The 56,069-nt window shown below is 40.1% G+C and carries 45 protein-coding genes (1 of these 45 only partly in view); 30 read left to right on the forward strand and 15 right to left on the reverse strand.

What is annotated here, in order from left to right:
- Both XEN7305_RS24400 and XEN7305_RS24405 read right to left on the reverse strand, forming a co-directional pair.
- A protein-coding gene (locus XEN7305_RS24400) for a filamentous hemagglutinin N-terminal domain-containing protein (protein ID WP_083889454.1) crosses the window boundary here: on the reverse strand, positions 1–1,629 show its 5' portion. Its footprint begins 1,878 nt before the window's first position; 1,629 of the gene's 3,507 nt are visible here — the first part of the coding sequence; it begins with the start codon at positions 1,627–1,629; the stop codon falls past the left edge of the window.
- A gap of 226 nt (positions 1,630–1,855) precedes the next feature.
- On the reverse strand, positions 1,856–4,687 hold the full coding sequence (locus tag XEN7305_RS24405; RefSeq protein WP_006512221.1) for an Ig-like domain-containing protein: 2,832 nt from the start codon (positions 4,685–4,687) through the stop codon (positions 1,856–1,858).
- Between the two features lie 344 nt (positions 4,688–5,031).
- Here XEN7305_RS24405 and hisC point away from each other — a divergent pair, with 344 nt between their 5' ends.
- The gene (gene hisC, locus XEN7305_RS24410) at positions 5,032–6,126 is read left to right on the forward strand and encodes a histidinol-phosphate transaminase (protein WP_006512222.1); all 1,095 of its coding nucleotides are present in this window, start codon (positions 5,032–5,034) and stop codon (positions 6,124–6,126) included.
- Here the strand turns inward: hisC and XEN7305_RS24415 are convergent.
- From XEN7305_RS24415 to XEN7305_RS24425, 3 genes are all read right to left on the reverse strand, one after another.
- Positions 6,121–7,473 (reverse strand): cell wall metabolism sensor histidine kinase WalK, encoded by a 1,353-nt coding sequence (locus XEN7305_RS24415; RefSeq protein ID WP_006512223.1) that lies wholly within the window; start codon positions 7,471–7,473, stop codon positions 6,121–6,123. The two genes, hisC and XEN7305_RS24415, sit on opposite strands and share 6 nt — an antisense overlap.
- A gap of 45 nt (positions 7,474–7,518) precedes the next feature.
- Positions 7,519–8,394 (reverse strand): ABC transporter ATP-binding protein, encoded by an 876-nt coding sequence (locus XEN7305_RS24420; protein ID WP_006512224.1) that lies wholly within the window; start codon positions 8,392–8,394, stop codon positions 7,519–7,521.
- An 85-nt stretch (positions 8,395–8,479) separates the two neighbouring features.
- Complete coding sequence (locus XEN7305_RS24425) at positions 8,480–8,737, reverse strand: TIGR02450 family Trp-rich protein (RefSeq protein ID WP_006512225.1); 258 nt, start codon at positions 8,735–8,737, stop codon at positions 8,480–8,482.
- Positions 8,738–8,821: 84 nt separating this feature from the next.
- Here XEN7305_RS24425 and XEN7305_RS24430 point away from each other — a divergent pair, with 84 nt between their 5' ends.
- From XEN7305_RS24430 to metH, 4 genes are all read left to right on the forward strand, one after another.
- Positions 8,822–10,282, forward strand: a complete 1,461-nt coding sequence (locus XEN7305_RS24430; protein WP_238569040.1) for an SLBB domain-containing protein — start codon at positions 8,822–8,824, stop codon at positions 10,280–10,282.
- Between the two features lie 175 nt (positions 10,283–10,457).
- A complete protein-coding gene (locus XEN7305_RS24435; RefSeq protein ID WP_006512227.1) occupies positions 10,458–12,794 on the forward strand; it encodes a polysaccharide biosynthesis tyrosine autokinase in 2,337 nt (778 codons plus the stop codon).
- A 54-nt stretch (positions 12,795–12,848) separates the two neighbouring features.
- On the forward strand, positions 12,849–13,382 hold the full coding sequence (locus tag XEN7305_RS24440; protein WP_006512228.1) for a cofactor assembly of complex C subunit B: 534 nt from the start codon (positions 12,849–12,851) through the stop codon (positions 13,380–13,382).
- Positions 13,383–13,479: 97 nt separating this feature from the next.
- Positions 13,480–17,037, forward strand: a complete 3,558-nt coding sequence (gene metH, locus XEN7305_RS24445; RefSeq protein WP_006512229.1) for a methionine synthase — start codon at positions 13,480–13,482, stop codon at positions 17,035–17,037.
- Between the two features lie 428 nt (positions 17,038–17,465).
- Here the strand turns inward: metH and XEN7305_RS24455 are convergent, their stop codons facing one another.
- The 7 genes from XEN7305_RS24455 to trpB form a co-directional block, all read right to left on the reverse strand.
- The gene (locus XEN7305_RS24455) at positions 17,466–17,915 is read right to left on the reverse strand and encodes a hypothetical protein (protein WP_006512231.1); all 450 of its coding nucleotides are present in this window, start codon (positions 17,913–17,915) and stop codon (positions 17,466–17,468) included.
- A gap of 377 nt (positions 17,916–18,292) precedes the next feature.
- Complete coding sequence (locus XEN7305_RS24460) at positions 18,293–18,706, reverse strand: gamma-glutamylcyclotransferase (RefSeq protein WP_006512232.1); 414 nt, start codon at positions 18,704–18,706, stop codon at positions 18,293–18,295.
- 22 nt (positions 18,707–18,728) lie between these two features.
- Positions 18,729–19,421, reverse strand: coding sequence for a GntR family transcriptional regulator (locus tag XEN7305_RS24465; protein ID WP_006512233.1), 693 nt, complete (start codon positions 19,419–19,421; stop codon positions 18,729–18,731).
- A gap of 104 nt (positions 19,422–19,525) precedes the next feature.
- On the reverse strand, positions 19,526–20,155 hold the full coding sequence (locus XEN7305_RS24470; protein WP_006512234.1) for a Uma2 family endonuclease: 630 nt from the start codon (positions 20,153–20,155) through the stop codon (positions 19,526–19,528).
- 78 nt (positions 20,156–20,233) lie between these two features.
- Complete coding sequence (locus XEN7305_RS24475; RefSeq protein ID WP_006512235.1) at positions 20,234–21,487, reverse strand: Zn-dependent hydrolase; 1,254 nt, start codon at positions 21,485–21,487, stop codon at positions 20,234–20,236.
- A gap of 223 nt (positions 21,488–21,710) precedes the next feature.
- A complete protein-coding gene (locus XEN7305_RS24480; RefSeq protein WP_006512236.1) occupies positions 21,711–23,159 on the reverse strand; it encodes a GAF domain-containing SpoIIE family protein phosphatase in 1,449 nt (482 codons plus the stop codon).
- Between the two features lie 300 nt (positions 23,160–23,459).
- Positions 23,460–24,701, reverse strand: a complete 1,242-nt coding sequence (gene trpB, locus XEN7305_RS24485; RefSeq protein ID WP_006512237.1) for a tryptophan synthase subunit beta — start codon at positions 24,699–24,701, stop codon at positions 23,460–23,462.
- Positions 24,702–24,943: 242 nt separating this feature from the next.
- On the opposite strand from trpB, the gene XEN7305_RS24490 reads away from it, so the two are divergent.
- The 7 genes from XEN7305_RS24490 to XEN7305_RS24520 all read left to right on the forward strand — a co-directional run bounded on the left by XEN7305_RS24490 (position 24,944) and on the right by XEN7305_RS24520 (position 30,667).
- On the forward strand, positions 24,944–25,414 hold the full coding sequence (locus XEN7305_RS24490) for a Spy/CpxP family protein refolding chaperone (protein ID WP_006512238.1): 471 nt from the start codon (positions 24,944–24,946) through the stop codon (positions 25,412–25,414).
- Between the two features lie 97 nt (positions 25,415–25,511).
- A complete protein-coding gene (locus tag XEN7305_RS24495) occupies positions 25,512–26,546 on the forward strand; it encodes an AraC family transcriptional regulator (protein ID WP_006512239.1) in 1,035 nt (344 codons plus the stop codon).
- Positions 26,547–26,690: 144 nt separating this feature from the next.
- Complete coding sequence (locus tag XEN7305_RS27110; protein WP_006512240.1) at positions 26,691–27,401, forward strand: class I SAM-dependent methyltransferase; 711 nt, start codon at positions 26,691–26,693, stop codon at positions 27,399–27,401.
- An 8-nt stretch (positions 27,402–27,409) separates the two neighbouring features.
- Entirely contained in the window at positions 27,410–27,853 is a 444-nt protein-coding gene (locus XEN7305_RS24505; protein ID WP_006512241.1) for a dTDP-4-dehydrorhamnose 3,5-epimerase family protein, read from the forward strand.
- A gap of 55 nt (positions 27,854–27,908) precedes the next feature.
- Positions 27,909–28,709, forward strand: a complete 801-nt coding sequence (locus tag XEN7305_RS24510; protein ID WP_006512242.1) for an aldolase/citrate lyase family protein — start codon at positions 27,909–27,911, stop codon at positions 28,707–28,709.
- A 5-nt stretch (positions 28,710–28,714) separates the two neighbouring features.
- Complete coding sequence (locus tag XEN7305_RS24515) at positions 28,715–29,530, forward strand: glycosyltransferase family 2 protein (RefSeq protein ID WP_006512243.1); 816 nt, start codon at positions 28,715–28,717, stop codon at positions 29,528–29,530.
- A 291-nt stretch (positions 29,531–29,821) separates the two neighbouring features.
- On the forward strand, positions 29,822–30,667 hold the full coding sequence (locus tag XEN7305_RS24520) for a mechanosensitive ion channel family protein (RefSeq protein ID WP_006512244.1): 846 nt from the start codon (positions 29,822–29,824) through the stop codon (positions 30,665–30,667).
- A 4-nt stretch (positions 30,668–30,671) separates the two neighbouring features.
- Here XEN7305_RS24520 and XEN7305_RS24525 read toward each other — a convergent pair whose 3' ends face one another.
- Complete coding sequence (locus XEN7305_RS24525; protein ID WP_158500449.1) at positions 30,672–32,459, reverse strand: mechanosensitive ion channel family protein; 1,788 nt, start codon at positions 32,457–32,459, stop codon at positions 30,672–30,674.
- Between the two features lie 381 nt (positions 32,460–32,840).
- Here XEN7305_RS24525 and XEN7305_RS24530 point away from each other — a divergent pair, with 381 nt between their 5' ends.
- From XEN7305_RS24530 to XEN7305_RS24595, 14 genes are all read left to right on the forward strand, one after another.
- A complete protein-coding gene (locus XEN7305_RS24530) occupies positions 32,841–34,226 on the forward strand; it encodes an amidohydrolase family protein (protein WP_006512246.1) in 1,386 nt (461 codons plus the stop codon).
- A gap of 89 nt (positions 34,227–34,315) precedes the next feature.
- Positions 34,316–35,080 (forward strand): DUF3299 domain-containing protein, encoded by a 765-nt coding sequence (locus XEN7305_RS24535; protein WP_006512247.1) that lies wholly within the window; start codon positions 34,316–34,318, stop codon positions 35,078–35,080.
- Positions 35,081–35,160: 80 nt separating this feature from the next.
- On the forward strand, positions 35,161–35,550 hold the full coding sequence (locus XEN7305_RS24540; protein WP_006512248.1) for a hypothetical protein: 390 nt from the start codon (positions 35,161–35,163) through the stop codon (positions 35,548–35,550).
- A 5-nt stretch (positions 35,551–35,555) separates the two neighbouring features.
- Positions 35,556–36,038, forward strand: coding sequence for a hypothetical protein (locus XEN7305_RS24545; protein WP_006512249.1), 483 nt, complete (start codon positions 35,556–35,558; stop codon positions 36,036–36,038).
- Between the two features lie 40 nt (positions 36,039–36,078).
- Positions 36,079–37,179 carry a dipeptidase gene (locus tag XEN7305_RS24550; RefSeq protein WP_006512250.1) on the forward strand — a complete coding sequence of 367 codons (1,101 nt, stop codon included), beginning with the start codon at positions 36,079–36,081 and terminating at the stop codon, positions 37,177–37,179.
- Positions 37,180–37,205: 26 nt separating this feature from the next.
- Complete coding sequence (locus tag XEN7305_RS24555) at positions 37,206–38,507, forward strand: carbohydrate porin (RefSeq protein ID WP_158500451.1); 1,302 nt, start codon at positions 37,206–37,208, stop codon at positions 38,505–38,507.
- A 232-nt stretch (positions 38,508–38,739) separates the two neighbouring features.
- Positions 38,740–39,417, forward strand: coding sequence for a DUF502 domain-containing protein (locus XEN7305_RS24560; RefSeq protein WP_006512252.1), 678 nt, complete (start codon positions 38,740–38,742; stop codon positions 39,415–39,417).
- Positions 39,418–39,433: 16 nt separating this feature from the next.
- Positions 39,434–40,231, forward strand: a complete 798-nt coding sequence (locus XEN7305_RS24565; protein ID WP_158500453.1) for an META domain-containing protein — start codon at positions 39,434–39,436, stop codon at positions 40,229–40,231.
- Between the two features lie 96 nt (positions 40,232–40,327).
- Positions 40,328–42,397 carry a mechanosensitive ion channel family protein gene (locus tag XEN7305_RS24570; RefSeq protein WP_052035237.1) on the forward strand — a complete coding sequence of 690 codons (2,070 nt, stop codon included), beginning with the start codon at positions 40,328–40,330 and terminating at the stop codon, positions 42,395–42,397.
- A gap of 28 nt (positions 42,398–42,425) precedes the next feature.
- Positions 42,426–43,301 (forward strand): TerB family tellurite resistance protein, encoded by an 876-nt coding sequence (locus XEN7305_RS29445; protein WP_006512255.1) that lies wholly within the window; start codon positions 42,426–42,428, stop codon positions 43,299–43,301.
- A gap of 343 nt (positions 43,302–43,644) precedes the next feature.
- Positions 43,645–43,923 (forward strand): HU family DNA-binding protein, encoded by a 279-nt coding sequence (locus tag XEN7305_RS24580; RefSeq protein WP_006512256.1) that lies wholly within the window; start codon positions 43,645–43,647, stop codon positions 43,921–43,923.
- 26 nt (positions 43,924–43,949) lie between these two features.
- Complete coding sequence (gene cobD, locus XEN7305_RS24585) at positions 43,950–45,023, forward strand: threonine-phosphate decarboxylase CobD (RefSeq protein WP_006512257.1); 1,074 nt, start codon at positions 43,950–43,952, stop codon at positions 45,021–45,023.
- 96 nt (positions 45,024–45,119) lie between these two features.
- Positions 45,120–46,016: a ferritin-like domain-containing protein gene (locus XEN7305_RS24590; RefSeq protein ID WP_006512258.1), complete on the forward strand. Its 897-nt coding sequence runs from the start codon at positions 45,120–45,122 to the stop codon at positions 46,014–46,016.
- A gap of 17 nt (positions 46,017–46,033) precedes the next feature.
- On the forward strand, positions 46,034–47,512 hold the full coding sequence (locus XEN7305_RS24595; protein WP_006512259.1) for an FAD-dependent oxidoreductase: 1,479 nt from the start codon (positions 46,034–46,036) through the stop codon (positions 47,510–47,512).
- 43 nt (positions 47,513–47,555) lie between these two features.
- Here XEN7305_RS24595 and XEN7305_RS24600 read toward each other — a convergent pair whose 3' ends face one another.
- Both XEN7305_RS24600 and XEN7305_RS24605 read right to left on the reverse strand, forming a co-directional pair.
- Entirely contained in the window at positions 47,556–48,224 is a 669-nt protein-coding gene (locus XEN7305_RS24600; RefSeq protein ID WP_238569041.1) for a hypothetical protein, read from the reverse strand.
- A gap of 3 nt (positions 48,225–48,227) precedes the next feature.
- Positions 48,228–49,055, reverse strand: coding sequence for a lysophospholipid acyltransferase family protein (locus XEN7305_RS24605; protein ID WP_006512261.1), 828 nt, complete (start codon positions 49,053–49,055; stop codon positions 48,228–48,230).
- A 244-nt stretch (positions 49,056–49,299) separates the two neighbouring features.
- Here XEN7305_RS24605 and XEN7305_RS24610 point away from each other — a divergent pair, with 244 nt between their 5' ends.
- The 4 genes from XEN7305_RS24610 to XEN7305_RS24625 form a co-directional block, all read left to right on the forward strand.
- Positions 49,300–50,655 carry an efflux RND transporter periplasmic adaptor subunit gene (locus XEN7305_RS24610; protein WP_006512262.1) on the forward strand — a complete coding sequence of 452 codons (1,356 nt, stop codon included), beginning with the start codon at positions 49,300–49,302 and terminating at the stop codon, positions 50,653–50,655.
- Between the two features lie 39 nt (positions 50,656–50,694).
- Positions 50,695–51,105 (forward strand): DoxX family protein, encoded by a 411-nt coding sequence (locus XEN7305_RS24615; RefSeq protein WP_006512263.1) that lies wholly within the window; start codon positions 50,695–50,697, stop codon positions 51,103–51,105.
- 99 nt (positions 51,106–51,204) lie between these two features.
- Complete coding sequence (locus XEN7305_RS24620) at positions 51,205–54,381, forward strand: efflux RND transporter permease subunit (protein WP_006512264.1); 3,177 nt, start codon at positions 51,205–51,207, stop codon at positions 54,379–54,381.
- 120 nt (positions 54,382–54,501) lie between these two features.
- The coding region (locus tag XEN7305_RS24625) for an RNA-binding domain-containing protein (RefSeq protein WP_006512265.1) at positions 54,502–56,069 on the forward strand (1,568 nt) is incomplete at its 3' end.

Here is a 56,069-nt window from a genome sequence, read left to right on the forward strand (position 1 = left end):
ATTAGAAGGGCCTATCAGAATTTGTGGTGCTGTTAGTCTAATATCTTTCCCGATACCCTCACCACTAGTGTCACTAAATAAGGTAGTAACCTCAATGGCAGATTGACTTGTAAGAATTATATTTCCGCCAATTCCTTCAAAACCAGAAGAAAAGACCCCAGCTCCTCTAGGAATTACGATATTACCATTAGCTATCAGTTGAACATCTCCACCATTGCCACCAAATCCGGACACATCAATAAATTGAGCGAGATTAATTTCACCTCGTGAGTCCAGCACAACTGAGCCCCCATCTACTTCGCCAAATAAATCAATGAAACCGATATCAATATCTCCAGAAAGCAATAAATTTGGTTGATCTTGATTGCTGAGAAAAACGAAACCACCTGGATTGATAATTTGATTAATTCTAATGTCCGCACTATTTGGCGTGCTGTCAGTTCCAGGAATAGAGGAAAAACCTTGATCATTGCCCTGAATACCTGTGGGTTCGATATTAGTTGTTCCTGCACGAACATACAAGGTTGGCTGAGTACTGCCATTAATCGCAACCGTTGTTACTCCATCAGAGAGTATGACAGTTTCCTCAATGCCATTGTTCGGATCTGTCCCTGTAATTTCAATGCTGTCAATATTGACGCTGCCTCCAGCAAAAATATGGAGAGAAGCCCCTGTATAGCTGTTAAAACTGACATCTCCATTAGCTCGAATTATCGGATCATTGGGACTAGTAGCATCCCCTAGATTTTCGTTAAGATCTTCGATGCGAAAATTGCCCCCGCTATTAAAATAGGCATCGGTAATGATTGGGTTCTGAGAACGCAAGATCAAATCACCACCGGCAAATAGGCCACTTGCACTGTTATTCAAAGCAAAAATATCTACCAGCTGATCACCTTGGACTAATAACTGGTTCCCCGCAGCAGCGATAAAAGGAGCACTCAAGCGATCGCGTATTTGGATATTATCAACTGCTGTGAGGGTTAGATTATTCCCCGCTTGCAACTCGCCTTCTAGTTCAAGAGAATTGCCAATAAAATTTAAATCATTTCCCGCATCAAGAATACCTTGATTGGTAATGACCCCTCTCGGGTTTAACCAATCCCCCAATCCAGGGGCGACATTCATAGTTAACAAAGGAACGGCTTGGGGATTGGTCGCGCTAAATTCTAGATTGTTCCCCAAAAATAGGCTTTCAGAAGTACTAGCAGTAAAAGAACCATTAATATCTAACCTCGCATCTTGACCAAAAATAAAACCATTAGGATTGAGCAGGAAAAGGTTAGCATCACCTAAAACCCCTAACGTACCGAGAATTTCTGATATATTACTCCCCGTGACCCTGCCGATAATATTTTCGATACCTATCGGATTGGCAAAGTGAACCTGTTGTCCCTGATTTACATTAAATTCTTGAAAACTATGGAAAATATTATCATCGCGAATTGCACCACCATCAATACGATTAGTAGTGTCATTTTCTAGGGGAACATTCGGAGTGACGATAGAGCCCTCAGTACCCAATGAACTATCAGGGGTAATCTGAGCAAAACTGGGCATTCCATAGCCCATAAATACAGATAGAAAACTGATGGTTAGAAGCTTGATTCTGCAAATACCACTAGTCATAAAAAACTTGATAACTAAGATAGAGGGGACAGTTAGAGAAAAACCTAGTAGACCTGGACGCAAATAAGCTGTCTATCAACAAAGAGTAAAAAGCATATAGAGCAATACTTATTACTTATTACTTATTACTTCCGCGCAGCGGCACTAGCTGAATATTACCTAACTGTAACTTTCCTCTACCTCAATTCCACAAGTTGTTTACAAGTTGCAAAACTATAATTTTCAACTAAATAATTTCAATCAAGTGGAAATCTGTAGTAAAGTTTAGGTCATGAGGATTATCAAGACCCTCAATCAGCATCAAATCTTCCCCATCAAGGCTAATAATAGTACTGCCATTGCTAACTGTAAAAGTTAGGTCATGTTGATCTATATCTAATAGTCCAATCGCATCATTTTTGGCAAAGCTTTTGACTGTATCCAAACCAGCATTTTCTTCTAGCACATAGATATCGCCACCTTTTTCATGGATATAACGATCCTTAGGATCATAATTTCCCCCAATCAGAGTATCCCGACCAAAACTACCTCGCAGCACATCCTGACCTGCACCGCCAATCAGAATATCATTGCCTCCATCCCCTCGGATCAGATCTTTTCCTCGACCGCCAAATAACAAATCATCACCTAGTCCGCCTGCTATTTCATCTTTCCCATTGCCACCATAAATAGTTTCTGCTAGGTTACTACCGATAAAACTATCCTTGGCATTGCCGCCTGTTAAAGCAAGGGAATTAGAAGTTGCTTCAGTTACTTCAATTAAAGACAAATCGATATTGGCTGGATGATTGAAGGAGTTGAAGTTTACTGATTCACTCTGAATGTCTAATTCCTGAACAAAATAGCCCTTGTCTGCCAAAGAATTGAAACTCAGAGTTTGTAATCCAGTTTGTGCTACCGAATCATCAATGACGATATTTAATATTGTCCCTGGATTAGCAGCAGGAGCTAGATTATCCAACCCTTCCTGTAAACTATCACCCAACGATTCACTCTCAGGCAAAAGATTACCATCAGTATCAGTTTCAAAGACACCATTAGACGTCACTACAATATTGACAATATCTGATTGACTTAAATCCCCTGTATATTGACCTTGGGCAAACTCAGTTTCTTGAAATTCTTCAGTTGTCGTATTTAGCAATTGTAAGTTGCCATCAGTGAATTTATCCGAACTAGCATCTCCCGCGAAAATTCTGGTTTCCAGAAAATCAAGAACTGCTTGCTCATCGGATGAATCCGTCAGATCACCATCAGCTTCTAACGCCAAGAATTGATCCAATATCCCCCCAGGAATACCTTTTTCAATTTCTGCTGCATTATCCCAATTCAAGAAAAGCGTTGATATAGCTTGCTCTCCAGCATCAGAGTCAAGAAATCTTGAACTATTTGTACTCCTACCTCCTCCTCCTTTTCCCCAGTCCACATCGACAAAGGGACGCAAATCACTGGGATTATCAGCATCAATGGGATCGAGTTGAGTTTGGACAATAGCATCTGGTTCGAGCTCGACCACAAATAGTTGGAATTCGTCACCATTAGCTAATGTGCCAGTATATTCAGCTTGAGCTATTTCAGCTATATCAGTACTTCTGTTGTTACTAAGATTAGGGTCAAAAATATTCGCCGCATCAATATCTGCGGTGTTAGTAATAGTATTGAAATTGAATCTAACAATTGGTGAGCCGACTTCTTTCGTCAAATTTAAATCGAAATATTCAGTTCCCTGAATAACAGCAGAAGCATATTCTTGCAATTCCGGATTATCATTGGCGAGCTGACCAAAGAAATTGAAGACAACTAATTCTTCCGGGACAATGACATCACCGCTAACAGTGAATGTTGCTTGCTCCCCACCCTCAAGTTCAGGAATTGAAATTTTGAGGATATTTGTGAGCGGATCTATGGTGTAACTGCCACCTAAAGGTAAGTCCGAAACCGTAATATTTTCTAACTGAGAGATTTCATCTGTAATGACAACATCCTTTGCCGTTCCATCACTGTTGTTAGATGCTGTCAGGGTGAAAGAGAGATTCTCTCCATAGGTGGCGATTTTAAATTCATCTTGAAATGTGGGGATAAATTCTTTTGCGATCGCCAAGTCGATTTCGGGAGCTTTTACTATAACTTTGACCGTCGCCGTATCCATACTTCCATTGCTATCTTTAATGGCATAGTGGAAACTATCCTCCCCAACAAACCCAGCCGCTGGTCGGTAGACTAATTTATCATCGGAAAAGTCATGGGGAGTCCCATTATTATTTAGGTTGATCGTCCCGCCATTAGCACTAATTTTATCGGTAGCAGCAAATTTGATTCGGATATCGTCGCCATCGGGGTCAAAGTCATTATCCAGGACGCGGATACCAACTTTGCCTCCTGCTTCGACCATGGCATGATCATCTACTGCGACAGGAGCTTGATTCGCTGCCTTAACATTGACCTTGACAGTCGCTGTATCCATACCTCCATTGCCATCTTTAATGGCATAGTGGAAGGTATCAACGCCAGTGAAACCAGCCGCTGGTCGGTAGACTAATTTGTCATCGGAAAAGTCATGGGGAGTCCCGTTATTATTGAGGTTAATAGTCCCGCCATTAGCACTAATTTTATCGGTAGCAGCAAATTTGATTCGGATATCGTCGCCATCGGGGTCAAAGTCATTATCCAGGACGTGGATACCAACTTTGCCTCCTGCTTCGACCATGGCATGATCATCCACTGCAACAGGAGCTTGGTTCGCCGCCTCAACATTGACCCTGACAGTCGCTGTATCCATGTCCCCATTGCCATCTTTAATGACATAGTGGAAAATATCAACGCCCGTGAAACCAGCAGCTGGTCGGTAAACTAATTTGTCATCGGAAAAGTCGTGGAGAGTCCCGTTATTATTTAGTTTAATCGTCCCGCCATTGACGCTTACTCTATCGGTGGCGGCAAACTTGATTTTCAACTCGTCGCCAAGATCATTATCCAGGACACGTATCCCAATTTTTCCGCCTGCTTCGACCATGGCATGATCATCTACTGCCATAATAGGATCATAAAAATAAGACATATTCTATTAATCTCCAATATTATTAAGTACTTATAATTGCTTCTGTAGATTTTAATAGTTAAACATGATAGATATTGTCATTTCTTCAGTAATAATCAAAAAAGAAATATATTTTGCTACAAGAGTATTTGGTTCAAATATATAACATTCAGAGTAAGAAAATGAACATCAAATCTTATTAACTATATTTTTTTACAGAATAGATAAAAAATATCAGTACATTGGATATATTTGGTTTATATCTGACCCTTATTTAATTGGTAAAACACTTTACCTGTTCTCAACTTCTGTAGGAAGTCTATTGAGATGACTTGTACTTACGCTTCTTTTGTATAGTGAAATAGGTGAATGGAAATTATGCTAGTACCTTGAATATCAATTTAGATAGTCTTTTCAACGAACATATCAAAACCTTAACCTCAAAAAAAGCGATCGCGAGAGGGGACAATGCAATTCGTTTAGATAAGGGAGAATTGCCCTATCCTCCATCGCTAAAGGTGGTGCAGGCGATCGCGGAAACAGCTCATCAAATTAATCGTTACCCCAATGTCTTGGGCGGCAGTTTAAGGGCTGCTCTAGCCGAATATACAGGAGCAAAACCAGAACAGATTGTTATTGGTAATGGTTCGGATGATTTGATCGAGTTGATTCTGAAAATTTTCCTCAAACCAGGAGACGAGGTTCTACTACCGAGGCCAACATTTTTTGTTTATGGTTTTGCCACTAGAGTTGTCAATGGTATACCGATTAAAGTGGACAGAAAAAAAGATTTTAGTTTAGATCTTGACGCTATTGTTCATCGGGTCACTCCGAAAACCAAAGTTATTTTTCTGGCAAACCCTAATAATCCTACTGCCAACTTAGAACCCAGAAAAAATCTGATTGAAATTTTAGAAAAACTAGATTGTATTGTGGTAATTGATGAATGCTACTACGAATTTTGTCGGGAAACGGTAGCAGATCTAGTTGATATTTATCCCAATTTGATCGTACTGCGAAGTTTATCCAAAAGCTTTGGCCTAGCAGGAATTAGAGTTGGTTATGCCATTACCAATCCCAAGATTGCTGACTATCTTTACCGCATTGCCCAACTATTTCCTGTCAACAAAGTCGCGATCGCAGCTTCCCGTGCAGCCTTAAAAGATCGAGAATATATCCAGGATAATATTAAGCAGATTCAGCAAAGCAAACAACAATTGATTACTGCATTAGAAGAACTTGGCCTAGTGGTTTATCCCTCGGCAACCAATTTTTTCTTTATTGGCACAAAGCCGTTAGGGATTACCTCTGGTGAGCTGGTGCAATCATTACAAGAGAAAAATGTTTTGGTCGCAGATTTTGGTGGCAAACAGGGCTTAGAACCTTATTATTTTAGAACCGCGATCGGAACTCCAGAAGAGAATCAGCTATTCTTAGAAGCTCTCAGCTCTAAGCTATAATTTACTAGTTACTTTATTGCTAATTATTTTGGCTCCGCTATAATTAAGCAAGGGTAATCGTACCTGAAAACAACTGCCAACATTGACATTGCTCGTGACGGAGATTTTTCCTCCATGGTTTTCTGCGATCGCTTTAACAATAGAGAGTCCTAATCCTGTACCACCTTCTCTGCGAGAGCGGGCTTTGTCCGCACGCCAAAAACGATCAAAAATATAGGGCAATTGCTCGGTACTAATGCCAATACCAGTGTCTTTGATTGTAATAATTGCTGAACGATTTTGTTTCAACAACTCCAAAGTTACATTGCCTCCTTCCGGGGTATATTGCAGAGCATTTTGTAATAAATTAGAGAACAAACGAGTCAGTTGTGAGATGTCGCCCAACACAAAAAACCCCGAATCAAGTTTGGACGTTAACGTGATCTTTTTCTCCTGAGCACAAGGCTCTAGTAAGATGACGATATTTTGTAAAATAGACTCTAGAGAAACCGATTTTTTTTCTCTAGTTGGCAACACAACTTTTTTATCAGTGCGAGCCAGAAATAATAAATCTTCTATTAGTTGACCCATTTGATCCGTCGCACTAGAAATTGCCATGATTTTTTTGGCGTCTTTCGGATGAACTCTTTCTGGATGGGTTTTCATAATATCAACGGAGGCTTTAATCGCTGTCAAAGGCCCTCTTAATTCGTGGGACGCATCAGCTGTAAATTGTTTTAATTTTAAAAAACTTGTTCTAATCGGAGAAATGGCTTCATGGGTTAACCAGATACCTCCTAAGCCACTCAATATTAACGTGACTCCCGCACCCCCAATTAATACCAAAAAAAGTCTATTTTGTACGGCATCTATTTCTTCGATGGATTGACTAGCCCTGATATATCCTTCCAAAGTGGCTGGATTGTCGGGCACATTACTATCTTTGAACACAGAAATAGTATAGGCTCGAATTGAAACTTGAGTTGACTCTTCCGGGGAATCTTGGTCTGGATAAAAATTGACTACGCCATTTAATGCCCCCGGTTGGGGTGGTATTTCTAATTGAAAAAAGCCTTTGCTTCCGAGTAAATCGCCGTCTGCATTGAACCATTCTAAGCTTTGTTTGTCTCGGTTAAAAATATCCCGCCAAGGCACTTTATCGACATTAGTTAAATAGGATTCTCCTTGATTTTCTACTGAGGAGAAGGATGAGGCCGCAGATTGAGCCAAAGTCAATAATTTTTTATCTAATTGCCGATACAATGTTCTGCCGAAGAAGACATATACCCCTGCGACAAATACACTTAAGATACTTGCTATTACCGTTAAGTAATAAATCAGCAAACGCCAGCGTAGACCTTGAAACATAATCTTTATTAGTAAACCTAATCCCTAAAACCTAAAACCTAAAACCTAATTTAATTGATGTCCTGTTAATTCCACAAAAATATCTTCCAAATTAGAATCTCTCACCATAACACCCCTCTTATCAGCCAAAGAATCTAAATAAGTATTAGCCGCTGTAGAATCCGCAAAAAATTGATAATCTATGCGATCGCCTTTTTGGGAAACTGCGATCGCCTCTCCATAGCGACTGCGAAATTCCTCTAATGTTCCCAGCTCAATTAACTTCCCAGTTTCCATAATCCCAATTCTGCCAGGTTTCCCATTGCCACAGCGATCACACAAAAACTCTACTTCCTCCATATAGTGAGTCGTCAACAGGATAGTCATACCTTTTTGATTCAAATCTTGAATAATTTCCCAGAGACGACGACGAGTTTGCGGATCTAAACCCACAGTTGGTTCATCGAGAAAGAGAATTTGCGGCTCATGCAATAAAGCCCGAGCAATTTGCAGCCGGCGCTTCATGCCGCCAGAGAGAGTTTTGGCTAGAGCATTTCTTTTCTGGGTTAACTCCACATATTCCAACCAACGATTAATCCGCTCCTGCCGAACGGGATTGGGAATATGATGCATTCTGCCGTGAAATTCGAGGTTTTCCCAAACAGAAAGATCGCCATCGACGCTGGTTTGCTGTAAAACCACCCCAATACTTCGCTTTACGCGATCGCTTTGTCTGAGGGTATCATAGCCCGCGACTTCGATATTTCCCTGGCTGGGTTTGGCCAAAGTAATCAGCATCCGAATTGTCGTCGATTTTCCCGCGCCATTAGGCCCGAGCAAGCCAAAAATTTCTCCTTCTTCAATCGAGAGGGAAAGATTATTAACAACAGAGATGCGATCGTAAATCTTAGAAACTCCAGAAATATTAACAGCAGTATTCATTGAATCAACATTTATCCTTTACAAATTATGGTGACAATTTTTTCAAATAATTGTTATAAAAAGAGATATGTAACAATATAGTAAACTAAATATCTACTGATCTTTCTTGGATTTCGGCAGATGTTTTCCACCCAGGATACCATGCAGAATCGTCTCTCAACCTTTCGGCATTTAACCAGAAACGGGTCTTGGGATCACATGATGCAACCATCTCGGCAAATACCCATTTACCTTGATTTTTGCGATTAATCACTTGAAAATGTCGCCAACCCCAAGTGCTTTGTCGGGCAGTCCATTTGGAACCCACCAAATGCGGGAACTTTTTCTTCTTTGCTTTCGACATGGTAATTTTAAGAGAAAATAATGACGGTGTATTTGTCTATAGATTTAACTTTTTTAACTTTCAAATCTTAATGTTTTTATGAAAATGAACCATAATTTATATCAATTACTTTTAGGGATAACTTGGAAAAAATTAGCAATTGCCACCCCCTTATTGTTAGTTGTTCCCATTGCTACTGCCACAGCAGAATTAGAAATAGCGCAAACCACCCCCAATGCTAATGTTTCTTCAGGGCAGAATGTTATAGTTGCAGGTCAAGAAACTGATTATACCTTAGGTGCTGGGGATCAAATTCGCTTAGATATTTTTCAGGTTGATGAGTATAGTGGAGAGTATCCAGTTAATGTCGATGGTACGATCAGCTTGCCTTTGGTAGGCGCCGTTAATGTAGAGGGCCTAACTCTTAAGCAAACCGAAGAGGCCGTCTCCAAACAATATTCAGTTTATTTAAAAAGACCCATAGTCAATGCGGGTTTAGTGGCGCCTCGCCCCTTAAAAATTGGGGTTTCTGGAGAAGTAGATAATCCTGGTGCCTACGAATTTCAGCTCACTCCAACTACTCCTGATTTTCCCACTGTTACCGATATGATTGAACAAGCAGGGGGAATTACAACCCTAGCTGATGTGAGAAATGTTCAAGTTAATAGAACAATTCAAGGTAGAACAACTACTTTTACCTCCGATTTATGGTCGTTGCTGAACAATGGGCAATTAAGTCAAGATATTTCCCTCAGAGATGGCGACACAATTTTCTTGCCCACTGTTGAGGAGATTAATTTAGCAGAATTAGAAAGATTATCGGAAGCCAGTTTTGGATTGCAAGTAGATGAGCCGATCAGTGTTGCTGTTGTAGGAGAGATTTATAGTCCTGGGTCTCTAGTTGTCCAACCTGATCAATTAGCAACCAATAATAATCAGAATAATAATGGGCCCAAAAGAGATTCCTTGCCTCCTAGATTAACTCAAGCAATAGAGCTGGCAGGAGGCATTAAACCCACTGCTGATGTGAGAGCGGTAGAAGTTCGCCGGGAAACTTGGGATGGCAAGAAAAAAGTTATGACAGTTAATTTGTGGGATTTATTCCAATCTGCTGATGCAGACAAGGATGTTATTCTGCAAGAAGGCGATGAAATTACTGTTTCTAAGGCCGTAGCTCTTTCTGATGCTGAATTACAACAACAAGCGGAGTTTGGTCGACTTTCCCGGGACATTACGGTTAATGTGGTTGGAGAAGTAGCTAACCCTGGAGCAATTCAAGTTAAGCCCAATACACCTCTTAATCAGGCGATTTTAGCCGCAGGCGGTTTTGATAAATCCCGGGCGAATCAGGGCGAAGTAGAGTTGGTTCGGTTAAACCTAGATGGTACTGTTGAAAAACGGGAGATTGACGTTGATTTAGCTAGTGGAGCCAATGACGAAAATAACCCAATTTTAAAAGAGAATGATGTAGTTGTGGTTGGTCGTTCTGGATTGGCAGCAACATCTGATGCCTTTAGACCTGCGGCAGCACCTTTGGGAATCTTGAGATTGATTTTTGGCTTCTAAGGTTTGATTAATTGAGAAATTATTAATTTAATTCTGGCAACTCACCTAGGGACGTAGTGATACACTGCGTCCCTAAACTTTTATGGGTCTTGTCTCAACATGATTTAGTATCAGTTACCATTGCGATAATATTGCCAACCAATTGCGGTTAACTAGTCCTGGAAAATTTGTCATCATGCCTGAAAATAGCCTAGAGCGTACCATCTCTCTCAGTCCCCAAAATGGTAACGGAACCTATCTGTACTCGATGCCGATGATCGAGCAAAATGCAGTTTTGGAGGAGGATGACGAGGGAATTGATCTCCGACAGCTAATCAGAGTAATTAAACATCGCTTGCGATTGATTACTTTAGTGACTATTGGAGTTACTAGCGCTTCGATTCTTTGGACTGTGTTTCAAGAGCCCAAATATGAAGGTAGTTTTCAACTTTTGGTGGAGCCTGTTACCCAGGGGAAAGAAGAGGATCTACTGGCTATTTTGGGGCAAAACCAAGAGGGTATGGATTACAAAACTCAAATAGAAGTTTTGCAGAGCCCGATTGTTCTCAATCCAATTCTGGAAAAATTAGCAGTGCGCTACCCAGAAATTGAATATGAAGATCTAATTAAATTTAGAAAATCTCCGCTGCAAATAATACGAGTGGATGAGACGAAGATTATTGAAGTTTCTTATCTGGATGGCGATCGCGAAAAGATTGAGTTTGTTCTCGATACTTTGGCTCAAGATTATTTACGCTACTCGTTGGAAGAAAGAAGGGCCGAAGTTAATCAAGGAATTGAGTTTGTCGAAAATTTACTGCCAGACATTAGAGCGAATGTAGATCAATTGCAGGACAAATTACAAAAGTTTCGTCAGCGTTACAACCTAATTGATATCGAGACTCAGGCTAATATCCTGTCCCAACAACAGCTTCAGATTGAAGAGCAATTTTTTGCCGCCCAACTAGAATTGAATGAAACTCGCTCTTTGTATGAAAACTTGCAGCAACAATTGGGGAAAGAGCCTGATGAGGCGATCGCCAACAGTTATTTAAGTGAATCAACTCGATATCAGGGATTATTAGATGAGCTACAAAAAATAGAAATTAGTCTTGCTCAAGAATCAGCTCGTTTTTCCCCACAAAATCCTGTGATTATTACTTTAGAAGAGAAAAAAGCTCAATTGCTACCTTTACTTGAGAAAGAAGCTTTTAGAGTACTAGGCAAAAATTATTCTGAGGATCAAGACTATATAACTTCTGCCCCTTCATTGAGTTCTCTGCGCTCCAAATTAGATCTCGAATATATTAAAGCGGCGAATCAACAAGAACTTCTCAAAATTCGGGAATCTTCTCTCGCAACAGCCCTCGCCGAACTCAAAACCTCCATTGAGCAAATGCCTGTGATTGCTCGCGAGTATAGTGATTTGGAACTCGAACTCACCGTTGCAACCGAGAGTTTAACGCGGTTTTTGCAAGCTCAACAAGAACTGCAATTAGAAGCAGGAAGACAAGCTCTCCCTTGGCAAATGATTGCTAGTCCTAAGCTCGAAGAGGATCGGGTATCTCCCAATCCCCCTCTAAACATTGCCCTCGGGATTATGGGTGGTTTGCTCTTAGGTGTTGGTGCGGCTCTATTGGCGGAAAAACTAGACCCTGTGTTTCACTCTACCGAGGAAATTAAAGAAGCAATCCCCATACCGTTATTGGGCATTATCCCCACCCAAAAAGATCTCAAACCTTTAGCCGAAGTAGCAGAAAACCCTGAGACCCTGAGTTTGCCAACTTTGCAAATTGGGGGTCATGTTATTGATATCAAGAATTCTCCGATTCCCACCTCGATAGTAGATCAGAAAAACCATCAGCATCAACGCTACAATGCTTCTCCTTTTTTGGAAGCTTTTCGCTCCCTCAATACTAATATTAAATTATTGGGTTCGGATGCGAATATTAATTCGATTGTCGTTAGTTCTTCAATTCCTTCTGAGGGTAAATCGACAGTTTCTTCCCATCTGGCTCAGGCAGCTAGTGCCATGGGACAGAAGGTCTTGTTAATCGATGCCGATTTACGTCGTCCCCAAGTTCATCTTTGGACAGGATTGGAAAATAAATCGGGTTTAAGTAATATTTTAGCCACAGGTTTGCCTGTCGAAGCGGCCATCAAACAGGTACCGCACTGGGAAAATCTTTCGGTGATCACCGCAGGCGATATTCCTCCCGATCCGACTCGCTTGCTTTCCTCGGTCAAAATGCAAAAACTCATGGAACGACTCAAATGCGATCGCAATTACGATTTGATTATCTATGATACGCCGCCAATTTTAGGTTTTGCTGATGGTCGTATTTTAGCTTCTAGCACCAATGGCGTGGTCTTGGTCGTCAGAATGGGCAAAACAGACCGTTCCCTTTTAAAACAAAATCTTGATAACCTAAAAGTATCAAATGTTCCTGTTTTAGGTTTAGTCGCTAACCGCGCTAATCATAACTCAAACGGTTCTTCCTACTACTCTCGTTATTATTCCGAAAGAAAATAATGAGGTGTTAAATATTTCCTCATCCTTCATCCCTCATCCCTCATCCTTTCCTTTATGACTTTGCCTGTTAGTAATTCAACCCTATTCCTCACTATTCTGACGATGGTGGGTTTACCTTTTTTCATTCGTGGTTCGGTGAAAGACCGCACGGAAGAATTAGAAATTGCGACTTCTGAATCGGAAGATATTTTGCTCCCCAAGTTACAAACCTATTTTGAGAATCGAGCTTATAAGGCGATCGCCGTAGACAAAGATAACAATCAGGTGACCTTCCAAGGTTTTGTCCAACCTAGTTGGTTCATGGCAATTTTTCTGACCTTTTTGACGCTTTTGGGTTTATTTTCTTTGGCCTTAGTTTTGGTGCAATTGTATCCCGCGATCGCTAATGTCTTTTGGTTGTTATTACTGCTGTCTCCAGTTTCTGGGGTTTTCTACTGGAAAAATGCCGCCAGATTGGAAAAAGTCCTACTCAGAATCGAAACTGAATTTAATGGACAAGATAGCTACAAACTCATTACGCTGATTGGTCATCGGGATGAATTAACTCAATTAAGAAAAAACTTATCCTTTAAATTGATCAAACCTTAGGGACTTTGCCTCAGATATTCTTTCCCATTCCAAAAACAGAGACCTATAATAAAACCAACTTGTAAACCTCTCACCTGTTGATCAGCAGTCGCTAGCAATGAACAGTCTCTTACTCGATCGCCTCAAAAGTCCCAGCCGTCCCGTGTTAGTCTTCGATGGCGGGATGGGAACCAATCTCCAAACCCAAAATCTCACAGCCGAAGATTTTGGTGGAGCCGAATACGAAGGATGTAATGAATATCTGGTCCATACCAAACCAGAAGCCGTCGAAATAGTGCATCGAGGTTTCCTAGAAGCTGGCGCAGATGTAATTGAAACTGATACCTTTGGTGGTACGGCGATGGTGTTGGCCGAATATGACTTGGCAGATCAGGCATACTATCTCAATAAGACGGCTGCGGAATTAGCAAAAAAACTCACAGAGGAATATTCTACCCCCGACAAGCCTCGTTTCGTTGCCGGATCAATGGGCCCCGGCACCAAATTGCCCACCTTGGGACATATTGACTATGACACCCTGCGGACTAACTACGAGCTACAAGCAGAAGCCTTATATGACGGCGGCGTAGATTTATTTTTAGTCGAAACCTGTATGGATGTGTTGCAGATTAAAGCAGCACTGAATGGCATTGAAGCTGTCTTTGACAAAAAAGGCGATCGCAAACCCCTAATGGTCTCAGTCACCATGGAACAAATGGGGACAATGCTCTCAGGCTCAACAATGGAAGCAGCCTTAGCAATTTTAGAACCATTTCCCATTGATATTCTTGGGCTCAACTGCGCCACAGGGCCCGACTTGATGAAGGAACATGTTAAGCATTTGTCGGAACATTCACCCTTTATAGTTTCCTGTGTGCCTAATGCCGGCTTACCCGAAAATATTGGCGGACAAGCTCATTACAAATTGACGCCCATGGAACTTCGGATGTCATTAATGCATTTTGTCGAGGATTTGGGAGTGCAAATAATCGGCGGTTGTTGCGGTACTCGTTACGAACATATTGAACAACTAGCAGACATGGCTCAGGATTTGACCCCCAAAGAACGCCATCCTGAATTTGAGCCTTCTGCCGCCTCAATTTACAATACCCAACCTTATATTCAAGATAATTCTTTCCTGATTGTCGGCGAAAGACTCAACGCTAGTGGTTCCAAAAAATGTCGAACTCTGCTCAATGAAGAAAACTGGGATAGCCTGGTGGCAATGGGGAAAGCCCAGGTCAAAGAAGGTGCCCATATTCTTGATGTTAACGTGGACTATGTGGGCAGAGACGGCGAGCAAGACATGCATGAATTGGCATCTCGCTTGGTCAATAATGTCACTTTACCCCTGATGCTTGACTCCACCGAATGGACAAAAATGGAAGCAGGGTTGAAAGTAGCTGGCGGAAAATGTATCCTCAATTCCACTAACTACGAAGATGGCGAAGAAAGATTTATCAAAGTATTAGAACTTGCCAAAACCTATGGCGCAGGAGTAGTCATTGGGACGATCGATGAAGATGGCATGGGTAGAACCGCAGATAAGAAATTTGAGATTGCCAAGCGTTCCTATGATGCTGCGATCGCCTATGGCATTCCCGCCCACGAAATATTCTTCGATCCTCTAGCCTTACCTGCTTCTACAGGGATTGAAGAAGATCGCGAAAATGCTAAAGCAACCGTCGATGCCATCAGAAGAATTCGCGATGAATTACCCGGTTGTCATATTCTGCTCGGAGTTTCCAACGTTTCCTTTGGTTTAAACTTAGCTGCACGACAAGTTTTAAATTCAGTTTTCTTACATGAATGTATGCAGGTCGGATTAGACTCGGCCATTGTGAATGCCAGTAAGATTCTACCTCTTTCTAAAATAGATCCATCCCACCAAAAGATTTGTTTTGATTTAATCTATGACCGACGGGAATTTGACGGTGATATTTGCACTTATGACCCTTTAGGCGAGCTAACAACATTATTCGCAGGCAAGAAAGCCAAAAAATCTGAAGCAGTCGATAAAAATCTGCCGATTAATGAAAGACTCAAGCAACATATTATTGATGGGGAGAGAATTGGTTTAGATGAAGCTCTAGACGAAGCCATGCAAGATTATCCTCCTCTAGATATTATCAATACTTTCTTGTTAGATGGTATGAAAGTTGTTGGTGAATTATTTGGTTCTGGCCAAATGCAATTACCTTTTGTCTTGCAGTCAGCCCAAACGATGAAAGCTGCTGTGGCTCATTTAGAACCCCATATGGATAAGGCGGAAACTGATGATCGGGGCAAAGGTAAATTTGTGATTGCAACGGTTAAAGGTGATGTTCACGATATTGGTAAAAATCTCGTTGATATCATTCTGTCTAATAATGGTTATAAGGTAATTAATCTTGGCATCAAGCAACCAATTGATAATATTATTAAAGCCTACGAAGAACATCAGCCGGACTGTATTGCCATGAGTGGTTTGTTGGTAAAATCGACAGCATTCATGAAGGACAATCTAGAGGTATTTAACGAAAAAGGCATCACTGTTCCCGTTATTTTAGGGGGCGCGGCACTGACGCCTAAATTTGTTAACCAAGATTGTCAAAATACTTACAACGGTAAAGTTATCTATGGTAAAGATGCTTTTGCAGATTTGCATTTTATGGATAAATTAATGCCTGCCAAAGTAGAAAATAATTGGGATGATATCAAAGGCTTTTTAGATGAAGTTGATGACATTGCGCAAACCTATGCCAGCGACGGCTCAGAACAACCTTTTGAGGGAGAAAACCGCGATAAAATTTTTGTCGATGAAGTTAGTAAGCCAGAAGAACCTTTAGTAATCGATACTCGTCGTTCTGATGAAGTAGCTTTGGATATTGAACGACCCACACCACCATTTTGGGGCAGTAAAATATTAAAAGCCAATCAAATTGCGATTGAAGAAGTTTTTCCTTATCTAGATTTACAAGCTTTGTTTGTGGGTCAGTGGCAATTTAGAAAACCCAAGGAACAATCGAGAGAAGAATATGATGAGTTCCTCGCCAGAAAAGTGCATCCTATTTTGGAAGAGTGGAAACAAAAATCTCTGACTGAAAATTTATTAGACCCCACAGTCATTTATGGTTATTTCCCCTGTAATGCAGAAGGGAATACTGTATATATCTATGACCCTGAAGATCATAGTAAGTTGGTCACATCCTTTGAATTTCCCAGACAAAGATCTGGCAAAAGATTATGTATTGCCGATTTCTTTGCGACCAAAGAATCAGGCGTAATTGATGTTTTCCCGATGCAAGCTGTTACCGTTGGGGAAATAGCTACTGAATATGCCCAAAAGCTGTTTAGCGATGATCAATATACTGATTATCTCTACTATCATGGTCTAGCAGTGCAGATGGCGGAAGCTTTGGCCGAATGGACTCATGCGAGGATACGTAGTGAGTTGGGCTTTGAGGCAGAAGATTCAGAGAATATCAGAGATATTTTGCAACAACGCTATCGCGGTTCTCGTTATAGTTTCGGATATCCTGCTTGTCCTCATATACCGGACCAATATAAACAATTGGATTTGTTGGATACCAAACGTATCAATATGTATATGGATGAAAGTGAGCAATTGTATCCGGAACAGTCTACTACGGCGATTATCACCTATCATCCTGTAGCGAGATACTTTAGTACTTAATGATAGATTTAATCTATCTTGACTATAATTGTTTTCAAAGAGGTTTTGACGATCTTTCACAAACTAGAATGAAAATGGGGGCCCTGGCTTGTCAGGATGTTTTCACTCAAGCTGAAAAAAAGCAAGTAACTTTAATCTGGTCTTTCATGCATCAGAAACCTTGCTTTGCCCTTTTCTTCAAAGGAATTTGCTGTTTTAGCTATGGCAAATGTCTGTCAAGTTAAAATCGCCCTAAAGCTATTTCTCTCAGCTCTTCGATTTCTGCAACTAATCCGAGCTTGTCGATAATATCGGCGATGATTCCACAGTGATCTTAGGCTATTTTTCTCAAATCTCTCTTATTAGTTAGATCTGGGTAAGTCTTTTTAAGTTGTTTGGTTGAATCAACTAAAGTTAATCTATAAACTTGCTGCTTGACTTGTAATATTTTATTGAATTTCCTTATGTTGATTACTCTCTTGTATGGCATGAATTAATTCCTGAATGAATTTGATAATTTCACTTCTTCCTAAGATATTGGATAAGAGCTGCTCCTGAAATGATATTAAGGTGATCCCCATCTGGGATTTTAATTCTTGCAATTCATATTTAAGTTGAGAAATTTCTGTGGTTAATCTCTCATTTTTTTCTCTTTCTTTCTTGAAAGAGTGCTCAACACTATTTCTTTGTTTGCCAATTTTTCTGTTGGTTGCTCCTAGTGCTTTATTCTTGGCAATCAGAACCCTAATCAGTTTTGATACAGCTTGATTATTTTCGAGAATAGAAAGCAATTCAGCTTTCTGAGAGTTTGTTAAGTATTTAGAAATATCTCGATTAATTTTATGATTATTTTTCAGCTCTTTAGATAAGTCATATAATTCACATTTATTTTTATTCATAATATTAAGTCAATTAATACTTTCTTTACATATGTCCGTATGTTAAGAAATAAAAAAGATTAAAGCAATAGAAATTACACCTAAAAACATTAATATTTTTTTGTAAATAAATACGAGTTATTATTTATTGATTTAGGCTAAAAATCTAGATATCTCTTAAAAATATAAATCTTTATACTGTCTTTATTAAAAATTTGTATTAGTTTCTAATGATACAGGTCCAAACCTTGATGGGTTTTCTAGTTCCTAGGAGTTCGGGTTAAGCAGAGACAGGCAAAACAAAGTCATCAAGAGCAATAGAGGGCTTTTTGGCGACAATAAGCAGCAATCAAGCCAGCTAATAAATTAACCACAAAGTTAATTAGGAGAAGGAAGTATTAGGCAATTTCGCTTGTTTCACTTTTTTTGTAAGCAGCCCAGCCTCCGAGATCAGAAATATCAAGCCATTGATATTTTTCGACCAACTCTTGAGGATAAAGCATCGCGATCGCCTGTTCCCCTCCCTCCAAATCCACTGTTTCAGGATACATATGAGGAGGTTCGTTATTCAAGAGATATTCATATTGCTCCTGGGTCATTTCATAAATTTCGCCAGGAATACTAACACCGCCGGTATCTACTGCATAAATAGCAGGATGCCAACCATTTTCTGCTGCATGAAGACGATAGCCCTCTATCGTCCGAGCAGTTTTAAGGAAAGTTGCTGATTGAAGATTTTTGTGATCTGGTTGTCCTTGCAACGCCGAACCACAGATAAAAACTCTCTTGGTGCCTGATTCTGTTGTACTCATATTATTTTTTTACTGGTTTGATTTAATTAGAATTAGATTCTTGATGAGTCATGATTTCCATTTCGCCGACAACTCTAACTTTGCTGGCAGCTAAATGTTGCTTAATAAATTTGCTTGCCAAATCTGGATTTTTACTCGCGATCGCATCATATATTTGGCGATGTTCTAAGCGAATTTCTAAAACTTGAGGATTATGTTGCGTAGTTTGCACTCGCAACAAGGCCATTTTGTCGAAAACCTGTTCTAATAAGGCAAGTAACCATTGATTATCAGAAATTTCTGCTATCAGATGATGAAATTGATAGTCTAGTTCTAATAACTCAAAACTATTCAATTCTCCTGAATTAGCTTCTGTTAACTGTTCCGCCGAAATTATATATTGCTCTAATTGTTTGAGCTGTTGGGAATTAACAAGTTTACAAGCACCTGCCACCGCAACTTCTTCTAGGGCAATCCGACAATCATAAAGTTGCACCGCATCTTTGATCGACATTTTGGCGACTCTAAACCCACCATTAGGATTGGAGACAATTAATTTTTCCCGTTGCAACTGCCCGATCGCCTCACGAATCGGAGTTCGGCTAACATTTAATTGTTTGGCTAATTTAGTTTCAACTATGCGCTCCCCTGATGCCAAATCGCCCGTGAGAATAATTTTTCTCAGAGCTTGATAAACCTGCTCTCTTAAAGATTTACTTCGTTGAATGGCAATCATAAATAGAATGAGAACTCTTAAAACAATGTTCGCGATTTTACGTATACAGTATACACGAAAAAAATCAATAATCTAACACAACTAATTCACTCCAGACAGATGTTTTAATCGACGTTCTCTCTCACCCAATGTCGAACAGCTTGTCTGATTGCACGTCTCCCACTAGTTCGGGATTTTTCAATTAAATTGGGTATTTGCTGAATTGGCAGATGAGGAAAAATTAGACTCTTCTTGGCCTTCAGGTATTCCCCATTTTTCAGCAAGTAGATAGTTAGTGTTCCTGATTCGTAACACCAGATTTCCATTACTTTCAATCGCGCGTAAATGGGAAAACGAGGTAAAGATTTACTAGTTAGATCAATTTCTAGAACTAGATCAGGAGGCGGATCTCGATCGAGGTCAAAATTTAACTGTCCTCGGACGAGGGTTTCGTTTTGAAAATAAAAGCAATTATCGGGTTCTACTCCTGCTAATTGAGTTTTTAGCTTCCAGGTTGTTGAGCCCAAGCTTTCATAATCCAATTCTAATTCCTCTGCGAGATCTTTAACTACATCCCCAATAACTTCTTTGTAATACTCATGTTCTGGTAAGGGATTCATAATTTCTAGTGTGCCTTGGTCGTAAGCTAAACGAGTACCACTGCGACTTCCTAAGTCTAAAAGTAAATCCTCAAACTGTTGCCAGTTAATATTCTGCAGGATAACTCGATCAGCTCTGGATGTGGTTATTAGCATTGATATAGACCTTCTAATAAATCATGAATTATTAATACTGAAAGCAAGTTTAAGATATCAATATCCTATCAAGTATTCCTAATGAATCTTGGCTAACTGCATTAGGCTCATCAGTAAAACATTGGCACCCTGAGTACATTGCTCAGGAGAAGTATATTCACTAGCATCATGGGAAACCCCCTGAGTACTAGGAACAAAAATCATTCCCATATCAGTAATTTGTGCCATTTCCTGGGCATCATGACTGGCGCGACTGGGAAGATAAGTGTAGTTTAAATTAAGCTTTTCACAGCTTCTGGCGATCGCTTTTTGAATCGAAGGTTCCGCCAGAGCCGGTTCATTATGTAGGCAGGGATGTAGCCGAATTTGGGTATGGGTTGCGATCGCGATTTCTTCGAGATGACTGCGTAATTGCTCCAGCAAACTATCAATATGTAAGCTAGATAGATCGCGAATATCTAAACTCATCTCCACCCAGCCAGGAACTACATTCGCCGCATTCGGCAAAACTTGCATCTTACCTACCGTCGCAACCTGTTGTCCTGGAGTATTGCCAATTTGATTGACTGCTAAAACAACTTGAGCCGCGGCTACTAGAGCATCACAACGCATCTGCATTGGGGTTGTCCCAGCATGATTGGCACTACCTTTAACAGAAATATTGAAACGTCTTTGCCCAACTATCCCTTCGACTACGCCAATTTGTTTGTGCATAGATTCTAAAACTGGCCCTTGTTCCACATGAAGCTCGACAAATGCCGCGATATCTTGCTCACTGCGACGCGCCTGGGCAATCTTTTGCCAGTCACCACCAATGCGCTCTAAACAAGTGTAAATATCTGTGCCATCGGGACGACGATAATAACCTGGATCGCCAATCACTCTGCCCGAAATTGCTTTAGAACCAATCATAGTGCCTTCTTCGTCGGTGAAGACAATGACCTCTAGGGAGCGATCTAGCCTAATCTTATTTTCTTGAAGAACTCGTACTACTTCTAAGCCAGCTAATACGCCATAAGCTCCATCATAATGTCCGCCACAGGGCACAGTATCAATATGAGAACCTGTTGCGATCGCGCTTAGCGCAGGATTTTTTCCCAGATATCTCCCAATAATATTGCCTGCTGTGTCTACTCGAACTTCCATCTGAGCTTTGAGCATCCAATCTGTTACTAACTTGCGGGCCGCCACATCTTCTTTGCTATAGGCAATTCTTTTGACTCCACCATCGGGAAGTTTGCCAATTTGCGCCAACCGAGCAATACTTTGGTTCAAGCGATCGCCATTAATCTTTAATTGAGTTTTGCTTTGAGCAGTAGTTATTGATTTCATAGTAGGAGCGACTTTAGAGAAGAGCAGAAAATTAAGTATACTGTATACAATAAATTTAAGACTATCTTTACATTCAAAGTCACAAGCTAATGCGATCGATGATACAGTCTGCTAAATTTGCAGGGAGGACCTGGAGTAAGTTATTTCCTTCTGCCTTCTGCCTTCTGCCTTCTGCCTTCTGCCTTCTGCCTTCTGCCTTCTGCCCTCAAGGACGAAGTCCTGCTCAACTGCTTACTCGCATCACAATCAATGTCATATCATCCTTGCTGGTATCCGTTTTACCCATAAACCGATCTACCTTGTTAAATAGATGATCGAGAATTTCTTCTGTGGTGGCTAAATTCTTACATCCCCATTCAAAAGCAGCGCAAAGATTTTCTTCATCAAACCTGCCACCATTGGGATTCACCGCATCGGTAAAACCGTCAGTGTAATAGATAATAGTGTCCCCGGGAGATAGTATGACTTGATCATCTTCATATTCAGAGTCGACATCCAAGCCAATTAACATACCCCAGGTGTCTAATTTCTTGAGTTTACCGGAGGAAGCTTCCCACCATAACGGGGGATTATGAGCCGCATTCGTAAAGGATAACATTCTCGTTTTGGGGTCATATTCAGAATAAAACATACTCACAAAACGATTCGAATTCTCTAAATCGGCATACATTACTCGATTAAGATGCTGCATTATTCGAGCAGGAGAATTCCGATTCAAAACTTCTGCTCGCAACATACCGCGAGTCATGGTCATAATCAAACCAGCAGGTACGCCCTTACCCATCACATCTCCGATTACAATACTCCAGGGGACTAGTGGGGACTCTTGCTCTTGAGCCATACCTCGATGATGGCGGATGCGATCGTAATTAGTGGGTATAAAATCGTAATAATCCCCACCTACTCGATTTGCTGTTTTACATCTAGCGGAAATTTCGATGCCCTCAATTTTGGGACATTGACTGGGCAACAGGCGCAATTGGATTTCTGAAGCGATTTCGAGTTCGCGATCTTGTCTTTCTTTGGAACGGACTTCTACAGTGAGCTCATGGTTTGCGATCGCAACTGCTGTTTGGTCAGCGACTAATTGTACTAGTTTGCTCCGGGTTGCCGTCCATTGATATTCAGGATCGACACTGAAAACGTACAGACGACCCTGTTCAACATTTTTGACGAGTATGGGAGTGCCATGAATTTTTAGTTGATCCCCCAGCTCTTGTTTGAGCTTATCATCTAGAAGATTAGAGAGTAATTTTGGGGATTTGCTAGTGATTTTATGAGTGGCAATATCTATCTGATAACTAACCTTTTCAAAGGTGCGGCGCACTTCTCTCCCAAGATTAGCCTTTTGACAGTGAATTTGCTCTAGACTTACCTGAGTGTCATTTTTATATAAAACTAGAACACCACCAATCGCATCAGTCACTCTTGCCGCCATTAAAGGGGTCAATTCGAGAAACTGATTTAAATTACTAAAACTACGGAGTGCAAATCCCAGAGAGCTCAGCAAATCTTGAATTTTGTTTTGCTCTTTTTTGAGACTAGCTACTAGCTCTTTAAGGGCAACAACAGAACTCACCGCCTCAGCTTCTGAGTTCAACTCCTGTTGCGACTTATCCGATGGTTGTTGAGGGAATGGGATAACAGTCATCGCCTCATTACTTTGTTCCATTACATATTAATAACATCAGACATTAGGTTAACTAAGACTGCTGACAACTTATCCAGAGTTATCTTTAAAATCGCTTCGAGATTAGCTATAAACTACAAGCTATAGACTTTTAGCTGGTAAAAAACATGGTGGGTCTCTGGAAATGCGATTGGTGAGACTGTTCTTGAAGAACCCCTCTCCAAAGCCGAATCGTAACCAAAATTTTGATCTGGTGCAATTGAAGTTGGTTCATCATAACTTAAATTAGCTATGATGCCAAGAATTTATCTGGTCATTAATTTCTTAGTCTTAATTAGGAGTTTATAGATCAAAAATTCCCAAATATTTTGCGATAGTCTGGACATCTTTATCTCCTCGACCAGAACAATTAATCACAATTCGAGGACGACCTTCTAATTGAGGACAAAGTTTTTCCAAATAAGCAAAAGCATGGGCAGTTTCTAAAGCAGGAATAATCCCCTCCAACTCCGACAATTTGCACAAAGCAGCCACTGCTTCCTTGTCTGTAATACTGTAATATTCTGCACGGCCTGTATCCTTGAGATAACTATGCTCGGGGCCAACTCCAGGATAATCAAGACCTGCGCTAATAGAATGAGCTTCGACAACTTGCCCTTCAGTGTCTTGCAATAGATAACTCATCGCACCATGCAAAACCCCAGGCTTGCCTTCGGTTAAAGTCGCGGCATGTTTTCCAGAGAGCACGCTCTCTCCCGCGGCTTCGACCCCAATCATCCGTACCGATGGTTCTTTCACAAAATCATGGAACAATCCCATTGCATTGGAGCCACCACCCACACAGGCTAAGAGAATATCGGGCAAACCAGCAAATTTTTCCTGACATTGGCGGCGAGTTTCTTGACCAATAATGGCATGAAAATCTCTGACCATCATTGGATAAGGATGGGGCCCAGCAACAGAACCCAAGATATAATGAGTATTCTCCACATTAGTCACCCAATCGCGAATCGCTTCGGAGGTAGCATCTTTGAGGGTTCCTGTTCCCGCAGTGACAGGTTGTACGGTTGCCCCTAGTAAACGCATCCGAAAAACATTGAGTTTTTGACGTTCCATATCTTGAACGCCCATATAAATAATGCATTCTAAACCAAAACGAGCGCATACTGTAGCGGTCGCAACACCATGTTGCCCGGCACCGGTTTCGGCGATGATGCGTTGTTTGCCCATCCGGATCGCGAGTAATGCTTGGGCTAGCGCGTTATTGATCTTATGCGCTCCAGTATGGTTTAGGTCTTCTCGTTTGAGATAGATCTGAGCTCCTGTCCCATCAGGTCTAGCATAATGCTCGGTTAGACGCTCAGCAAAATATAAAGGGTTAGCTCTGCCGACATAATCTTTGAGCAATCCTTGGAGTTCGGCTTGAAATTCTGGAGCTAATCGGTACTTATTATAAGCTGCTTCTAGCTCAGCCAAAGCTGGCATTAAAGTTTCAGGAACGTATTTTCCACCGTAGGGGCCAAAACGGCCTAAACTATCTGGGACATTGGTGCGATCGCTAGAGTTAATTGGTGTAGTTGTCATAGAAAATAGAAATAAAAATATTTTTCCGTACAAATAATCATAGAACTTTCCTTACTTTTGATCACGTAGTGCCAGATTTTCAAGTCTGATGCTTACTATCCTCAGGTTCAGTCTACAAGTCACACTAGATCAAAAGGTTTATCACAGAAAACCTGATATATGATATATTTCATCCAGTTACAATCTACTGGTTATTCAATGCAATAAAAAGCAGATTTAAATTTATTACGTGAGGAGTTTACATGAAAAAGCTAGCATTATTATCTTCCCTATTCTTGGGTTTGGCATTTACTTCGGTTGCCAATTTTGTCTCGGCAGAACCGAAACAGAATATTGATGTGCAACTTTTGGCTCAATCAACCGAAACCCCTAAATCGGCAGAAGAGGCTGTCAAAGAGTTTATCGATAGCCTGAATCTAACAGATGAGCAAAAAACCCAAATCAAAACTATTGTCACTGATTATCGTCCCGAAATAATTGAGACTTTCCAAGAGCTTGTAGTAGCTCTAAACACTTTAGAGCAAGTTGTTAAGCCTGAGTCATCCAGTAATGAAATTAGAGTTGCTAGAGATGAGGTTGTTCATTTAGAACGTAAACTAAGTGACATTATGTTTGATGAGTTGATTGCCATCAGAGATGAATTGACTGTGGAGCAGCGTGGACAAATCAATCAGAAAATTCGTGAGCTAGCATCCAAAAAAGCTAGCCAATAGTATCTGTAAACGATCTTGAAAAAAGCCAAAATACTTAAGGCTGTTTGTGTAATGGCTTTTTTCAAGAGCCAATTGATATTATTCAACAATTTTGCTTGTGCCGCAGATTCCCCTAATCAGATCCAGTCAAATTTCTCCTTTTCTCAGGTTTTTAGAGCAGATTGGCTCGCCAACAACCAAAATACTGAGACAAGCCAATATTCCCTGGCTGGATTTTGAAAAATCAAATAATTTAATTCCTGAATATTCCGTTTGGTCATTACTTGAGCAGGCCGCAAGATTCGAGAGGAGCGAAGATCTTGGCTTACAAGTTGCGATGCAAACTGACTTAGCCGATGTTGGATTGTTAGGTGAATCTCTACTCAAATCACCTTCACTATCTGACATCCTCAACAATTTTTTAAATCATATTCGTTGGCATAGTTCTTCTGCTTGCTTCTGGTTAAAGATTGATCATCAAGAGGCTTGGTTTTGTCGCCAGGGTATACCAGTTATTGAAGTTGGTTCGACTCAGGTAGAACTTTATACCTTGATTTATATGATCAAAGTCATTCAACAAATTACAGGACAACAATGGCAACCGACTAAAGTTTATTTACAAATGAAAGCTATGCCTAGTTTGTCTGCTTGTCCGCTACTGTCGGAGGTGCCACTGTTTTTTAATCAGCAATTTACCGCGATCTCATTTCCCCGTCATCTACTCCAACAAAATCGGGAGCAATCTTCCAAGACAAAAGCTGCTCTGGGGCAGAACCATGATAGCTGGCAAGATAATCTCCCTGCTACTGATTTATCAGGTGCGATCTCGCAAACCATAGAGACTTTGTTGCCTCATCAGGTTACTTGTATTGATACAGTTGCTAAGCTCATGGGTTTTAGCACTCGTAGCTTACAACGTTGCTTAGCTCAAGAAGAGCTCAATTACTTTGAGTTACTCAAAGCAGTTCGTCGAGAAAAAGCGATCGTACTACTAAAGGACTCAACACTCAATATCACTGATATCGGCTATCAATTGGGATATTCAGATTCTGCTAATTTTAGTCGTGCTTTCAAAGAATGGACTAATTTTTCTCCGCGATATTTCCGCAAAAAAACTCTCAAAATAAAACTGCATAACAATGACAATTCATAAGTAATTATTTAATTGTCCAAAATCATGTTGTATTTCTCTTAGGTCAAAAAGTTTAGAAGATATACTATCCCATATTCATCTTGTATGAAAAAGAGAGTGGTTTTTAGAACCATAAAATTAATCGTATGAATTAAAATTAATCGTATGAATGAACTACTCGAAAACTTGTATAAGAATTCTCCTAAACTCACTCAAGAATATATTAGAGACGTTTTAAAGCTTACTGATCATCGGGCAGAACTAGTGGCAAATATCACTGGGGGCATCTCTTTGCCGGAAACGGAATTGCTCTGTAAGTTGGTTGCACAACAAAGACCAGAGATATCCTTGGAAGTTGGCTTAGGATATGGATTTTCTGCCTTAGCGATTTGTTCTTCAACCCCAGCTAATGAACAAAGAACGCATATCGTCATAGATCCATATCAAGAAAAATTTTGGAAAAATCTTGGGCTGCGTCATCTTAATGAAGCTGGGTATTCAGATATTGTCGATTTTTATCCACAGAAATCTTATCAAGCTTTACCTCAATTGCTACAAGATGGGGTAAGAGTTGATTTCGCATTTATCGATGGCTGGCATACCTTCGACTATGTTTTAGTAGATTTTTTCTATATCGACAAAATTCTGAAAAATGGGGGAGTTGTCGCTTTCGATGATGCAGACTGGAAGTCTATTCGTCCTTTAATTAGATATATAGTGACTAATCTGAATTATAAAGTAGTAGGGACTCTTCCGGAAAAACATAAAAGGGAGCTTATTGATATTGAACTTGGGATTGAAGGCTCCTGTATCGCCCTACAAAAAATATCTGACAAGGACAATCGCGAAATTTTTTTCCACAAGGCATTTTTCTAATAATAACCATGATCCAAGACGTGATAATACAGCCATTGAAGTTAATTCCCAATGAAAGAGGTCGATTAATGGAAATCCAGAGAAGAGATAATGAACATTTTATTAGTCTTGGCCAAATTTATATTACCGAAACCTTTCCCGGGATTATTAAAGCTTGGTATCGTCATCATAAACAAATCGATCAAATTGCTGCTATTACTGGCATGATAAAACTGGTGTTATTTGACAGCAGAGAGTCGAGTCCAAGTTATGGAAAAGTTCAAGAAATAATTATTGGAGAGTTGGCTCCTAAGTTAGTTAAGATCCCTCCCAAAATCTGGCACGGATTTCAGACTATTAGTTTAAATAGTGCATTTTTAATTCATCTTAATTCGGAAATGTTTGACTCAAGTAATTCCGATGAAGATAGACTTCCTGTAAATACTATGGAAATTCCCTATCAATGGAATTAAGTAAGTGCTTATGACATTAGCTTAAAATAAGGCTTTAACTGGAAATAATCCATCTATGTTAATCCCCAATTTTGATCTTACCTTATGGACTAATGATCCTCAGTTAGCTTCCCGTGCAGAGAAAGGAGGAGTATCCAGAATTGGACTCGATCTAGAGACCTTGGGGAAAGAAAAGCGCCAGGCAGGAATGAATACTTGGATCAGCTGCCACCATCTTAGTCAGTTGCCTGTTATTAAGAAGAAGTTATCTAGAGCTAAATTATTTGCTCGATGTAATCCTTTAGGTAATCATAGCCATAAAGAAGTTGAGACGTTACTTGCAGCAGGCACCGAAATTATCATGTTGCCTAATTTCAAAACAGCAAAAGAAGTCTCCTCAATGCTGGACTTGATTAACGGACGTGCCCAACTTATTCCCTTAGTTGAAAGAAGCGAAGCGGTATACAACCTGGAAGATATAGTGAAATTAAATATAGAGGAAATCCATATCGGCTTGAATGATCTTTCTATCGATTTACAGGAAAAGAACCGTTTAGCTTTGCTATCAAAACCCATAATGGATCAAATTTCTAATATTGTAATAACTGCAAAGTTAAAACTTGGGATTGGGGGTGTAGCTAGAGCAAATGATGAGTCCCTACCCGTGCCATCCAATTTAATATATGCACGATTAGCACAACTCAAGGCAACAGGAGCATTAATCTCAAGATCGTTTAATATTGATAAATTAAGTACCAAAGAAATTGCAGAGGAGATAAAAAAAACTAGAGAACATATACATTACTGGAGACAGAGTTCAGTTATTGAACTCAATGAGGCTTTAAATATGCTAAAAAAATCAACAGGCTATACATAGATCATATGAAAATTCACCTTCATACTGTTTGCTGGAATGAATCCCACATGCTGAAATATTTCTTTCGACATTATGAAGATTGGATAGATAAATTTTTTATTCATGACGATAATTCAACGGATGGTTCTAGAGAAATTCTTGATGCAAAAAAAAGGGTGGTGCGTATCCCTTTGCAAAGAAAGTATCTTGATTCCTGGGTGCTTTCTGCCCAATATATTTACAATAACTCTTGGAAACAAAGCAGTAATGAAGCTGATTGGGTTGTTATTGCTAATATCGACGAACATCTCTATCATCCTCATGTCAAAGATTACCTATATAGATGTTTAAATAACGGAATTACAGCTATTCCCAGCCTAGGGTATCAAATGATAAGCAGAACTTTTCCCGATACAGATTCTGTACTTCATCAATCAGTATTAGAGGGAGCACCTTGGGTTAAAATGAGTAAAATGCAGATATTTGCCCCTCATAAAATTAAGGAGACCAATTTTAGACCTGGTCGCCATAGAGCTGATTTTTTAGGGGAAGTCATTATTCCTAAAAGAGACGAGATGCTAAATCTTCATTTCAAATATTTAGGTATAGAAAAAACATATCATCGTCATCAGTTACTGGCAAAAAAGTTAGGAGAAACAGACAAAAAAAAAGGATGGGGGCATAGATATCACTTTGACATGGATAAATTAAATCAAGACTTTAATAACTTTTACCAAGCGCGCATCAACATTCATGATCGCGATTACAACCCTGACATTCATCACAGCGGACATAGATGGTGGCGTATTGATAATAAGATAAAGCAAAAAATGATAAATTAAATAATAAAAATTGTGAGAAAAGCTGGCTTATTCATAATATAGTAAACACCGACGAAGCATCTAAGATATTAGGGTTAAGCCCTCGTAGTTATCAAAATTTATCGGTCCAGAAGGACTTTGTCTATTCCAATTTACTTAAAACAGCTCGTCAAGAAAAAGTGATTGCGATACTCAAAGATAAATGTTTACTAATAATAAATTTTCTTTTTTAAACTCAATGTTGTTAGCGCTTTTTCTCTAGTAATATTGGCAATTGTAATTAACAATCTGCTCTTAAATGACATTGTTTTTATGCTTGACAGAATTCTAATTCAAATAGTGCCTTCCAAAATAAATCCCGAAAATTTAATATCGCTAATCACCATTTTTGCTATTCGTTTTGGGATTGCTACTCTTATATTTTTATTTGGTCTTTGGTTTACAAAGCGATTACACAAGCTTATTCTTAAAATTCTCAAAAAATCCAATCTTGATCCTACAGTTATTTCTTTTCTAGGAAATCTAAGCTATGCCGCTTTAATTACTATTATTATATTAATGGTTTTGGCTGAATTAGGACTGAGAACGACTTCTATCGTAGCTCTTTTAGGAGCTGCTGGATTAGCTGTTGGATTAGCATTACAGGGTTCTTTATCTAACTTTGCGGCAGGAATTATCTTAGTGGTTTTTCGCTATTTTAAGGTAGATGATTTAATTGAAGGAGCTGGCATAATAGGATATGTTGAAGGTATTAAAATCTTTACAACTACGGTAAGAACCTTGGATAATCGATTAGTAATCATTCCCAATGCTAAATTAATTGAAGATAATATTACTAATTATTATGCTAAACCTTATTTGAGAATTGATCTCGTAATTGGTGTGAGTTATAGCGATAATATTGACAAAGTTAGGCAGGTTATAGCTGAAATTATAGATAATGAATCAAGGATTTTAGACTATCCCCAAGCGACTATTCATGTTGGTGAATTGGGAGATAATAGCGTAAATTTTTACGTTAGACCATGGGTTAAAACTCACGACTATATAATTACAAAATTTGATTTAATTGAAAATATTAAGAAGAGATTTGATCTAGAAGGTATAACAATTCCTTTTCCGCAAAGAGATCTCTATTTATACTCTCAAGATAAATAAATTATTATATCTCTTGGGTTGAAGTTAAAGCATTTTTAAACCAGATAGAACGCTGAGGGAAAGGAATATCAATTCCTGCTTGGTCAAAGGCTGGTTTTAGGCGACGGCGATATTCCCGTGCTACATCCCATTGTTGTCCAGCTTCTGTATTGAGAATCAAATGAATAGTGATACTGTTGTCCCCAAAATTTTCAACTCCTTTCATTATGATATTGGTGATGTATTTTTCCCAAAGGAAATCTTGTTGCATTTGCCGCGCGACTTGCTCAATCAACTTTATAGCCTGATCTAGATCGGTTTTATAGGCAACGTCAATATATAAGTCAATCCCTGAATAGCCATGACTAAAATTCGTAACTTTTGTAAAGCTTCCATGGGAGATAGTGAATAAATCCCCACATTTGGCTCGTAATTGACTAGCACGGAGTGAGACTGTTTCGACTTGACCCTTCACCTCTCCAATTTGAATCCAATCCCCCAAGGCGTATTGATCTTCAAGGAGAATAAAATAGGTTTGCAGAAAATCTTTCAGCACATCTTGAGACAAAAAAGCGATCGCACCGATCGCAATTAGGATAATGTTGAGAGCCTTGATCACATAAAAAAACACAAGCAAGCCTAATAGCACAGCTACATATCCAGTTAATTCCCCCATAACATTCTCAATTGTTTTAGCTCGTGCATGGAGTCGAACATTTCCATTCCCGCCCTCCCTGATCCGATCAACTATGAGTTTGGTATTGGATTTGATTGCGGTATCGAGAACTAACTTTAATATATGTGCTCCTATGGGAATCCCAATATAAGCCAAGGGAACTCGTAGCAACCAGGCACCAAAGGCATTGGTTTGGGGAAATCGCTGTAAGATAATCGCTATGCCGCCAAACCAGATCACAAACTGCATTGCAAATAAAACTCGCCGCACAATAAGGTTAATACCTATCTGCTGTTCTAAGCTTAACTTAGGAAAATAGCGTGCCAATCTATGCCGAGGTTTTTCTTGGGAAATAGGAAGTGATGCTGCATCCACAGAAATGTCAGGGATAATTGGTGTACTGGTATTAGACTCTATGGTGTCTAGATCCTGTTGACGCTGCTCTACTGTCTGACGAATATAATTTCGCAAATCCTGAATCTTTTTGATCCCAAAACTCCCTATTAACATTACGGCTAGAGTTCCCAAGACGAAGGGAATTTGCTGTTGTTGATAGTTCGGTTGCCGCTGTTCCTGGGCCTGGAGCAATGCTTTCTCAATTATTTGTGACCATCTTTCGGCAATCTGATCAATAGTGCCAGGCTCATCTAGTTCCACATCATAGGGCGTGACATTTAAAACATTGCGAGGTCCCCAATCTTTATCAGAAGCAATAATAATCGTTTGATTACTGAGTTTTGAGGGAGTAACTTGGAGCGTATTGGGATCGAATCCGCGTTGCACAATATCCGATAGATGAAACTCAATTGTCTTGACCCGTCGCTCAATTGGAGATTTACTGTTGCGGTTGCCAGTATCTTCTGGAGTGGGAGTTGCCACCCGAAACAAGAGTTTCCCATCTAGCCGAACCGTACTGATGTCCAGATTTCCTACTTGAGTGACGTCAAGGGTCGGCTGTTGTTGAATTGCTTCTGGCAAATTAATAATTTGACTCTGGGCTGGAGAAATCTCAAGTTGAGTTGATACAACGAATAACAAACTAGTTAAAATAGCAATCCCCCAAAACTTTAGAGTTGTTTTTCTGGGAATGAATCGGAGTCTACTTAGCTTGTGGGTGAAACAAGTAACATAATTCACTAAGCTGTTGTTTGAATCACATCCCATAGTTTTAGCACGGTAGAATTACTTATTAATTACGCTTGATTATCCTACATTAGTGCTAACGATGGAGAGAGAAAATGAAGATAGCAACAACATATTTCTCAAACAAATTGGCGTGAAATGACAAGAAATCGGAAACAATTATTGAATTTCTCACAATCATGTTGCACTTACCCTATGATGCATAGCGACTTGAATATGGCTATGTTAGTGGTCAGAAAGATCAACCGCTTCTTCTGCCACGGTCACTATGGATAAAGTTGTCGATCATTGCATTGCTAATACCGACGCAAATTTACTCGAAATCTTTAATCAATTTCATTAATAAAAACTTTTAAAGCAACAGAGGAAAAAATTATGAGTGAATGGATTTCCGGCTTAATGGCAGTTCCCGGTATGGGCCCAGGATCGGGAACAACCTTAACGAGTACTGAGAATAAGGTGCTATTCAAGAATGTCAATATTTTTGATGGTAAAACTAATGGTCTTCAAACAGGAATGAATGTTCTGGTTGAACATAACAAAATCTCCCAAATCTCAGACCAAGCAATTCCTGATAATGGAGCAACCGAGATTGATGGGAACCGCATGACTTTAATGCCAGGGATGATTGACTGTCATACCCATTTGGCGATATCGGGCGATTTTGCCAATCTAGAAGAAAATTTTACGGCTGGAGATCTTCATGTGAACGCCACTCTTCATGCCCGGTATGCACTTCTAGACGGCTTTACCTCTTGTCGTGATGTTGGTGGACCTACTTTTGGTTTAAAACGGGCGATCGACCAGGGGAAGATTTATGGACCTCGTATTTATCCAGCAGGAGCTTTTATTAGTCAAACCTCTGGACATGGGGATTTTAGAGCCTGGAATGATCCTAATCCTAGTCTTTCTGGCAGTCGATATCCTTCGAATTTTATGCGTTTAGGAATTGGGATTGTTGCTGATGGCAGGGATGCTGTATTAGCCGCAACTCGTCAAAACTTGATGATGGGAGCTTCTCAAATCAAAATCATGGGCGGTGGCGGTGGTTCATCGAAATATGATCCGATTGATACCACGCAATACACTCTTGATGAAATGAAAGCAGCCGTAGAAGCGGCGGAAGATTGGGGCACTTATGTTACTGCTCACATTTTTACAGATAGAGCGATTAAAAGAGCGTTAGAAGCAGGATTAAAATGTTTTGAGCATGGCTTTTTTATGAGCGAAGAAGTTATTCAGCAGGTAGGAGAAGCAGGAGCTTTTGTTTGTCCACAAATGTGGGGCATGTCTCCTGAATTATTCAATAATCCTAATGTGCCGAAATCTAAGCATGACGGCATTAAAGCCATGCAGGAGCAGTATAAGGATTTTGCCCCTTGGTTAGTTAAACATAAGGTAAAAGTTGGTTTTGCTAGCGATCTTCTGGGCCCTTCTGATGATGGCATGAAATCTCGTCGTTATGAATTGTGGTGGCGCGCCGAAGCCTTTGGTAGTAATTTTGAGGTTTTAAAACATTTAACTTCTAATGCTGGTGAACTCTTAGCTCTGTCTGGTCCACGTAATCCCTATCCTGGGAAATTAGGAGTCATAGAAGAAGGAGCTTTAGCCGATATTTTAGTTGTGGATGGTAATCCTTTAGAAGACATGATGGTTATAGGTGGCAAAGATCAATGGTTTGGCGATCTAGAAACACCAAAACCGATTGAAACTCTCAAGGTGATTATGAAAGATGGGGTAGTTTACAAAAATACTTTGTAAATAAGACTGTTTGACAATAATTTTAATTCTCTCTGTTGTTAAAGTTTTACTCATTTTCAGGGGGATTAATCAAACTATTCGCTGAATCCATGAATACCATCACCCATAACATTTCTCGGCAATCTCAAATAGAACATTGGGAGGATTTATTACCAAGTCCAACTAAACTTAAGTCTGATTTTGTAGATCCTTTTGATGAGTTAACACCAGGACAATTAGAAGATTTAGCTATCCTAAGTCGTATTCGTTGGTTAATTAGTTCTAACAAAGCAGATCCTAATGGTGCATCGGCCCAAGAAGCTAAACAAATTGAGAAAGCTTTTGTTAAACAAGGAATTGATGTGGAGTGGCTATTATCAAAGCGGCAAATGGTTCGTCAACAGAGAATTGAGCAGACGACGAATAACAAGATTGAAGCTAAAGATATTAAATTATCTGGTGTAATTTTGCCTTTGTATTGGAATAATGAGCGGCTACTGACTCATTTTCTCTTGATGCCCTATTTAGGACAATGTAGTCATTTTCCTCCTCCTCCTCCAAATCAAGTCATCTTTGTTGAATCTACCGAACCGATTGCGATTCAAAAATTAACCGCAAATCTCCAAAAATCTCAATATTCGCTTGTTTGGGTTTCGATTGAAGGCACAATCAATCTTGCAGCTACCAGCCATCAAGTTTTCCGGGTTGATGGCATGTCATGGTTGGAGTCCAGTTATGGTGCAATTTGTCACAATATTTCTCTTTGTTCTCCCAAGGAGATAGCCCAGGTTTTGGCATGGCAAACGAGGGAGGAGAGAAAATCACTTTATCCCAAGTTAACTGAATTAATCCTAGTTGATATTGATTCGAATTAATTAAAAAAACATAATAAAGACTAAAAAATATACAAACATACTCTTGAATAGTTCTTTGTTTCTCATCCAATTAATAATTCATGTTTCTATTCCAATCAAAAATTTATCCCTTATTATCTTTAGTCTTATTCCTCGGACTATTTACTCCGACAATTCAAGCTCAAGAAATTGATCCTGAAGAAGTTAAACAGGAAAATTTTGAAAACTCCATCAGAAAAATTGGACTAGCTGCCGGCTATGCCAGTCAATGTTATATAGAGCAAGACGATCAAGAAGCTGTTGAAAGAATTGGAGATGAAGCTTTAGCTGTTGCAGAAATAATTTTGCAGGATTTTGGTTCAACTCTTGCTTTTTTGTTTACTTCAAATGCTGGTTATGGTGCTGGTAAACCCACAGATTTGAGTAACTGTGACCAACTGATTCTAGATTGGCAAGAATTGGTCGAAAGTTTTAGCGAAGCAGAGGAATAATTATTATGCACTGTCACAAAGTTATCTCTTTTGCTCTTTTAGCTTCTTTGGGAGTTCCCCAAATATCCTTTGCTACTGAACTTGCTGCTCATACTATTGTTCCAGAAACCATTGATTCAGAATCTCTTGAACTGAGTGAACTGCCAACTCTGATGGCACGTAGACCTCGACCGAATAAACCCCATCGTAGAAAACGCAGGCGGAACAGGAAAAGAAGAATTCGCAACGAAATTAGAGGTGAGATTCGGCGTGAACGCAATAGAAGAACCGCAGCTCGAATTATTAGAGGCGTTGTCGGGATTGGTATTGGTGCGGCGATCGCAGAATCTAATCGTAATAATCGCAATAATTCGGAAGTAATCATTATCGAGCGAGATCGCGAACTTGAGTCAAGAGGTTATTATGATGAACTTTATAAATGCGAACATTTGGACCAGGGAGGCTATTATATCGCTGATGAATTAGAAGCCTGCTTGAGAGGAAATTAGAAGTATTTAAATTATTTTCATGACAGCAAAAAAATAAAACATGAGTAGAGAAAGTAAGACTTGGCCTTCGAGTGACAAAGCAAAACAATTTGTTAAAGATACAATTTGTCTCGACTTTTTTGCCTCTCCTTTTGGAGCAGGATGGACCGAAGATAGTGAATTACATGATTACATAGGTCGTGCTATGGCAACGGGAATTACTGGTGCCAGCATGACGATCGCCGAAACCGATAACACTTGGGAAAAATTCCTCAACAGTCATCGCAAATGGAGAAATACTTTTCTACAAAACCCTGATCGCTATGTTTTTGTCCATAATGTGCGCGATATTGAATATGCTCAGGAAACTGGTAAATATGCAGTTATCTTTAATTCCCAAACCTCCACCATTGTTAGTGGTGATTTGAGTAGAATTGCCACCTTGCGGACAATGGGTTTGGCTAGCATGCAGCTAGTTTATAACGGTCGATTTAGAGCAGGTGTCGGCTGCATCGATGCTCTCCATCTTCCAGATACGGGATTGACAGACTGGGGCAGAAAAATCATTGATGAAATGGTTAAACAAGGTATTGTCGTCGATCTTAGTCACGCTAGTTGGCAAACCACAGAAGATGCGATCGCACATATGAATCAGAAGCATCCAGGTGTACCCGTAGTTTATACCCATTCTCTCCCTGCTGGTTTGTACAAAAATACACCCAACGCCACAGAAAAAGGATGCTATCGGAACATTACGGATGAACAAGCACAAAAAGCTGCGGCAACTGGAGGTTTTGTTAGCCCAACTTTCACGGAATGGATGATGGATGGTATTTGGCCTGATGATATTACACCATTACAATGCGCTCAAATGATCGATTACTACGCCAAACTTTTAGGAGACGATCATGTGGGCATTGCTTCGGATGATTTAATGAAGCTCGATTTGGTGGTTAAGTTTGCCAAGGCTGCTCCAGATATTTATAACGACAATAACTATATGTTCGATGCTTTTGATAAAGGGGCTGAAGGCTGTGGGGAAATGGCAAAAATTCTTCCTGCCGTAACTGATGAACTTTGGAAAATGGGTTATTCGGATGAAGCAATTAAAAAGTTCTATGGCGGAAATGAAATGCGTGTTTACCGACAGGTATGGCAATAATATTCTACTTATTTAAGCGAAACATCATGATGAGAATAGTTGTTTATAATTTGCTTTTTGTTTTGACTCTTTTCATTCAGCGTCTACCTGCGATCGCTCAAGACTCAGTTAATGAAGACTCAGAAACTAGTAGAGAAACTGAATCTCCCGAGTCTAATTCTGCTCCTGTTTCAACTTCTGCTGCCACTCTCGGAGGCCCAAGCAGTGTAGACGCCGAGCTTGCCGAAGATGCTAGAGAGAAAGATTCGGTATTTGAAGGGATTGACCGAGCACTAAAACCCTGGTTTGAATTCAAAGAGCGAGTTAATCAAGATGTAGGTTTGAAATTTGGTCTTGACTACAGCATCTTGTATCAAGGGCTGACTGATAGTTTAGGAAAAGATCAAGCTGCGGGTGGAGTATTTCGAGTCTTCGGTAATTGGACTTTATTAGGTCGTAATTCTTCATCGCCTGGTTCATTGGTATTTAAAGGTGAAAATCGCCATCGCATTGGAACCGATGTTGCACCCCAGAATCTGGGATTTGAAGCGGGTTATGTTGGTTTAACTGGAACATTATTTAGTGATTTTGGCTGGGGTGTTACCAATTTATTCTGGCAACAAAGATTTCGTGACGGCAAAATAAATTTTATTGTCGGGAATGTAGATCCTACTGACTATGTTGATATTTATGGTTTAACTAATCCTCTGACCCATTTTCAAAACTTGACCTTTCTCACAAATCCCTCAATTGCCGCTCCCAATCAGGGCTTAGGAATTGCAGGGGGAGCCATGCTATCGGACAATGTTTATCTTACAGCTAGTCTCAGCGATGCCAATGGCGATCCGACTGAGGCAGGATTTGATAGTTTTTTCGACGATGGAGAATATTTTAAGCATATTGAAATAGCTTGGGTTTCTTCCTTTGAGCGTCGTTATTTCGAAAATATTCACCTGACAGCTTGGCATGTCGATGAACGAGACGAAGCGGGAACCCCCGATGATTGGGGTTTAGCCTTTTCCGCTAGTTGGTTTATTAATGATAAATGGATGCCTTTTTTGCGCGGAGGTTATTCCCAGGATGGTGCCGCCTTGCTCGATGGTAGCGTCAGTTTTGGCATGGGACGCTATTTCGCCAATAGTAGCAATCTTTTGGGGTTGGGTGTGGGTTGGGGCAGTCCTGCCCAAAAGGGATTAGAAGATCAAGTAACCACCGAACTTTTTTATCGTTTGCAGTTAGCCCAAAATCTGGCTCTTACTCCAGATATTCAAGTTATTTTTAATCCTGCTTTGAATCCCAATCAAGATGCGATCGCCGTTTTTGGCATTAGAACCCGTTTAAATCTGTAGACTTTTTTTAAGATAAAAATTTGCTCCCAAGTTGTCAGTAGTTGTCAGTCAATAATTTTCTTAAAATATTATTTAATTCTCAAGGAACTACGACCAAATGTAGTTCTATGATATTTAGGTTTAATTTTTTTTTGTTCTGTAATTTAAAAGACTAAAAGTTTCAATTCGGATATTGTTATCCCCATGTATTCAGAATCTTTTAGTCCATAGTAATATTCATAAAAAAATACTGATGAAAACTAGTGATAAATCAAAATCAAAAAAATCTTTATCAAAAATAATTACTACTACCTTTCTTGGTGGATTTCTCGTAATTCTTCCCGGCTATTTAGCGATTCTAGCCCTTAATAAAATGATTAAGGGTTTAGTTGGCCTAACTTTTGTTTTCCTCAAGCCGATCGCGGCCGTCCTTGGTCTAGCAGAAAGCGATATTGCAATTCCTGTTGCCTCAATTGTTTTTATTATCATCTGTTTCATTGCCGGGTTGATTGTCAAAAGTAGCTATGGTCAAATTTTCAAAAAATCCCTAGAACCAATTTTCATGAAAATCCCTGGCTATCTTTTAATGCGCAGTATTATCCGCCGCATTGCCAGGATGGAAGAATCCCAAAATATGAGTATTGCTTTTGTCGCTGTAGGTGAAGTGCACGAAGCATTATCCCCCGGTTTTTTGGTTGAACATCATGACAATGGATTTTATACAGTTTTTGTCCCCACAGTACCAACTCCAACAGTGGGGAATATGTATCTGATTCCAGAAGATAAAGTTTTTATCGTCGATGTACCCTTTTTAGATATGGTCAAATTTATCACTAAATGGGGGCAATCCTCTCCTGCATTAATAACAGCCATTAACCAAATTCAACTAACTAAAAATCGGGTAACGATATCTCCGGCCGATAATGGCTAAAGATTTATATTATTTCATGAATATTTTAATGATGAAAATTCCCAATATTATTTGTTCCTTAAGTATATTTTTAATTGCCGGTCAACAATTTGTTTTTAATTCTGTTCAGGCATCTAATCTTCAACCTAAATATCCAGGACTTCGACTAAATCAAAGTCCCGATCAGAACTCGAAATTTGAGCTATACGCTAACGCCATCAAAAATTGTCCTAGAGAATTTACTAATTGGAATTTGGTCGAAAGTTTTACTACAAAAAGTTATAGCCTAGCACTATGCCAACAAAGAGATGATTTATATCTTGTCGGGCATCAGAAAGAGCCGCATGAATCTTTTATTTCTGCTCTGGTAGAATCTCAAAATAATAATCTGCTGATTGCCGGCGATAAGGACGGATTTTCCTATGAAATTAGTAACTCTGAATTAAAAGTATTTCAAGATAATCAGCTAATAGCCACAGAAAATCTTTTAGATTTAAATTTAATAGGTAACATTTGGCAGTTACAAGAAATCCGCTATAACAATGATGAATTAATAGAAGTTGCTAATCCTGATAATTACACTATCGAATTTCTGCCAGATGGGCAGCTCGCTATCAAAGCAGACTGTAATCGTGCCCTAGGAGCTTATACTCAAGATGGCAGTAGCATATCCATCGAAATCGGTGCTACGACTCGTGCACTCTGTCCTCCCGAGTCAATTTCCGAGCAGTATCTTCGAGATCTGCAAGCTGCGACCATCTTCTTTTTTAAGGATGGCTACTTGTATTTTGATTTAAAATTTGATACTGGAACCATGAAGTTTAGGCCAGAGTAATAAGTTTATGTATATTAGAGGCATCGGGGGTTGTTAGGGGAAATGAGCAATAGATTATTTAGATTATGCTTCCGAAAGTCAATCGTCAATCAAAACTTGAGAGCTATTGCAAAATACTTGGTAATTATTGTCTTGAGTTTTGGTTTGGTTGTCAGTACGCCGGCAATTACTAATGCTCAAATACCTTTTTTAAGTTCAAGTAGTAGTACCAATGGTGAAAGTACGTTTACTCCTTGGTGGAAAATGAGCAAGGTGAGGGTTTGCGGAAAGCTGTTATGTACAAACGTTAATTTCCCCTATTTCCCCTACGATGTCTTCGGTGACAATAAATTCACAATAGCTTCGAGAACTGATTTACAAGATCCGCAGAAAACTTCTGATGAATTGGAAATACGAGCTGGGGTAGTTGAGCAAACATTGCTTTCCTTATATAGAAGAGTAGTTAGAAACAATGCTCAAAAGACCGGAGCCTTTGACCAGAAGCAATCACAGGAAATAAGCCTTCAAGATTGGTTACTTTTCAAGGACAAACCATTGCATCCCTTGACACCCAAAGTTGAAGTTGGCACTAAAAATGCCCAAACAATCATTTTTACTCCCACCCAACCAGAATTAGGTTTATCCCAAGAAACTATTATTACAATCACGGAGGATGATTCTATTTATAATGGGAGGCCTGTTGAAGAGTTAGCAAGACAATGGCGTCAAATTATTCACGAAGATTTGAGTGAAGCTTTATGGGGAAATGAATTTGATCGTATTTTTCCTGCGGGGCGATTGCAGATCATTGTCATGATTTTTGTTCTGACGCTTGTGCCAATTATTTTACTCACAATTTTTGGCCGTTTAATTCGCAATTTGGATCGTCAATTAAGATATAAAATCAGAGAACTCAATGAGTTAGCCAAATTAGAGCAGCAAGCTTCTTTTCTAAATCCTTCAGATTCTCCCGATACTATCTCGGAAGGTTCCGAGCAAATCTTGGAATCTCTTGATGAAAAGCCGCCACAAGACAGACAACAAGAAATAACTAATAATACTGCAACTAAGAGTAATAATTTAGACAAAAAAGTAGCTTCAATCAGAAAAGTAAAAATTATTTTCAATAGATTGCAAGGATTTATCATAACCAAAATTAATAATTTATTGGCGAGATCTCCTACCGTTTCTTTGACGTACCAAAATATAGTTAAACAACTAAAAAACTTAACGAGATTTTTGTTACAACTTTTGATTTGGCTGCGGGTTCTCTTCCTGTTTGCTGGGTTGGCCTTGATGGTTTGTGTTTATCCGAATACCAGGATTGCTTCTTTCTTTTTTATTGCTCAGGCAATATTTTTACCGCTGATTTGGATGTCAGTAAATTTATTAGACACAATTGTTTCGTTTGTGATTGACTACTACTTAAATCGCTGGGCCCAAGAAGGTCAAATAGCGCAGCCAAATTCCAATCGTTATGCCCTTAGGGTCACAACCTATTCTCCGGCTTTAAAAGGTGCGAGTAGTTTTGTCTTTACGATCATTGGCATTGTCCTCACCATCGAACTTTTAGGGATTGACACTAGTGTGTTGGCTGGTGCTGGGGGAGCTGCTTTATTGGTCGGGTTTTTGGGCCGCAATGTCTTAGAAGATATGCTGAATGGCGTCTTAATTCTCTGGACTGATCGCTATGCCATTGGGGATATCATTACAGTCGGTGCGGTGGGTGGTTTTGTTGAGAATATGAATCTCTATAATACCCAGATTAGAGGAGCGGGCGGTTGTTTGATTACGGTGCCCAATGGGCAGATTTCTTTGGTCGAAAATAAAACTAAAGATTGGTCGCGAACTGAGTTTAAAATTGAAATTTCCGCCAAGTCAGATCCTCTCAAAGCGATTCGAGTTTTGCAGGAAGTAGGAGAGCAAATGCAACAAGATGCCGATTGGCAAGAGGCTATGTTAGAACCTGTAAATATCTTGGGCATCGATCAAGTTTCCCACCAAGGCATTATTATTCAAGTTTGGATTAAAACTCAACCAATGAAACAATTTTCTATTGGTCGAGAATTTCGCCTCAGAGTCTTACAAGCATTTACTAAAGCTGAAATTGAATTGGGCATGCCCCAGCGTCAGGTTTGGCATATTGAACCTTCAGCTGAAGACCATGAGGCGCAAAGCCTTGCCTAAGTCCCAGCAATAATAGTAGTTTGAGGATATGTTGGTTGAACCACAAGAAGCGATCGCAGGATTGAAATTATTAGTCTGTCTGGCAAAAGCCGATGGTAAGCTCCATCCCGATGAGCAAAAAATACTCACAGAAGCTTGGCAAAACGCTCAAGAGTTATCAGATTTACCTGAAGACATGACTATTGAAAGCATTTTGGCAGAAGATATCCAGGTTGAAACGCTTTTATCTGAGATTGTTACGCCCAAAACCCAAACTTTGTTGTACGAAGCTGCTTTTGTCGTCGCAGCAATTGATGGTATTGCCCCCGAACAGGCAATTATCTTAAACAAGATCAAAGCAAGTTTTTCCATAGAAGACCAAGATTCGCTGGAGCAGCATCATTCCCTGGCAGAATTAGCTGTCCAAGCGCCCCAGGATTTTCTGGAAGCGATCACAGCTCAATTAGTATCTGTTAAAGAGATGCGCAATTTAATCTTAGATTATGCTATTGGCATTGCGATCTTGGGTTTTAATCCCTTTCCTGGTATTAATCTGGTAACTAATACGATCGCTGGGGTCTTGATTATTAAGATGATCCGAGATATTGGGTCTAAATGGGGTTACCCCAAAGGCCAGGATGCGATCGCAATTATTGGGAGTATTTTTGGTGGTTTTGGGGCTTTCTTGGCGGCAATTACTAGTTGGGCAACTATTTCCTTTGCTGGGTTGTATCTCCCTTTCATTGGAGAATTTGCTGTGGCCTCTTTTCTCTTCACCTTGACTTGGGCGATCGGCCAGGCAACCAATCAGTTTTATCTGAGTGGCCGTCAACTAGATGCGGCGGCTCTTAAAAGAGCCTTTCTTCAGGCGCAAAAAGAGGGCAAAATACTCAGTCGTCAGATTAAGTTTCACCACAAAAATTGATTAAATACTTTTGGTATACTTCACTCGTATTCCCTCAGATCTCTTTGTTTTGTCTGTATAGTGGTGCTTCGAGCCTAATTTTAGAAGCTGTAGATTGTTACTTAACTTTGCAGTTTTTCCCTAATTTTACAAAAAATTAAGTATAAATACTTAGAAATTAGGAGGTTTTTGTGGTCAAAATCGAAAAAATTGTTGAAATCTATACCAATTAGTAGTTTCAGCGATCAATATTAGTCAAGTCCATCTTAGAATAGTGCAGTTGGAGAAACTCCGCCTTTTGGCGACAGTATTTTCTTTGACCTTGTCTTAAATCCACTCAACTGTAAAAAATAAGGAGATTTGTATGAATAAAGGTGAATTAGTCGATCGGATTTCTCAGAAAGCTACCGTAACCAAAAAACAAGCAGATGCAGTCTTGACTGCTGCGGTTGAAACTATTATGGAGGCTGTTTCAGAAGGCGATAAAGTAACATTGGTCGGGTTTGGCTCTTTTGAGCGTCGCGATCGCAAGCAAAGAGAAGGCCGTAATCCCAAAACAGGGGAAAAAATGAACATTCCTGCAACAAAAGTTCCTGCTTTCTCCGCAGGAAAGCTATTCAAAGAGAAAGTTGCACCCAAATAACTAGTTCTCAAGATATTTTTCTGATTTTGGCAAGACCAAAGCATGGAGGAAATCTAGCTTGGGCAGCTACTATTGCAGGCTGTCCAACTTCTTCTATCAAAGATTTTTCTGCCAGTATCAATCCTTGGGGCATCCCCCAATCTGTGTTGAAGGCGATTCAAGAACAAATTCCTGGGTTAACAGCCTATCCGAATCCGGAATATCCTGAATTAAAATCTGCTTTGGCTGAGCATCATGGTCTGAGTACAGATTATATTTTGCCGGGCAATGGTTCGGCTGAATTATTAACTTGGGCCGCTAGAGAATTAGCACAACAAGAGAGAACTTATCTTGTTACTCCTGCTTTTGGTGATTACAGTCGAAGCTTGAGGGCATTTAAGGCCGAGATAGTTTCGTTGCAGTCACCTTTGCTTCCGTTTGGTGATTTGGCTAGTCTGATTCCTCGCTATAAGTTGCCGAATTCGGGGTTGTTGCTGAATAATCCCCATAATCCCACGGGTCAACTTTGGCCGAAAGCCGAAATTATGCCTTGTTTGGAACGTTTTGCTTTAGTGGTCATTGACGAAGCTTTTATGGATTTTCTGCCCAGCTCTCAACAACAAAGTCTGATCGATCTAGTGCCGAAATTCTCCAATTTAGTTATTTTGCGTTCTTTGACTAAATTTTATAGTTTACCTGGCTTGAGAATTGGTTATGCGATCGCACATCCCCATTTAATTGAAAAATGGCAAGCCTATCGCGATCCTTGGTCAGTTAATAGTTTAGCTGCCGCTGCCGCGATCGCCGCTCTCAAAGATCAGGATTTTCAACAGCATACTTGGGATTGGTTAGTTCCTGCGCGAGCCCAGCTTATCAAGGGTTTATCAGAAATTCCCCAACTGCAAGTTTTGCCCAGCGCCGTTAATTTTTTATTAGTTAAAAGTGGTCTATCTGTGACCGAGCTGCAACAGCAATTATTACAAAAACACCAAATATTAATTCGTGATTGTCTAAGTTTCCCTGAACTGGGAGATCATTATTTTCGAGTTGCAATTCGGACTATTCCCGAGAATGATTATCTCGTTAAATCATTAAAATCAGTATTTAATAAAGTGTCTTAATATATAATTAATTTTGCTTAGGCACTCACTTATTTGTGCATAGAATTAATGAAATAAAGATTTTTTTGAATATAATTAAACAACTCCATCTCATACATGAAAGTAGCTTATCCTCGTAAATTCAATGGTATGGGTGCTCGCGACATCTTCAAGCAATTTGTGCTGCATAATCGTGAACTGCACCTAATTACTCTCAATCGCTATCGTTACAACGAACAACATAGCTGTGCAGAACTAACTGGCGTGATTGAAAAGCTCAATGGTAAGCCCCCAGAATTGGTGCAAGAATTATCCCGACATGTCTGTGATGAAGCACGTCATGCTATGTGGCTAACAGATTTACTGATAGATCTAGGTGCCGATATCGGCAAGCCACCAGGAGTATCCTATATTGGTGAATTTGAAAGATTGCTAGACCAAGAATCTTACGACCCAGAAGTAAAACTTGATGACTACCTCATTGCCGCCCTAGTCTCGATTAACGTCACCGAAAAACGGGGTTGCGAATATTTTTCAGCCCATATCAAAGCCCTCAAGGAAGCACCTCAGACAACAGAAAATATCAAAATTCGCGAAACTATTGCCAAGATTTTCCCAGAGGAGGCAGGTCATGTTCGTTGGGGGAATCGGTGGCTAGCTCAACTTGTCAGGAAAAGTCCAGAACATAGAACAAAGGTAGAACAAGCAAAATGCAAATATTCAGCAATTGAACAGGCGGCTTTTGAGTCGGGGATGGATATCATGGCTGGTGCAGAACTGCGTCGGCTTAGTAATTTACTCGAAGTAACCAATACAATGCCAGTTTGGGAACGTTCTCAGTATTTTATTCAGCATCTACCACAAACCTTATTGGCACCGGAATTGCAAATGACCCGAATTCAAACGGCACAAAAAGCTTGGCAACGAGATCCTCAATCTTTCATGGAAAAGTTTGTGCCAATGTTTTTTAATGGTTTGAACAATATTCAAAAACAGCAAAATAAATCTGCCTGAGAATCTCATCCTAAAAAATGTCAGTAGACTACGATTTGGTGGTAATAGGAAGCAGTTATGAAGGAATTTATGCTGCGGAACGAGCAAATAGTCTTAAGGCCAGAGTTGCTTTAGTTACTCAGGGAGATCAGCCCTATCTCCCTGGATGTAATGCTATTTTTAATCAAAGTTTTGGAGAAATTACCCGGTTTATTAATCAATTACAGGATAATATTTGGGGCCTTAGTCCTGGCTCTGGGGACATTGGGCAAATAAATTTGGTGGACATTCATAGTTGGCATAAGTTGGTCCTGCAGAGATTGCAAGCAGAATATTCTTTATCGCGATTAGCTGCTGCGGGCGTTGATATGATTTTTGGCCAAGGAGAATTTTGTCGTCGGCCCCAACAGGCTTTTTTGGTGGGAAAGCGTAAGCTGCGATCTCGTAAATATTTAGTCGCTACAGGAGCTAGATATACTGCTAACTCAATAGCTGGTTGCGATCGCATTAATTGTTTAACTATCGATGATCTTTGGCAAAATGATTGTCTGGCGAATTTACCTCATAACATCACTATTATCGGGAATTCTTCAAGAAGTTTGGAGCTGGCTCAGGGTTTAGCCCAGTTCAATAAACAAATAAATTTGGTTATTCCCGAAACCAGAATCTTGCCCCAAGAAGATATCAAAATGGTACAACTTATCCAGGCGCAATTAACCGCTGATGGGATCGATATTTTCACCCAGGCAAAGATTACCAACATTACGGAAAATAATAATCAAAAAATAATTCATTTAGAAAAGCGCAGCTTGACAACCGAAGCTATTATTTTTACCGATGATTATGAAGTTAATATCGCAGGTTTAAATTTACAGGGTGTCGGTGTCAAGTCCCAAACTTCAGGGATTAGAGTTAATCATAAGTTGCAAACCACTAACAAAGATATTTATGCCTGTGGAGATGTGATTGGGGGTTTAAAGTCTACTTCAATTGCTTGTCACGAGGCGAATATTGCGCTGCAAAATATTTTATTTTTTACTTGGGGTCGTAAAGCAGATCCCAACAAGCATTATATTCCCCAAGTTATTTTTACCCAGCCAAGTTGTGCCAGGTTAGGAATTAATCGCGCTCAAGCTATTAGAGATTATGGCAAGAATATTTACCTGATCAAAGAATATTTTAAAACCATCCCTCAAGCCCAATTTTCGGGAAATACGACGGGTTGGTGTGAGATGATTTTGCGACCTAATGGGAAAATCTTGGGTTGCACAATTATAGGCGATCGCGCTGAGGAATTAATCGCGACGATTGCTGTGATGATGCAATATAACATCAAGTTAAATCAGAATTCGCGATTGCGATTGTTACAGGTGAATATTCCGGTTGTTTCTCCGAGTTTTGCTGAGATTTTGCAGCGAGTGGCGACAAGTTTTTATCAACAAAAGTTACAGTGCGATCGCAGATTAAACAAAAGATTAGAGAATTGGTTTCGGTTTCGTAAAAAGTGGAATTTTTAAAATTTAATAAGTTAAATACAAAGAAAAAAATAAGTCTGATTAATTAACTAACAAATTGTCCAGCGCGGCAATCTTTTAACCATAATTGGACTGCTTGGCCGATAATTCCATTACTACTTTCTTGCGGTGGAGTTGGCAAATTGTCCTGAGAGGCAGAACCAAATCTAGAAAACATAGTCACCATCCGCCAACCATCATTAGTGGGAGTTAAAAATAGCCAGTGGTAAGTTTGCCTTTCCAGTTTACGAATTGTTGGTGGTTGACTAGCTATTTTGTTTGTAATATTTCCAGTGTTTTCTTCAATATATTGTCTTTCTAAAACAGTAAAGAATATTTGTTTGGCAGATTCTGTAGATTCTGTGGAAGCTGGACTGTATTGAAATTGAGGTAGTTCCAAAGCTTTAAATTGTCCTTGTCCTGCAGCGACAATAAAGGTAGATATGCCTGCATTTTGACTAAGATTCTGAGTTCTTTGGATTATGCGATTGCTATAGTTAGGGAGGTCTTTAAGCAATAGATTTGTTAGTGATGCTACTTCTTGATTGCAGTAGTTATTTTCAGTATCTGTCTTGAGGATTTGCTCTGTTGATTCTTGGGCAATTAATAGTTTAGGTTCACTTGCTAATGATGATTCTATAGATGCATTAAGTCCAAATAGCGGAATGAACAATAAGTATTGCCATTTATTCAACATAGTATTTTCAATTTTCAATTTTCAATTTCCCGAACTCAAATCATCCAATTGTTTTTGCATTTGCTCCACAACCAAATCATAGCAAGCATCGACATAAGTGCGATCGCGTGCCGCCTTTTTGCCATACTGCTCAAAGGTAATTGGCGGACAAACGCGAGTTTTAATTTGAACGGGTAAGGGAATATTGGGTAATGGCCCGACACTGATTCCCCAGGGCAAACCAAAATAGATCGGAAATACCTGCGGGTCAAGGTTTAATAACCAAGGCATACCCCATTGATGCAACTGCTTTGCGAAATCATAAAAATCATCGAGGACAAATAAAGTGTCATGGGCTCCAGTAGAAATTACAGGCACAATTTTAACTTTTTCTCGCAAGGCTAATTTGATAAAGCCTTTGCGTCCGGCGAAATTGATTTTGTGGCGTTGGGAATGGGGACGAAATACATCTTGGGCTCCTCCTGGATATACTAGGACGCTGGCATTTTTTTGAAAAGCTGCGATCGCCATTTTAGGATGGGCTGCGATCGCTCCTGTTGCTTCAGCAAGTTGGGCCATTCCCGTATTCATTTTCCAGACATGGGGATGCATCAGTCCATAGATCAGACGACGCGTCCCGAAACGCCGAAACCAATCGTACATGCACATCACCATATCTGGGGCAGCTAATCCCCCATTATGGGTCCCGACGAGTAATACTTTTTCTTCTGGAATATGATGCCAACCATCAGTCTGTACCCGAAAATAATAATCATAAAAAAAACGCCACAAAGGCATTAAATTATGGATTGTTTCGGGATTTCTGACGTCTAATGACCAACCACTGCGATTAATTGCTCTATCTCCCAAGACTTTCTGTTAACTAATGTAAACATAGTCTAGCAATTAGCCTGGAGAATTGGAACTGTTAGGACCTCATTTCCTTATCTGTGTCAGATTTAGCAGGCAAATGTAAAAAAATTTACTAAAATAAATATATTGTAATATTTTTTGATTTGTAAGTTCTCAGCGTATTTCTCAGGATTTACCCATCGAAGGCAAACAGAAGCTTCACTAAGTTTATCATAACTATTGAAAATAATATACAAAAGCGATGAAATCAATTGATACGCCTCCGCCACAATCATCTATATTGGACTCTAAATCAAAAAATTTACCCCCAGAAAAGCAGCAAAACCCTCACAAAAAAAGCAATAAATTTCCTGGATGGTTAATCGTAATTTTGCTTTTGGGTGGCGGTGCAACTCTTTGGAGATTCTCGAATTCTCAGGTCTTGCCTCCAGTTCAAACTACTTCTCAAGGACCACCACCAAGAGCGGTAGAAGTTGTTGAGCTCAAATCCGGTACGGCAACTAGACAGGTAAAGTTATTAGGACAAGTAGAAGCGGGAGAAATCGCTACCTTAAGCTCGCAAGTTAATGGTAGAGTGGAGAGGGTTTTAGTCAAGGAAGGCGATCGCGTAACGGCCGGAATGACCGTTGCTATTCTTGATGATGCTGATGCTAGTCTGGCTTTGGCCGAAGCTCAAGCTCGATTGGCTCAGGAAAAAGGTAACTTAGCTCGGCTTCAAGTCGGCACTCGCCCCGAAATCATTGCCCAAAGACAGGCAGAATTGAATACCGCAAGGGCCAGAGAATTAGAGGCGCAAGACAATTTAGAAAGAGTTGCCTCTCTAACTGTAGAAGGTGCCCTATCCCAAAGAGTTTTGGTCGAAGCTCGCACCCAAGCAGATGCGGCTACCAGTGAAAAATTAAGGATTACCGCTATCTTAGCCGAAGCCCAGGCCGGGCCAACTAAAGAAGAAATCGAAGCGCAACAGGGTTTAGTCGCAGCAGCTCAAGCAGTAGTCAGACAAGCTGAGTTGGCAAGGCAACGCAGTCAAGTTACCGCCGCATTTTCTGGGATTGTTCAATCGAGAAGCGTTAATACTGGTGATTATGTAGAAGAAAGCGACCCGATCCTAACTATAGTTAGCGATCGCTCTTTGGATATCTTTTTAGAAGTTCCTGAAAGCTTAAGCGGACAGGTGGCGACTGGGATGAGAGTTCAGCTGAATGCCAGAGCCCTAGCAAATTGGCAACAAGAAACAACAATCACCGCTGTCATTCCCACTGCGGATAGAGCTTCTCGCCGACAGTTAGTCCGGGTTAGTTTGAATAATCCGCCCCCTGGGTTATTACCAGGGATGGCAATCCAGGCTAGTTTAGCTGTGCCAGTGGATCGGGCCAATACTTTTATCTTGCCCCGAGATGCCTTAACCAGAAGAGGAGAACAATGGCTGGTATTTACAGTGAATGGGAATCAGGCACAACAACTAGAAGTCGAAATGGTGGCGGATTTAGGACAAGAAATAATGATTGTCAATCCTGAACTAGAAGCAGGACAAGCAGTTGTTGTTAGGGGTGGGGATGGACTGACTGATAATGCCACAGTCAAAGTAGTCAACTAATAATTAATAGTTAATTATTTGGAAGTAAATTAAAATAAAATGAAATACATTCCTTTAGCCGCACGTATTTGTCTTTGTTCGATTTTTCTTAACTCAGGAATTAGCAAAATTTTCGGTTTTTCTGGCACCGCCGTGATGATGGCAAATAAAGGTTTACCCATTGCCGGAATTTTATTGCTTTTTACCATTGCCTTCCAATTACTTGGTGGTTTTTCTTTGCTTTTGGGCTACAAAGTTAAACTCGGCTCGATATTATTAATTTTATTTTTAATTCCAGCAACTCTAGTGTTTCACAATCCTCTTGCCGATCCTAGTCAACTCAATTCTTTTCTAAAGAACATTGGTCTGATTGGTGGATTATTAATGGTGATCTATGCCGGCGCAGGAGCCTTAAGTATCGATAGTTCTGCCAAAAAAGTTCAACCCCGACAAGAAGTAACGACCCACTAATCTATCAAATGCTTAATTTTCAATTTTCAACTCGCGCGTTCCTTAGCGGATTAAAAATCCGCAGGGTCGCTCGTCAATTTTCAATTTTCAATTAATAAGATGAGTTTAATTAGAACTGCCGTTCGTTGGCGACATGGGACAGGGGTATTATTTTGTTTACTAGCTTTATTTGGTATTTTGGCTCTATTCCAATTACCATTAGAGCTGCAACCAGGAGGCGATCGCCCTGAAATCAGTATCACGACTCCCTATCCTGGTGCTAGTCCGACGGAGGTGGAAAATTTAGTTACTCGTCCCATTGAAGAAAGACTAGAAGAAGTTCCTGGGATCGAAGAAATCACTAGTACCAGTCGGGCAGGAATTAGCAATATCAATATTGAGTTTGATTGGGATAGTGATGTTGATCGCAGTTTAGTCGATGTCCTCAATAAATTACAGCAGGTCGAAGCCTTACCAAGAGAAGCTGCTGAATCCGATGTCGAAGTGGTCAGCGGCAGTAGCAGCCCTATGATGTGGGTCATCCTAACTCCTAAAGCAGGATTCACCGCCGATGATTATCACTATCGAGATTTGGTCGATGATGTGGTGGTTCCTCGTTTCCGACAAGTCCAGGGGGTGGGCCAGTTTATGGTCTCTGGGGGCCGAGCCAGAGAAGTTGAAGTCGTGGTCGATCCCAAAGCTTTAGCCGATCGCAATTTGACCATTGGGGATGTGGTGAATACTCTGCGCAATAATAACCAAGATATTCGTGGTGGCCCTTTGGTTTTAGGGCGTCGAGAGTATCGAGTGAGAACGGTAAGTCGGATTGGTGATGTTAATCAATTAGAAGGTTTTGTCCTACGGCGAGATGAATCTGGTACGGTTTATTTGGGCGATGTCGCAGAAGCCCGCATGGGCCGGGCAATTCGCGATCGCGCGTTAATCAGAAATAATGAACCTGCGGTGGCAGTGGGGATTATCCGTCAAGTTGGGGGCAATGTCCCGGAGATTTCTGCGGGAATTCGCGAAGCTTTAGTTGATTTAGAAGCGAGGTTTGATCGCGAAGGAGAAGGTGTCACCTTTGATATTCCCTATGATGAAAATGACTATATCAAAGAATCTATTTCCTTTGTGCAGAGCAATTTAATTATTGGGGCCGTGCTCGCTGCCCTAGTATTATGGCTGTTTCTGGGCTCACTGAGAACAGTTGGAGTGATTGCGATCGCAATCCCCACGACTTTGATTACGGTTTTTATTGTCTTCTATGTCTTGGGTCGCACCCTAAATGTCATTAGCTTAGCGGGTTTAGCCTTTGCGGTCGGCATGGTAGTAGATAATGCGATCGTGGTGCTCGAAAATGTTTTTACCCATATGCAGCAGGGAAAAACTCCGATGAAAGCGGCGATCGATGGCACCCAAGAAGTAGGTGGTGCGATGCTGGCTTCTACTTTAACTACTATTGCCGTATTTGCGCCGATTATTTTGGTTACAGGGGAAGCAGGACAATTATTTTTTGATATTGGTTTAGCACTTTCGGCTTCGGTTTTATTTTCTCTGTTTGCAGCTTTAACTCTAATTCCTATGTTGGCAGGATTATTCCTCAAGCGCACAGAAGCAGAGCAAATGTTAGACGATGCAGCCCCCAGAACTGGTAATTGGCTGGAGAGGGCTGTTGGGCAAACTTCGACAGGTTTCCGCTTCATGCAGGGCAAATTAGAAAGTTTTCTGTTGAAAACGGTGCGTTGGTCGTTGGGAAAAGGCAAATTAAAACGTCGTTTACTCCTGCTGGCACTTCCTGTCGTTTTACTTGTTACCAGTTTTAAATTATTACCGCCTGCGGATTATTTACCAGAAGGCAATCGCAATATAATTCTTTGGTTAGCTGAACCGTTTCCTGGGACGAGCATTCCCGAAGCCGTCAAATTATCTCAAGCACCTAGGGATTTTATCAGTGAACAACCAGAAATTATGCGGACTATTTATATCCATCGTGGTGGCTTGAGAGCTGTGGCGGGTTTTGTTGACCCCAAATTAGCTACAGGTAAAAATTTAGATGATATTGTAGGTCGTTTACGACAAGCGGGGGCAAATTTCCCTGGTTATCGTTTTCTTGTCCCTCGGCGTATTCCCATTTTCCGCAATCCTGGTAAAGAATTTGAGATTCAAGTTATCGGGGAAAACTTAGAAGAATTAAACCAAATAGAACAGCAAATTTCTCAGGAGCTGAGACAGTTATCGGGAATTCAAAATGTCCGGTCCAATTTTGTTACAGGAGCGCCTGAGTTACAGATAGTTCCCAACCGCGAGCGTTTAGCAGAAGCGGGGTTATCAGAGGGCGAAATCGGTCAAGTGGTTCAGGCGGCTCTGGGTGGAGTGAGGGCTTCTGAGTTTGTCGATGGCAAAAGGGAAATTGATATTACTGTAGAGTTGCAAGATACCTTTGTGGAAACTCCCGAACAATTGCGCCAACTCGCGATTTATAACGGTAATGGTCAGAGGGTGCAATTATCTGATGTGGCACAAGTGCTAGAAACTACTGGCCCCGATACGATTAACCATGTCGACTTGGAAAGATCAATTACGATTACTGCTAGTGTGTCCAGGCAAGCACCTTTAGGAGCTTTAATCGACCAAGCTGAGGAACAAATACTTGAGCCATTACGCCAAAACATACCTGCTGGTGTGCGAGTAGAATTGGCAGGCTCGGCAGATGTTTTAGCAGAAACTTTGTTTCAGTTGGGCTCTACTTTTTTGCTTTCTTTAGTCATTACCTATTTACTATTGGTTGCTTTATATCGTTCTCTGATTTACCCTTTGTTGATCATGGCAACTGTGCCCATGGGGATGACGGGTGCTTTATTAAGTTTGGTAATTGCTAATGCCATTCCGGGAGTGGTGATTCCTCTAGATATAATTACAGGCTTGGGTTTTGTAATTTTGACGGGTATTGTCGTTAATAATGCGATTCTTTTGGTGGATCGGGCGCTACAACTCCAAGCCGAGGGCATGGAAGATGATGCGGCTCTTTATTATGCGGTCAGCGATCGCTTGCGGCCAATCTTCATGTCGGCAGGAACTAGTGTCTTGGGTATGTTGCCCCTAGCTATTCTGCCAGGGAAAGGCGCGGAACTTTATCAGGGTTTGGGAATTGCGCTCACAGGGGGTTTAGCTCTTTCGACGTTGCTAACTCCTACGGTAATTCCTGCTTTGATGGGATTATTAAAAGACTTTCAGCCGAGAAAAAGTCTTAAGGTACAAGAGCATGGGCCACAAAAATCAAAGGAATTAATTAATTAATTAACTAACAAAAAACTGACTGAACTGCTCTTGTGATTCCCGATAAAACATTTAACGGTGAGCTATAAATAGTAATGGCTTGTAGATTGTTGTCGAACAGCGATCTCTATTATTGCTCTCATGAATTTAGAAACTCTCCTAGAAAAACTTGACATTGGTGAAAGCCAGGATTTTGAGTGTAAAAGGGCTGAAGACAACTTACCGAAAGACGCTTGGAAAACTATTTCAGCCTTCGCTAATACTGAAGGGGGTTATATCGTTCTTGGTGTTGCCGAGAAAAAAGGTAAATTTCAAATTACTGGTATTCATAACCCTAAGAAACAACTCAAAGATTTTTGGGACAACCATAACAATACTGGAAAACTCAGCATTCCTATCTGTAATGAGTCTGATATAGCTGTCGAAAAAGTCGAAGATAAATCTCTCATCATTATCAAGGTTTCCAAAGCAACTCGTACTCAGCGTCCTGTTTATATCAATAACAATCCCATGACAGGGACTTATAAACGCAATTATGAAGGAGATTATCCTTGTACAGAGGACGAAATCCGTCAAATGTTTCGTGATGCGAGTAGCCAACCTCAAGATTCTCAGATTTTAGAAAATTTCGATCTTAACGATATTGACTCAGAAACAATGAAAGCTTACCGTCAGAGGTTTAGTTCCAGAGAACCAGATCATCCTTGGTTAGCATTAGACGATAAGGAATTGCTTTCTCAGTTAGGAGGATGGAAACGTGATCGCTCTACAGGGAAAGAAGGGCTAACTGTAGCTGGGTTACTAATGTTTGGTTATGAAAGAGGTATTTTAGATGCTTTTTCTCACTATCATTTAGACTATCAGGAAAGACTATCTAATGACCCAGAAGAACGTTGGACATATAGAGTTACGTTAGATGGTAAGTGGGAATCTAATCTATTTAATTTTTACTATCGCGTTTACGGAAGGTTAGTTACTGATCTAGATGTTCCCTTCAAACTAGATCGAGATGCTGTCCGTAAAGAAGAAACCCATGTTCATCAAGCATTAAGAGAAGCCCTAGTTAACAGTATAATTCATGCTGATCACTTATCAACTCGACCTCTGAAGATTGTAAAGTTTCAAGATTTATTTATTTTTTCTAATCCAGGTCGTCTCAGAATTCCTCTTGAACGTCTTTATGATGGAGGTGAAAGCGATCCTCGCAATCCAAATTTGCAAAAAATGTTTCAGATGCTGGGTTTAAGCGAAAAAGCTGGATCTGGATTTCCTAAAATTCTTCGAGCTTGGCGAGAACAACAATGGTTTAGACCTTTAGTATCTGAAAAGCTCGATCTAGATTCGATAATGGTTGTATTACCAATGGTTAGTTTAATTCCTGAAGAAATTGAACGGGAATTACGCACACTTGTCGGTGAGGACTATCACTACCTTTCTGAATTGGACAGAATCATTTTAGTTCTTGCTCATCGCTTTGGAGAAATAAGTAATAGCGATATTCAGTGTTATAGTCAAAAACATCCCAAAGATATTGGTGACTGTCTTAAAAACTTGGCAGACAAAGGTTGGCTTGATAAATCTGGTCGTGGTCGTGGAACACATTACAGTTTGCCGACTTCAGAAAATAAAAACCTGCTTTCTTTACTTCAAAACACTTCAAATTCTCAACCAAGCTCCGATCATTTGGGGGAAAGCTCCGATCATTTGGG

Source organism: Xenococcus sp. PCC 7305 (genome assembly GCF_000332055.1).
Taxonomy (GTDB): domain Bacteria; phylum Cyanobacteriota; class Cyanobacteriia; order Cyanobacteriales; family Xenococcaceae; genus Xenococcus.

Excerpts from the sequence above, each read along its gene's own strand:
- XEN7305_RS24460 (WP_006512232.1), bottom strand. The coding sequence starts at position 18,706 with ATGAGTACAACAGAATCAGGCACCAAGAGAGTTTTTATCTGTGGTTCG.
- XEN7305_RS24555 (WP_158500451.1), top strand. The coding sequence starts at position 37,206 with ATGATGAGAATAGTTGTTTATAATTTGCTTTTTGTTTTGACTCTTTTC.
- XEN7305_RS24510 (WP_006512242.1), top strand. The coding sequence starts at position 27,909 with ATGTTAATCCCCAATTTTGATCTTACCTTATGGACTAATGATCCTCAG.
- XEN7305_RS24405 (WP_006512221.1), bottom strand. The coding sequence starts at position 4,687 with ATGTCTTATTTTTATGATCCTATTATGGCAGTAGATGATCATGCCATG.
- XEN7305_RS24435 (WP_006512227.1), top strand. The coding sequence starts at position 10,458 with ATGCCTGAAAATAGCCTAGAGCGTACCATCTCTCTCAGTCCCCAAAAT.
- XEN7305_RS24610 (WP_006512262.1), top strand. The coding sequence starts at position 49,300 with ATGAAATCAATTGATACGCCTCCGCCACAATCATCTATATTGGACTCT.
- XEN7305_RS24440 (WP_006512228.1), top strand. The coding sequence starts at position 12,849 with ATGACTTTGCCTGTTAGTAATTCAACCCTATTCCTCACTATTCTGACG.
- XEN7305_RS24620 (WP_006512264.1), top strand. The coding sequence starts at position 51,205 with ATGAGTTTAATTAGAACTGCCGTTCGTTGGCGACATGGGACAGGGGTA.
- XEN7305_RS24420 (WP_006512224.1), bottom strand. The coding sequence starts at position 8,394 with ATGAATACTGCTGTTAATATTTCTGGAGTTTCTAAGATTTACGATCGC.
- XEN7305_RS24520 (WP_006512244.1), top strand. The coding sequence starts at position 29,822 with ATGCTTGACAGAATTCTAATTCAAATAGTGCCTTCCAAAATAAATCCC.
- XEN7305_RS24490 (WP_006512238.1), top strand. The coding sequence starts at position 24,944 with ATGAAAAAGCTAGCATTATTATCTTCCCTATTCTTGGGTTTGGCATTT.
- XEN7305_RS29445 (WP_006512255.1), top strand. The coding sequence starts at position 42,426 with ATGTTGGTTGAACCACAAGAAGCGATCGCAGGATTGAAATTATTAGTC.
- XEN7305_RS24475 (WP_006512235.1), bottom strand. The coding sequence starts at position 21,487 with ATGAAATCAATAACTACTGCTCAAAGCAAAACTCAATTAAAGATTAAT.
- XEN7305_RS24560 (WP_006512252.1), top strand. The coding sequence starts at position 38,740 with ATGAAAACTAGTGATAAATCAAAATCAAAAAAATCTTTATCAAAAATA.
- XEN7305_RS24595 (WP_006512259.1), top strand. The coding sequence starts at position 46,034 with ATGTCAGTAGACTACGATTTGGTGGTAATAGGAAGCAGTTATGAAGGA.
- XEN7305_RS24465 (WP_006512233.1), bottom strand. The coding sequence starts at position 19,421 with ATGATTGCCATTCAACGAAGTAAATCTTTAAGAGAGCAGGTTTATCAA.
- XEN7305_RS24480 (WP_006512236.1), bottom strand. The coding sequence starts at position 23,159 with ATGGAACAAAGTAATGAGGCGATGACTGTTATCCCATTCCCTCAACAA.
- XEN7305_RS24425 (WP_006512225.1), bottom strand. The coding sequence starts at position 8,737 with ATGTCGAAAGCAAAGAAGAAAAAGTTCCCGCATTTGGTGGGTTCCAAA.
- XEN7305_RS24580 (WP_006512256.1), top strand. The coding sequence starts at position 43,645 with ATGAATAAAGGTGAATTAGTCGATCGGATTTCTCAGAAAGCTACCGTA.
- XEN7305_RS24505 (WP_006512241.1), top strand. The coding sequence starts at position 27,410 with ATGATCCAAGACGTGATAATACAGCCATTGAAGTTAATTCCCAATGAA.
- XEN7305_RS24535 (WP_006512247.1), top strand. The coding sequence starts at position 34,316 with ATGAATACCATCACCCATAACATTTCTCGGCAATCTCAAATAGAACAT.
- XEN7305_RS24515 (WP_006512243.1), top strand. The coding sequence starts at position 28,715 with ATGAAAATTCACCTTCATACTGTTTGCTGGAATGAATCCCACATGCTG.
- XEN7305_RS27110 (WP_006512240.1), top strand. The coding sequence starts at position 26,691 with ATGAATGAACTACTCGAAAACTTGTATAAGAATTCTCCTAAACTCACT.
- XEN7305_RS24415 (WP_006512223.1), bottom strand. The coding sequence starts at position 7,473 with ATGTTTCAAGGTCTACGCTGGCGTTTGCTGATTTATTACTTAACGGTA.
- XEN7305_RS24545 (WP_006512249.1), top strand. The coding sequence starts at position 35,556 with ATGCACTGTCACAAAGTTATCTCTTTTGCTCTTTTAGCTTCTTTGGGA.
- XEN7305_RS24530 (WP_006512246.1), top strand. The coding sequence starts at position 32,841 with ATGAGTGAATGGATTTCCGGCTTAATGGCAGTTCCCGGTATGGGCCCA.
- metH (WP_006512229.1), top strand. The coding sequence starts at position 13,480 with ATGAACAGTCTCTTACTCGATCGCCTCAAAAGTCCCAGCCGTCCCGTG.
- XEN7305_RS24470 (WP_006512234.1), bottom strand. The coding sequence starts at position 20,155 with ATGCTAATAACCACATCCAGAGCTGATCGAGTTATCCTGCAGAATATT.
- XEN7305_RS24565 (WP_158500453.1), top strand. The coding sequence starts at position 39,434 with ATGAATATTTTAATGATGAAAATTCCCAATATTATTTGTTCCTTAAGT.
- XEN7305_RS24455 (WP_006512231.1), bottom strand. The coding sequence starts at position 17,915 with ATGAATAAAAATAAATGTGAATTATATGACTTATCTAAAGAGCTGAAA.
- XEN7305_RS24550 (WP_006512250.1), top strand. The coding sequence starts at position 36,079 with ATGAGTAGAGAAAGTAAGACTTGGCCTTCGAGTGACAAAGCAAAACAA.
- XEN7305_RS24430 (WP_238569040.1), top strand. The coding sequence starts at position 8,822 with ATGAACCATAATTTATATCAATTACTTTTAGGGATAACTTGGAAAAAA.
- XEN7305_RS24590 (WP_006512258.1), top strand. The coding sequence starts at position 45,120 with ATGAAAGTAGCTTATCCTCGTAAATTCAATGGTATGGGTGCTCGCGAC.
- XEN7305_RS24615 (WP_006512263.1), top strand. The coding sequence starts at position 50,695 with ATGAAATACATTCCTTTAGCCGCACGTATTTGTCTTTGTTCGATTTTT.
- XEN7305_RS24540 (WP_006512248.1), top strand. The coding sequence starts at position 35,161 with ATGTTTCTATTCCAATCAAAAATTTATCCCTTATTATCTTTAGTCTTA.
- trpB (WP_006512237.1), bottom strand. The coding sequence starts at position 24,701 with ATGACAACTACACCAATTAACTCTAGCGATCGCACCAATGTCCCAGAT.